At 66.8% G+C, this 54,083-nt stretch carries 63 protein-coding genes, 2 tRNA genes and 2 pseudogenes (2 of these 67 only partly in view); 31 read left to right on the plus strand and 36 right to left on the minus strand.

Features of this window, described 5'->3' with window-relative positions:
- Positions 1-237, plus strand: the 3' portion of a protein-coding gene (locus ACGFNP_RS10800; protein WP_393317126.1) for an AAA family ATPase. Its footprint begins 1,815 nt before the window's first position; only the last 237 of its 2,052 coding nucleotides appear in the window; its start codon lies beyond the left edge, outside the window; the stop codon is at positions 235-237.
- Between the two features lie 353 nt (positions 238-590).
- On the opposite strand, the gene ACGFNP_RS10805 is transcribed toward ACGFNP_RS10800, so the two are convergent.
- Both ACGFNP_RS10805 and ACGFNP_RS10810 read right to left on the minus strand, forming a co-directional pair.
- Complete coding sequence (locus ACGFNP_RS10805; RefSeq protein ID WP_393317129.1) at positions 591-734, minus strand: hypothetical protein; 144 nt, start codon at positions 732-734, stop codon at positions 591-593.
- Positions 735-850: 116 nt separating this feature from the next.
- Positions 851-940: transfer RNA gene (locus ACGFNP_RS10810), tRNA-Ser, on the minus strand.
- A gap of 24 nt (positions 941-964) precedes the next feature.
- Here ACGFNP_RS10810 and ACGFNP_RS10815 point away from each other — a divergent pair.
- The gene (locus ACGFNP_RS10815) at positions 965-1,318 is read left to right on the plus strand and encodes an STAS domain-containing protein (RefSeq protein ID WP_358341028.1); all 354 of its coding nucleotides are present in this window, start codon (positions 965-967) and stop codon (positions 1,316-1,318) included.
- An 8-nt stretch (positions 1,319-1,326) separates the two neighbouring features.
- On the opposite strand, the gene ACGFNP_RS10820 is transcribed toward ACGFNP_RS10815, so the two are convergent.
- Genes ACGFNP_RS10820 through ACGFNP_RS10845 form a run of 6 tightly spaced genes read right to left on the minus strand, consistent with a single transcriptional unit; the run spans position 1,327 to position 5,874 of the window.
- On the minus strand, positions 1,327-2,172 hold the full coding sequence (locus ACGFNP_RS10820; protein WP_358341030.1) for an NUDIX domain-containing protein: 846 nt from the start codon (positions 2,170-2,172) through the stop codon (positions 1,327-1,329).
- A gap of 26 nt (positions 2,173-2,198) precedes the next feature.
- Positions 2,199-2,927, minus strand: a complete 729-nt coding sequence (locus tag ACGFNP_RS10825; protein WP_358341032.1) for a M15 family metallopeptidase — start codon at positions 2,925-2,927, stop codon at positions 2,199-2,201.
- Positions 2,928-2,981: 54 nt separating this feature from the next.
- Positions 2,982-3,467 carry a universal stress protein gene (locus ACGFNP_RS10830; protein WP_358341034.1) on the minus strand — a complete coding sequence of 162 codons (486 nt, stop codon included), beginning with the start codon at positions 3,465-3,467 and terminating at the stop codon, positions 2,982-2,984.
- 15 nt (positions 3,468-3,482) lie between these two features.
- Entirely contained in the window at positions 3,483-3,722 is a 240-nt protein-coding gene (locus ACGFNP_RS10835) for a hypothetical protein (protein WP_393317134.1), read from the minus strand.
- Positions 3,719-4,141, minus strand: coding sequence for a hypothetical protein (locus ACGFNP_RS10840; RefSeq protein ID WP_358341038.1), 423 nt, complete (start codon positions 4,139-4,141; stop codon positions 3,719-3,721). Before ACGFNP_RS10840 ends, ACGFNP_RS10835 begins: the two co-directional genes overlap by 4 nt.
- Complete coding sequence (locus tag ACGFNP_RS10845) at positions 4,138-5,874, minus strand: MDR family MFS transporter (protein WP_393317137.1); 1,737 nt, start codon at positions 5,872-5,874, stop codon at positions 4,138-4,140. The genes ACGFNP_RS10840 and ACGFNP_RS10845 overlap by 4 nt, the downstream gene beginning before the upstream one ends.
- A 166-nt stretch (positions 5,875-6,040) precedes the next feature.
- Here ACGFNP_RS10845 and ACGFNP_RS10850 point away from each other — a divergent pair, with 166 nt between their 5' ends.
- A complete protein-coding gene (locus ACGFNP_RS10850; protein WP_358341041.1) occupies positions 6,041-6,613 on the plus strand; it encodes a TetR family transcriptional regulator in 573 nt (190 codons plus the stop codon).
- Here ACGFNP_RS10850 and ACGFNP_RS10855 read toward each other — a convergent pair.
- Positions 6,610-7,362 carry a metallophosphoesterase gene (locus ACGFNP_RS10855; RefSeq protein WP_358341043.1) on the minus strand — a complete coding sequence of 251 codons (753 nt, stop codon included), beginning with the start codon at positions 7,360-7,362 and terminating at the stop codon, positions 6,610-6,612. The genes ACGFNP_RS10850 and ACGFNP_RS10855 overlap by 4 nt on opposite strands.
- A 134-nt stretch (positions 7,363-7,496) precedes the next feature.
- Between ACGFNP_RS10855 and ACGFNP_RS10860 the strand changes: the two genes are divergently transcribed.
- The 3 genes from ACGFNP_RS10860 to ACGFNP_RS10870 all read left to right on the plus strand — a co-directional run bounded on the left by ACGFNP_RS10860 (position 7,497) and on the right by ACGFNP_RS10870 (position 10,385).
- A complete protein-coding gene (locus ACGFNP_RS10860; RefSeq protein ID WP_358341045.1) occupies positions 7,497-8,522 on the plus strand; it encodes a hypothetical protein in 1,026 nt (341 codons plus the stop codon).
- Positions 8,523-8,575: 53 nt separating this feature from the next.
- Positions 8,576-9,361 (plus strand): SDR family oxidoreductase, encoded by a 786-nt coding sequence (locus ACGFNP_RS10865; RefSeq protein WP_358341047.1) that lies wholly within the window; start codon positions 8,576-8,578, stop codon positions 9,359-9,361.
- 88 nt (positions 9,362-9,449) lie between these two features.
- On the plus strand, positions 9,450-10,385 hold the full coding sequence (locus ACGFNP_RS10870; RefSeq protein WP_393317142.1) for a DUF3800 domain-containing protein: 936 nt from the start codon (positions 9,450-9,452) through the stop codon (positions 10,383-10,385).
- 4 nt (positions 10,386-10,389) lie between these two features.
- On the opposite strand, the gene ACGFNP_RS10875 is transcribed toward ACGFNP_RS10870, so the two are convergent.
- Positions 10,390-10,851 carry a GNAT family N-acetyltransferase gene (locus tag ACGFNP_RS10875; protein ID WP_358341051.1) on the minus strand — a complete coding sequence of 154 codons (462 nt, stop codon included), beginning with the start codon at positions 10,849-10,851 and terminating at the stop codon, positions 10,390-10,392.
- A 117-nt stretch (positions 10,852-10,968) separates the two neighbouring features.
- Between ACGFNP_RS10875 and ACGFNP_RS10880 the strand changes: the two genes are divergently transcribed.
- From ACGFNP_RS10880 to ACGFNP_RS10945, 14 genes are all read left to right on the plus strand, one after another.
- On the plus strand, positions 10,969-11,397 hold the full coding sequence (locus ACGFNP_RS10880) for a hypothetical protein (RefSeq protein WP_358341052.1): 429 nt from the start codon (positions 10,969-10,971) through the stop codon (positions 11,395-11,397).
- Entirely contained in the window at positions 11,391-11,618 is a 228-nt protein-coding gene (locus ACGFNP_RS10885; protein WP_393317146.1) for a helix-turn-helix transcriptional regulator, read from the plus strand. The genes ACGFNP_RS10880 and ACGFNP_RS10885 overlap by 7 nt, the downstream gene beginning before the upstream one ends.
- A gap of 2 nt (positions 11,619-11,620) precedes the next feature.
- Positions 11,621-12,037 carry a helix-turn-helix transcriptional regulator gene (locus ACGFNP_RS10890; RefSeq protein WP_358341054.1) on the plus strand — a complete coding sequence of 139 codons (417 nt, stop codon included), beginning with the start codon at positions 11,621-11,623 and terminating at the stop codon, positions 12,035-12,037.
- Between the two features lie 39 nt (positions 12,038-12,076).
- A complete protein-coding gene (locus ACGFNP_RS10895; protein ID WP_393317150.1) occupies positions 12,077-12,505 on the plus strand; it encodes a VOC family protein in 429 nt (142 codons plus the stop codon).
- A gap of 556 nt (positions 12,506-13,061) precedes the next feature.
- Positions 13,062-13,736, plus strand: a complete 675-nt coding sequence (locus tag ACGFNP_RS10900) for a Crp/Fnr family transcriptional regulator (protein ID WP_358341057.1) — start codon at positions 13,062-13,064, stop codon at positions 13,734-13,736.
- A 223-nt stretch (positions 13,737-13,959) separates the two neighbouring features.
- On the plus strand, positions 13,960-14,298 hold the full coding sequence (locus tag ACGFNP_RS10905; protein WP_358341059.1) for a hypothetical protein: 339 nt from the start codon (positions 13,960-13,962) through the stop codon (positions 14,296-14,298).
- Between the two features lie 143 nt (positions 14,299-14,441).
- Entirely contained in the window at positions 14,442-15,158 is a 717-nt protein-coding gene (locus ACGFNP_RS10910) for a hypothetical protein (protein WP_358341061.1), read from the plus strand.
- A 359-nt stretch (positions 15,159-15,517) separates the two neighbouring features.
- Positions 15,518-17,134, plus strand: a complete 1,617-nt coding sequence (locus tag ACGFNP_RS10915) for a hypothetical protein (RefSeq protein WP_358341063.1) — start codon at positions 15,518-15,520, stop codon at positions 17,132-17,134.
- Positions 17,131-18,840, plus strand: coding sequence for a hypothetical protein (locus tag ACGFNP_RS10920; RefSeq protein WP_358341065.1), 1,710 nt, complete (start codon positions 17,131-17,133; stop codon positions 18,838-18,840). Before ACGFNP_RS10915 ends, ACGFNP_RS10920 begins: the two co-directional genes overlap by 4 nt.
- Positions 18,840-20,177, plus strand: coding sequence for a DUF4407 domain-containing protein (locus ACGFNP_RS10925; RefSeq protein ID WP_358341067.1), 1,338 nt, complete (start codon positions 18,840-18,842; stop codon positions 20,175-20,177). Before ACGFNP_RS10920 ends, ACGFNP_RS10925 begins: the two co-directional genes overlap by 1 nt.
- Before the next feature lie 54 nt (positions 20,178-20,231).
- The gene (locus ACGFNP_RS10930) at positions 20,232-20,675 is read left to right on the plus strand and encodes a MarR family transcriptional regulator (protein WP_358341069.1); all 444 of its coding nucleotides are present in this window, start codon (positions 20,232-20,234) and stop codon (positions 20,673-20,675) included.
- Between the two features lie 14 nt (positions 20,676-20,689).
- On the plus strand, positions 20,690-21,904 hold the full coding sequence (locus ACGFNP_RS10935; protein WP_358341071.1) for an epoxide hydrolase: 1,215 nt from the start codon (positions 20,690-20,692) through the stop codon (positions 21,902-21,904).
- Positions 21,905-22,031: 127 nt separating this feature from the next.
- Entirely contained in the window at positions 22,032-23,675 is a 1,644-nt protein-coding gene (locus ACGFNP_RS10940; RefSeq protein ID WP_393317158.1) for a hypothetical protein, read from the plus strand.
- Positions 23,672-24,697, plus strand: a complete 1,026-nt coding sequence (locus ACGFNP_RS10945) for a hypothetical protein (protein ID WP_393317161.1) — start codon at positions 23,672-23,674, stop codon at positions 24,695-24,697. Before ACGFNP_RS10940 ends, ACGFNP_RS10945 begins: the two co-directional genes overlap by 4 nt.
- Positions 24,698-24,706: 9 nt before the next feature.
- Here ACGFNP_RS10945 and ACGFNP_RS10950 read toward each other — a convergent pair whose 3' ends face one another.
- The 8 genes from ACGFNP_RS10950 to ACGFNP_RS10985 all read right to left on the minus strand — a co-directional run bounded on the left by ACGFNP_RS10950 (position 24,707) and on the right by ACGFNP_RS10985 (position 32,421).
- A complete protein-coding gene (locus tag ACGFNP_RS10950; protein ID WP_393317164.1) occupies positions 24,707-25,306 on the minus strand; it encodes an ATP/GTP-binding protein in 600 nt (199 codons plus the stop codon).
- Positions 25,287-25,685 carry a DUF742 domain-containing protein gene (locus ACGFNP_RS10955; RefSeq protein ID WP_358341079.1) on the minus strand — a complete coding sequence of 133 codons (399 nt, stop codon included), beginning with the start codon at positions 25,683-25,685 and terminating at the stop codon, positions 25,287-25,289. The genes ACGFNP_RS10950 and ACGFNP_RS10955 overlap by 20 nt, the downstream gene beginning before the upstream one ends.
- A complete protein-coding gene (locus ACGFNP_RS10960) occupies positions 25,682-26,113 on the minus strand; it encodes a roadblock/LC7 domain-containing protein (protein WP_358341081.1) in 432 nt (143 codons plus the stop codon). Before ACGFNP_RS10960 ends, ACGFNP_RS10955 begins: the two co-directional genes overlap by 4 nt.
- Positions 26,110-28,395, minus strand: a complete 2,286-nt coding sequence (locus ACGFNP_RS10965) for a nitrate- and nitrite sensing domain-containing protein (protein ID WP_393317168.1) — start codon at positions 28,393-28,395, stop codon at positions 26,110-26,112. Before ACGFNP_RS10965 ends, ACGFNP_RS10960 begins: the two co-directional genes overlap by 4 nt.
- Positions 28,396-28,645: 250 nt before the next feature.
- On the minus strand, positions 28,646-29,713 hold the full coding sequence (locus ACGFNP_RS10970) for a hypothetical protein (protein ID WP_358341084.1): 1,068 nt from the start codon (positions 29,711-29,713) through the stop codon (positions 28,646-28,648).
- A gap of 591 nt (positions 29,714-30,304) precedes the next feature.
- Positions 30,305-30,661 (minus strand): ester cyclase, encoded by a 357-nt coding sequence (locus ACGFNP_RS10975; RefSeq protein ID WP_393317171.1) that lies wholly within the window; start codon positions 30,659-30,661, stop codon positions 30,305-30,307.
- Positions 30,662-30,851: 190 nt separating this feature from the next.
- Positions 30,852-31,436 carry an orotate phosphoribosyltransferase gene (gene pyrE / locus ACGFNP_RS10980; RefSeq protein WP_393317174.1) on the minus strand — a complete coding sequence of 195 codons (585 nt, stop codon included), beginning with the start codon at positions 31,434-31,436 and terminating at the stop codon, positions 30,852-30,854.
- Between the two features lie 202 nt (positions 31,437-31,638).
- On the minus strand, positions 31,639-32,421 hold the full coding sequence (locus ACGFNP_RS10985; RefSeq protein ID WP_393317177.1) for a hypothetical protein: 783 nt from the start codon (positions 32,419-32,421) through the stop codon (positions 31,639-31,641).
- A 278-nt stretch (positions 32,422-32,699) separates the two neighbouring features.
- Here ACGFNP_RS10985 and ACGFNP_RS10990 point away from each other — a divergent pair, with 278 nt between their 5' ends.
- Positions 32,700-32,858, plus strand: coding sequence for a hypothetical protein (locus ACGFNP_RS10990; RefSeq protein WP_393317180.1), 159 nt, complete (start codon positions 32,700-32,702; stop codon positions 32,856-32,858).
- 443 nt (positions 32,859-33,301) lie between these two features.
- Here the strand turns inward: ACGFNP_RS10990 and ACGFNP_RS10995 are convergent, their stop codons facing one another.
- Both ACGFNP_RS10995 and ACGFNP_RS11000 read right to left on the minus strand, forming a co-directional pair.
- Entirely contained in the window at positions 33,302-34,543 is a 1,242-nt protein-coding gene (locus ACGFNP_RS10995) for an RICIN domain-containing protein (RefSeq protein ID WP_393317183.1), read from the minus strand.
- A gap of 348 nt (positions 34,544-34,891) precedes the next feature.
- Positions 34,892-35,518, minus strand: coding sequence for a hypothetical protein (locus ACGFNP_RS11000; RefSeq protein ID WP_393317186.1), 627 nt, complete (start codon positions 35,516-35,518; stop codon positions 34,892-34,894).
- Between the two features lie 208 nt (positions 35,519-35,726).
- Between ACGFNP_RS11000 and ACGFNP_RS11005 the strand changes: the two are divergent.
- Positions 35,727-35,981, plus strand: a pseudogene (locus ACGFNP_RS11005) (30S ribosomal protein S1); the annotation flags it as partial.
- A 63-nt stretch (positions 35,982-36,044) separates the two neighbouring features.
- Here the strand turns inward: ACGFNP_RS11005 and ACGFNP_RS11010 are convergent.
- From ACGFNP_RS11010 to ACGFNP_RS11020, 3 genes are all read right to left on the minus strand, one after another.
- On the minus strand, positions 36,045-36,608 hold the full coding sequence (locus ACGFNP_RS11010; protein WP_393319702.1) for a hypothetical protein: 564 nt from the start codon (positions 36,606-36,608) through the stop codon (positions 36,045-36,047).
- A gap of 671 nt (positions 36,609-37,279) precedes the next feature.
- A complete protein-coding gene (locus tag ACGFNP_RS11015) occupies positions 37,280-38,203 on the minus strand; it encodes a phosphotransferase family protein (RefSeq protein ID WP_393317189.1) in 924 nt (307 codons plus the stop codon).
- 204 nt (positions 38,204-38,407) lie between these two features.
- Positions 38,408-38,557 (minus strand): hypothetical protein, encoded by a 150-nt coding sequence (locus ACGFNP_RS11020; RefSeq protein ID WP_393317192.1) that lies wholly within the window; start codon positions 38,555-38,557, stop codon positions 38,408-38,410.
- Positions 38,558-38,694: 137 nt separating this feature from the next.
- Between ACGFNP_RS11020 and ACGFNP_RS11025 the strand changes: the two genes are divergently transcribed.
- Positions 38,695-39,138 carry a GNAT family N-acetyltransferase gene (locus ACGFNP_RS11025; RefSeq protein WP_393317195.1) on the plus strand — a complete coding sequence of 148 codons (444 nt, stop codon included), beginning with the start codon at positions 38,695-38,697 and terminating at the stop codon, positions 39,136-39,138.
- A 39-nt stretch (positions 39,139-39,177) separates the two neighbouring features.
- On the opposite strand, the gene ACGFNP_RS11030 is transcribed toward ACGFNP_RS11025, so the two are convergent.
- Positions 39,178-39,516, minus strand: a complete 339-nt coding sequence (locus tag ACGFNP_RS11030; RefSeq protein ID WP_393317198.1) for a cupin domain-containing protein — start codon at positions 39,514-39,516, stop codon at positions 39,178-39,180.
- A 161-nt stretch (positions 39,517-39,677) separates the two neighbouring features.
- Here ACGFNP_RS11030 and ACGFNP_RS11035 point away from each other — a divergent pair, with 161 nt between their 5' ends.
- Positions 39,678-40,103: a hypothetical protein gene (locus tag ACGFNP_RS11035; RefSeq protein ID WP_393317201.1), complete on the plus strand. Its 426-nt coding sequence runs from the start codon at positions 39,678-39,680 to the stop codon at positions 40,101-40,103.
- An 11-nt stretch (positions 40,104-40,114) separates the two neighbouring features.
- On the opposite strand, the gene ACGFNP_RS11040 is transcribed toward ACGFNP_RS11035, so the two are convergent.
- The gene (locus ACGFNP_RS11040; RefSeq protein ID WP_393317204.1) at positions 40,115-40,552 is read right to left on the minus strand and encodes a GNAT family N-acetyltransferase; all 438 of its coding nucleotides are present in this window, start codon (positions 40,550-40,552) and stop codon (positions 40,115-40,117) included.
- A 434-nt stretch (positions 40,553-40,986) separates the two neighbouring features.
- On the opposite strand from ACGFNP_RS11040, the pseudogene ACGFNP_RS11045 reads away from it, so the two are divergent.
- A pseudogene (locus tag ACGFNP_RS11045) lies at positions 40,987-41,268 on the plus strand (tyrosine-type recombinase/integrase).
- A 76-nt stretch (positions 41,269-41,344) separates the two neighbouring features.
- Here ACGFNP_RS11045 and ACGFNP_RS11050 read toward each other — a convergent pair.
- Both ACGFNP_RS11050 and ACGFNP_RS11055 read right to left on the minus strand, forming a co-directional pair.
- Positions 41,345-41,433, minus strand: a tRNA-Ser gene (locus ACGFNP_RS11050).
- A gap of 263 nt (positions 41,434-41,696) precedes the next feature.
- Positions 41,697-42,260, minus strand: coding sequence for a YceI family protein (locus ACGFNP_RS11055; protein ID WP_358342564.1), 564 nt, complete (start codon positions 42,258-42,260; stop codon positions 41,697-41,699).
- A 103-nt stretch (positions 42,261-42,363) separates the two neighbouring features.
- On the opposite strand from ACGFNP_RS11055, the gene ACGFNP_RS11060 reads away from it, so the two are divergent.
- A complete protein-coding gene (locus ACGFNP_RS11060) occupies positions 42,364-42,858 on the plus strand; it encodes a MarR family transcriptional regulator (protein WP_358342566.1) in 495 nt (164 codons plus the stop codon).
- Here the strand turns inward: ACGFNP_RS11060 and ACGFNP_RS11065 are convergent.
- Positions 42,815-43,321, minus strand: a complete 507-nt coding sequence (locus tag ACGFNP_RS11065) for a SigE family RNA polymerase sigma factor (protein ID WP_358342568.1) — start codon at positions 43,319-43,321, stop codon at positions 42,815-42,817. The genes ACGFNP_RS11060 and ACGFNP_RS11065 overlap by 44 nt on opposite strands.
- A 217-nt stretch (positions 43,322-43,538) precedes the next feature.
- Between ACGFNP_RS11065 and ACGFNP_RS11070 the strand changes: the two genes are divergently transcribed.
- Positions 43,539-44,480 carry a hypothetical protein gene (locus tag ACGFNP_RS11070; RefSeq protein WP_358342570.1) on the plus strand — a complete coding sequence of 314 codons (942 nt, stop codon included), beginning with the start codon at positions 43,539-43,541 and terminating at the stop codon, positions 44,478-44,480.
- Positions 44,481-44,485: 5 nt separating this feature from the next.
- Positions 44,486-45,277: a MauE/DoxX family redox-associated membrane protein gene (locus ACGFNP_RS11075; RefSeq protein ID WP_393317209.1), complete on the plus strand. Its 792-nt coding sequence runs from the start codon at positions 44,486-44,488 to the stop codon at positions 45,275-45,277.
- A gap of 98 nt (positions 45,278-45,375) precedes the next feature.
- Here the strand turns inward: ACGFNP_RS11075 and ACGFNP_RS11080 are convergent, their stop codons facing one another.
- The gene (locus ACGFNP_RS11080) at positions 45,376-46,557 is read right to left on the minus strand and encodes an ATP-binding protein (RefSeq protein WP_358342574.1); all 1,182 of its coding nucleotides are present in this window, start codon (positions 46,555-46,557) and stop codon (positions 45,376-45,378) included.
- Between the two features lie 218 nt (positions 46,558-46,775).
- On the opposite strand from ACGFNP_RS11080, the gene ACGFNP_RS11085 reads away from it, so the two are divergent.
- The 3 genes from ACGFNP_RS11085 to ACGFNP_RS11095 are packed head-to-tail and all read left to right on the plus strand — an operon-like array spanning position 46,776 to position 49,026.
- Positions 46,776-47,261 carry a SigE family RNA polymerase sigma factor gene (locus ACGFNP_RS11085; protein WP_393317212.1) on the plus strand — a complete coding sequence of 162 codons (486 nt, stop codon included), beginning with the start codon at positions 46,776-46,778 and terminating at the stop codon, positions 47,259-47,261.
- The gene (locus ACGFNP_RS11090; RefSeq protein ID WP_393317215.1) at positions 47,258-48,541 is read left to right on the plus strand and encodes a hypothetical protein; all 1,284 of its coding nucleotides are present in this window, start codon (positions 47,258-47,260) and stop codon (positions 48,539-48,541) included. Before ACGFNP_RS11085 ends, ACGFNP_RS11090 begins: the two co-directional genes overlap by 4 nt.
- A gap of 11 nt (positions 48,542-48,552) precedes the next feature.
- Complete coding sequence (locus ACGFNP_RS11095; RefSeq protein ID WP_219534610.1) at positions 48,553-49,026, plus strand: MaoC family dehydratase; 474 nt, start codon at positions 48,553-48,555, stop codon at positions 49,024-49,026.
- Here the strand turns inward: ACGFNP_RS11095 and ACGFNP_RS11100 are convergent.
- From ACGFNP_RS11100 to ACGFNP_RS11130, 7 genes are all read right to left on the minus strand, one after another.
- Positions 49,010-49,243: a hypothetical protein gene (locus tag ACGFNP_RS11100; RefSeq protein WP_358342580.1), complete on the minus strand. Its 234-nt coding sequence runs from the start codon at positions 49,241-49,243 to the stop codon at positions 49,010-49,012. The genes ACGFNP_RS11095 and ACGFNP_RS11100 overlap by 17 nt on opposite strands.
- Positions 49,240-50,781, minus strand: a complete 1,542-nt coding sequence (locus ACGFNP_RS11105; protein WP_393317219.1) for a radical SAM protein — start codon at positions 50,779-50,781, stop codon at positions 49,240-49,242. The genes ACGFNP_RS11100 and ACGFNP_RS11105 overlap by 4 nt, the downstream gene beginning before the upstream one ends.
- Positions 50,778-51,509, minus strand: coding sequence for a prolipoprotein diacylglyceryl transferase (locus ACGFNP_RS11110; RefSeq protein ID WP_393317222.1), 732 nt, complete (start codon positions 51,507-51,509; stop codon positions 50,778-50,780). The genes ACGFNP_RS11105 and ACGFNP_RS11110 overlap by 4 nt, the downstream gene beginning before the upstream one ends.
- A 1-nt stretch (position 51,510) precedes the next feature.
- A complete protein-coding gene (locus tag ACGFNP_RS11115) occupies positions 51,511-51,969 on the minus strand; it encodes a hypothetical protein (protein WP_393317225.1) in 459 nt (152 codons plus the stop codon).
- Between the two features lie 68 nt (positions 51,970-52,037).
- Positions 52,038-52,352 carry a hypothetical protein gene (locus ACGFNP_RS11120; protein WP_358342588.1) on the minus strand — a complete coding sequence of 105 codons (315 nt, stop codon included), beginning with the start codon at positions 52,350-52,352 and terminating at the stop codon, positions 52,038-52,040.
- A gap of 10 nt (positions 52,353-52,362) precedes the next feature.
- Complete coding sequence (locus ACGFNP_RS11125; protein WP_393317228.1) at positions 52,363-52,989, minus strand: response regulator; 627 nt, start codon at positions 52,987-52,989, stop codon at positions 52,363-52,365.
- 34 nt (positions 52,990-53,023) lie between these two features.
- Positions 53,024-54,083, minus strand: the 3' portion of a protein-coding gene (locus ACGFNP_RS11130) for a histidine kinase (RefSeq protein ID WP_358342591.1). Its footprint extends 80 nt past the window's final position; 1,060 of the gene's 1,140 nt are visible here — the last part of the coding sequence; its start codon lies off the right edge, out of view; its stop codon occupies positions 53,024-53,026.

The following is a 54,083-nucleotide window of genomic DNA, read 5'->3' on the forward strand; positions in this document are numbered from 1 at the left end:
AGGGACGCGACCGTGGTGCTCTGCAGCGTCCGTCCGCGGTCGAAGTCGGCGGTCGACATCTCGAAGCTGGAGGCCCACTTCGCCGCGAGGTGCCGTGCGGTGATCCGCGTGCCGTACGACCCGCATCTGGAGGAGGGCGCTGAGATCGACCTCGAGCGGCTCCAGGAACCGACCAGGGAGGCCTACCTGCAGTTGGCCGCCTGCGTCGGCGACGGATTCGCCGCACGGGGGGAGTGAGCGCGGGCAGCGCGAACGCGGGCGGCGGGTGAGGGCATCGAAGGGGTTCCTGTCTTTCATCTGTTGAGCCGGTGTGTTGCGGCTCACGGAATTTCTCGCATCTTCGAGAGAGCCGGACTTCTCCGGAAACGCAGGACAGCATTTCGGTGTTATAAACAGCGCATCGATGTACGGATTGTCGTTGCCGCACGACGTACCGTGAGGAGATTGGTTCGTGATATCCCACGTCCAGGTGGGATTCCGGGCGACCGAGCGCGGCTTCTTCGTCGGATTGCGCCGAGCCTGGGCGCGCCCAGCGCGCTGTCGTCCGGCGTGGCCTTTTCCCATGAGGCGCGCCATTCGCGTCGCCGCGGCTATTCCTGCGAGAAGGTCGCCGAGGGAGGCGCCGACCGCGTCCCAGCGCCCACGTCGTACTCCTCCAGAATGCGCGGCTTGTAGGCCGCGGTGACGTACCGCCGCTTGGGCCGATCGACGTCGTCGTTCTGGAGGTCATGCATGGTCACTGTAGGTAGTACCCGTTCGCGCCCGTCTAAGTAGAGCTTGGCGTGGGGGTGCGCGCGGAGCGGGCGGTAGACCGAGGCGACGCACGCGGCAATGACGGGACCCTGAAGGGTGGCGGAGGGTGTGGGATTCGAACCCACGAGGCCATCGCTGACCTGGCCGCTTTCAAGGCGGCTGCACTCGTCCACTATGCGAACCCTCCAGTGCGCACACCACGATAGCGGCTGTGGTGACGGCGGTGTACGTTCAGGAGGTGGCGGATCTCAACGTCGAGGTGGAACGGGCCGACGGCACGGCGAGTGTGCGCCTGCGCGGTGATCTCGACAAGCTCACCGCGCCCCAGCTCAAGCAGGTCATGGGTGAGCTCATCGCCGCAGGTCACGTCTCGATCGTCATCGACACGGCCGCCCTGGCGTTCTGCGATTCCAGCGGGTTGTGGGTGCTGGTCGAGCATCAGCGCAAGGCGGGTGAGCGCGGCGGGTCGCTCGAGCTCACGGGCGTGCAGGGTGTGTTGCGTCGGGTCCTCGACGTGACCGGGTTGAAGGCCGCCTTCGACAGCGTCCTGACCGCCCAGCCGTGACTGGCGGTCTAATCGTCCAGCTGTGACAGCAGCCACTTGGGGCCCACGGTCGTGGCTCCCAGCTTGCTGACGCGCTCCTTCAGCCCCCGGTCCGCCGTCACCACGAGCACGCGTTCCCACGGCCGCGCCTGCCGTACGACGTCCACGATCGCGTCGTCGCCGCTGCCCGTCGCGGCCACCACCTGGATACCGGGCACGGCCGGCGCGCTCTTCGCGGCGCCCTCCACGACCGCCACGATCCGCGGGTACCACTGCGCGAGCACGGAATGCGCCAGCCGCAGCCCCGCGACGTCGGTCAGCAGCCGCGTCGCCGCGCCGAGCCGGTCCCTCCACCAGCCGTGCTGGGCGCGGGCGCCGACGATGTTGGCGACGTCGAGCACCAGCGTCTCGGGGGTGAGCTCCGGCTGGATCTTGTCCCACGACTCGGCGAACCCGGGGTGCAGCTTCCTGGCCTTGACCTCGGGCAGCGGCACCCAGCGCAGCTCGGTGCTCTCGTTGTTGGCGGGCGCCGCGGCCAGCAGCTCGGCCGACTCGGCGATCACGGTCTCGAACGCCCACCCGCCGTGATCGTCCAGGTAGACACCCTGCACGCGCAGCTCGTCGCCGCGTACGGACGCCTCTTCGTGCGCCTCGCGCAGCGCGCCCGTCACGGCGTCCTCGTGGCTGTCGCGCGCGCCTCCCGGCAGCCCCCAGGTGCCGCCGTGGTGGCTCCACCAGACCCGCTTCTGCATGAGTACGTACGGCATGCCGCGCTCGTCATGGTGTACGGCCAGGAGCCCCGAGGCCCCGTGCAGCCCCCAGTGCCGGTGACCGCGCTCGCATTGGGTCCAACCGTCGCCGTCCTTCGCCGCCATGATCTGATTCTGTCAGCCCGGAGTCGCTACCGGCCGTTGCGGCTGAAGTGCTGGAAGTCCTTGGTGCCCGACCAGGCACCGCCCCAGCCCCAGCCCACCGAGGCGAAGGCCCTGACGACCCGGTCGCCCGGGTTGATCACGCCCTCGCCCTTCGCGGGGCGCTTGGCGAACTTTTTGGCGTTCTGATGGGCAGTGCTGCCGCTCGCGGTGACGTACGGGTTCTCGCGCGGGTTGATGTCGATCGCCTCGCCGTACGCGTGGTTGGACCAGTTGCTGGACCCAGTGGCGGCGCGGCAGTTGAAGGCCGAGGTGTTGTCGGCGTCGATCGAGTCGTAGTCGTCGCCCTTGTAGACGTCGACGAGCCGCATCTGCTTGATCGGGTAGCGCATGGCGTACAGCTTCCCGAAGACCTTGACGACGTCGTCGGTGACGGTCTTGCGCACGACCAGCTCACCACCGGTGTGCGCCTTGTCGTCGAAGCCCCAGTACGTCATCGTGATCAGGCGCAGGTCCTGGTAGGAGACCGGGCAGCCGGGCTTCCACGAGTAGGGCAGGCGGCTGCGCGAGATCTTGGTGACCTTGGCGGTGAACTTCGGTGGCCCGGTGGTCTTCGCCGTCGGGGTGGGCGTCGCGGGCACCGGCGGCTGGGTCAGCGCCTGGGGCTGGACCTCAGGCGGCGCCTGTGAGGCGACCGGCGCCTGCCCGCCGCACGAAACGGACGCGAACACCACGAACGCAGCGGCAGTACGTTTCATGCGGCCACCCTACGCGACGTCCTACGAGGTCAGGGCGGTATCGGCGAGGCGAGGTCAGGGCACGATCAGCACGGTACGGCGAGCACGCCTGGCCAGCCCCACGGCCACCGAGCCGCCGAACGTGTGCCACAGCGAGCGGGACCGGCCCACCACGATGGCGTCGGCCATGCAGGAGTCCGCGAGTGTTTCCAGCTCACGCGCCGTGTCACCCCGCACCATGACGAACCGCCACGGAACGCCGACCCCGCTCAGCTCGCTCCGCAGATCCTCGGTCAGGTCTCCGGCCGAGTCGGGGATGATCGGTGAGCCTGCGAAGAACCACAACGTGGCGCTGGTGAGCGTCTCCACGAACGCGATGAGCAGCGCGGCGTTGTCCCGCCGGGCGAGCCCGGCCGCGTACGCGAGCGCGTTGCGGCTCGGGCCAGATCCGTCGAAGCCGACCACCAGCAGCCCGGTGCCGTCTTTGCCGATCTCGAACTGCTCGCTGGGGAGCCTGCCTAGGAGGGGCTCCCACCGGTCGTCTGTGCTACCGCCGTACACGGCATGCCTCGCACGTCAGCCGTCGGCGACGTGCTTGCCGCGGCCGGCGAGCTCGCGCAGCGCGTCGGCGGCGTAGATCACGATGGCCACGAAGGAGACGCCGGCCAGCGCGCCGCCGACCCACAGATCGTTGACCGTCGCGTCGGCGTAGGCCGCGCCCCTGGGCTGGTAGCCCACCGCGAACGGCGCCGCGACCAGCCACAGGCCGGCCAGGAACAGCACGACAAGGGCGGAGACGCCCAGCTTGGCCGTCATCGGTTCTCCTCCACTCCCACCAAGGCGGGCTTGCCGTTCTGGCGGTGGTCGCCGCCGCGTCCGGCGTTGTTCAGGTCCTCACGCAGCGCCTCGACGAGCGGGGCGAGCAGGCTGGCCAGCTCCGCGGACGACCCCTGCGGCGCGGGCGCCACCGGCTCGGGCTCCGGCTCGGCCTGCTTCTGCCGTACGGCCACCAGACCGCGGACCACGAGCTCCTCGTGGATGGCCGCGACGAAGGCGGCCACGGCGATGAGCCCGACGACCGCGACGCCCAGGCCGGTGAAGAACTCGGAGGTGGTCGGGTCGGTCCAGTCGGCGTTCTCCGGCTGGGTGCCGAGGGCGAACGGGGCGATCATCAGCCACAGCCCGGCCATGAAGGCCAGGGCGGCCGCGACGGCGCCCACGAACTTGCGAATCATGATGAGACTCCTCCTGTTACGAGGTCTTTCCGCGGCGGCGCGGCCTGCGCGATCAGAGCGCGTGAGGTGGGACGCAGCACGCTCTGCGCGACCGATCTGGCGCGCTCCCGTTCGGTACGGTCATCGGGCGGCGCCATCCTGGCGACCGCGGACACCAGTGCGGACGGCTGGCCGTTGGCCCGCTCGATCCGCTGGGCGATGAGCTCCAGCAGCAGCCCGGCCAGGACCAGGTCGTCCTTGCTGAGCGGCTTGGGCTCCGGCGCGGGCGTCGCGGGGCCTCTGAGCGGCAGCTCCTTGAGGAAGAGCGTCGCCACGAAGCCGAGCAGCGCGATCGGCACGCCGACCATGAAGACGGTCTCCAGGCCGCGGGTGAAGGCTTCCAGCATGATGTGCTTGATCGGCCCGGGCAGCGACTGGATGGCACTGGGGCTGCCCAGCTTGGGCGAGGAGCCGCCGGGCAGCTTGATGTGCGCGGCCCGCAGCATGTCGGTCATCTCGCTGTTGAGGCGGTTGGTGAGGATCGCGCCGAACGCGGCCACACCCACGGCGCCGCCGAGCGACCGGAAGAACGAGACACCCGCCGTGGTGGACGCCATGTCACGCAGCTCGGAGCCGTTCTGCGCGGCGAGGATGAGCATCTGCATCGACAGGCCGAGCCCGGTGCCCAGTACGGCCACGTCGAACCCGATGAGCCACTGGCTCGACTCCACGTGCAGCCGCGACAGCAGGAACAACCCCACGGCCACGATCAGCAGGCCCGCCACCGGGAAGATCTTCCACTTGCCGGTCTGGGTGACGATCTTCCCGGAGATCACACCGCCCAGGAACAGCGCCACCACCATGGGCAGCGTCATCAGCCCCGACTCGGTGGGGCTCAGCCCCTTGACGATCTGCAGGTACTGCGGCAGGTAGATCATCGCACCGAACATCGCCACGCCGACGAACAGCGAGGCGGCCGCGGTGAGCACGAACGTCCGGTTCCTGAACAGCCTGGGCGGCAGGATCGGGTTCCGGGCCGTGCGCTCGGAGAGCACCGCCAGGGCCAGCATGAGCAGGCTGATGGCCCCCAGGGCGTACGTCCAGAAGGAGTTCCACTCGAACTCCGTGCCGCCCAGCGTCAGCAGCAGCATCAACGCGCTCGCGCTGGCCGTGATGGTGGTCGCGCCCCAGATGTCGACGGAGGTGTTGCGCCGGATCCTCGGCAGCTTCAGCACCTTCTGGATCACGATGAACGCGATCAACGCGAACGGCACGACCACGTAGAAGCACCACCGCCAGCCGAGCCAGTCGGTGTCCACGATGAACCCGCCGAGCAGCGGCCCCGCGACCGTGGAGATGCCGAAGACGGCCCCCATGTACCCCGAGTAGCGGCCGCGCTCCCGCGGCGACACGATGTCGCCGAGGATCACCTGAGCGAGGGCCGACAGACCACCCACACCCAGCCCTTGCACGGCACGCGCCGCGATGAGCTGCCCGATGTTCTGCGACAGACCGGCCACGAGCGACGCCGCGACGAACAACCCCAGGGCGCTCTGGAACAGCAGCTTCCTGCCCCACAGGTCGGACAGCTTGCCCCACAACGGCGTGGAGACCGTCATCGTCAACATGGTCGCCGACGCCACCCAGGAGTACTGGTCCTGGCCGCCGAGTTCCCCCACGATCGTCGGCAACGCCGTGCCGACCACCGAGGTCGAGATCATCGAGGTGAGCATGGCGAGCATGAGCCCGGACATGACCTCGAGAATTTCGCGGTGAGTGTAATGCCGCCTCGCGGGGGCCGCGGCCTGTGTCTGGGCTACCAAGACACCACATCCCCTTCTTACCGTTTTCTCCTCGGCGAGTATACGACCGTTTACTAGCCGAGCGGCAAGTGGGGTGTTCTTGAGTAGAGTTCGGGCCATGGAAGCGCAGTTGACGGACGCCCGGCCGCGCGATCGCGCGGCCACCCGCCAGCGGCTGCTGGAGGCAGCGCGCATGCTGTTCGGCGAGTACGGCTACGAGCAGGTGACGGTCCGCATGATCGCCTCGGCGGCGGACGCCAACATCGCCCTGGTGGGCCGCTACTTCGGCTCCAAGGCGGGCCTGTTCGGCGAGGTCCTGGCGGGCGAGCCGACGGTCCGCGCCGTGGTCGAGGGCGACCGGGCGGGCCTGCCCAGACGGCTGGCGGAGTACGCCGCCGAACGCATGTCCCACGACCCGGAGAGCCCCATCCTGCGCTCACTCGAACGTTCGGCGGGCGACCCGGAGATCCAGGCGCTCGTCCGCGATCGCCTGCTGGCGGTCATGATCGAGCCCATCGCGGCCCTCCTCGGCGGCCCGGACGCGCATGCCAGGGCCCGGATGGCGACGGCGGTCTTCCTGGGCCTCGGCTCGGTCCGCCGCCTCGTGGGCCCCGAGACCCCGTCCCCCGCCGACGTCGACCGGCTCACAGCGGTCTTCGAACTCTGCCTGGGCCTGGAGCCCCTGCCCTAGCGGATCGGCAGCTCCCTCAGCGTGCCGTCCGAGGCGAGCTCCAGCACGCTCACCGCGTCGGGCCCGTAGGCGACCTGCGAAAGGCAGACGACCTCCGTGGCACCCACCCGCTCCCTGAACGGGGTGTGCATATGGCCGCAAGCGTGCACCTGAGGCGCGAGCCGGTCGGTCAGCGCCCGGATGGCGTCCCGCCCCACAGGCTCCTTCCCCTGGTGCAGGTACGAGAGCCCGGCGGGCCATTCGTGCGTGAGCAGGAGGTCGATCCTCTTGCCACGAGCCTGATCGAGCAGCAGGTTGACCTGCGGCCTGGTGAAATAGCCGTACTCCTTGAGCCGCTCCGGCGTGACGGCGGGAGGCGTGTCGGGCTCGCTGAAGTGGCGCGAGTAGATGCCGGACAGAAAAGCGACTCGAAGGCCGGCCACCTCCCGCACGCCTGAGCGCCCCAGAAAGTGAAAGCCGGGCGCCCATTCGCCGGGCCCCTGGGCGTCGAGCGACGGCCACGGCTCATGGTTTCCGCCGATGAAGTAGACCGGCGCGCTCATGCTGCGCCACCCCGCGACGAACTCCGGGAAATCGCCGACCTTGCGATATTTGGCCGGGCCGCCTACACCGAGGCTGTCCGCCTCGGTCCTGTTGGGCTCGGCGTCGCCGACGCTGAAGATGGCGTCGACGGGACCGCAGTGCCGCCGGACTATCGCGTCGGCCTTGGCGAAGTTGGCATGGATGTCGCCGATGACCGCGAATCTCATGGGTCGATCATGCTGAGCGGCGGGCTGGGTGGACAACCGGATTTCGGGCGGGACGGGGACCTTGCCTTCCGGTAAGTCGATCTCGTGGGGGCATCCGTGTTGGCTGAGATCCATAGAAAGGACGTGATCGCCCCATGGACCCGGACCGGAACCCGAAATTAAAAGCGAGGGCTGCCGCCGACTCACTCGTCGAATGGCTCAGCAAGACGTTCAAAAAGGCCAGCAATTACACTGTGGCGGTGACGACCGGAGGCGATCTAGTCGTGTCCAAGGTGGGCGGCTTGTCCGTGGGACCGAGGAGTAAGACGAACGGACCCGGGCAAAAGATTCGCAATTATGTCAAGGGCAACTCTGCCTACAAGGATTATAACGTCTATGTGGCCGGACCATTCACCGATGATGTGGCCAGTAATCACGCTGAAATGTGCATACTCGCCGCGTGTGGGAAAGGCGGAGTGGACTACATCAAATGCACTTCGCCCAACTGTGCCTACTGCAAGAAGACGATCGCGGCGTACAAAATCGATAACGGCAATCCCAAGAACGAAGTGGGTAAAAGTCAGATCGGATGGTGCCACCCGTACTTGCCGGTCAACTACGGAACAGCGGTCGGGAATGATGTCAAGGCCCAGCTCAAGGAACTCGCAGAGGTCAGCGCCTTGGATGCTTCCAACGAGTCGGTGGATGCCGGCCTGTACAAGGAGGGCGGCCTTGCGCCGAGTCCATCGAAGGGCGAATTAGCATCGATCAGTGCTGAATCCGAAGCCAGCGAAAAGGACGCCGACGAGGGTGAAGAGAAGAAGCCGAGTCCCCGTAAGCCGCTCAAAGTGCGGAGTCCTGGTAGTGGTAAAGTTTTGTTCGACAGCAAGCGGATGAAGGAGCGGATAATAAACTCGCCTCCGCAGAAGAGCGGCGGCACAAGCAAGGTCAGAGGCGGTGTCGAAAGTAAGGCCGAGGTCGGCAGCGACAGCGAAGATGACAGCACCGAAATCAGCGGCACGAGCCCGGAGAAGGCCGAGGTCGACCCGGCCAAGGAGAAGACCGAGGTCACCACGAGCAAGAAGAAGTCCGTGGGCAAGCAGTCGCCGCGCCGGAGCGCCCGGCTGCTCCGCAAAAGAACTGTCGCCAAAGCCAAGGCTTCAACCAAGCACCGGGGATAGCCGTATTGCAACAGGTTTCAGTTTGGCCTTAGGCTGCGGTCGGAGGTCATGACATGATCCTGGACCGCTTCCACGTCACCGGCCACGCCGCCATCGTCACCGGTGCCGGCCGGGGCATCGGCGCGGCGACCGCGATCGCCCTCGCGCAGGCGGGCGCGGACGTGGCGATCTCCGCCCGTACGGAGGAGCAGCTACGCGCCGTCGCAGCTCAGGTGGAGAAGGCGGGCAGGCGGGCGCTGATCGTCCCCGCCGACCTGAGTGTGCCGGGCGCCATGGAGGCGCTCGCGAAGCAGGCCGTGGACGCCTTCGGCCGGGTGGACGCGGTCGTCAACAATGTGGGCGGAGCGCTGCCCCGCGCCTTTCTCGACACCACGCGGAAGCACCTTGAGAACGCGTTCCAGTTCAATGTCGGGATCGCGCATGAGCTGACGCGGGCGGCCGTACCGTACCTGCTCGAGACCGGCGGCTCGGTGGTGAACATCACCTCCGCCGTGGGCCGGACCGCGGGCCGTGGTTATCTCGCGTACGGCAGCGCCAAGGCGGCGCTCACGCACTACACGCGGCTGGCCGCCCGCGACCTGGCGCCCAGGGTGCGCGTCAACGCGATCGCCGTCGGCGCGGTCGCCACCTCCGCCCTCGACATCGTCATGACCGACGAGAACCTGCGCACCCAGATGGAGCAGGCCACCCCCTTGAAGCGGATCGGCGAGCCGGAGGACGTGGCGGCCGCGGTGCTCTACCTGGTCTCGCCTGCGGGGCGCTACCTGACCGGCAAGGTGCTGGAGGTCGACGGCGGCATCGACCAGCCCAACCTCGACCTCGCGCTGCCCGATCTCTGAGCCACAGGGACGAAATCCACTTGAAGCCTCAAGCGGCGACTTGCGAGACTCGGAGCCGAGCAGCGCCCATCCGTGGAAGAGCCAGGCCGTGACACAACCCTTCGAAATCGCCTGCGACGAGTCCGGCTCAGAAGGGGAGAAGCTCATTGGCGGAAACACGGCGGTGTTCGCCCACGCCAGCATACGGCTGGACATCGAATCAGCGGCTGACTGCATCCGAGAAGTACGGAACCGAGCCCCCTCCCCGACCACGGAATACAAGTCGGGCGTCATCCGCAGGAAGAAACACCTGAACGCCCTCAAGTGGCTGCTCGGTCCTTCGTCCCCACTCCACGGGAACGCGCACGTCTATCTGATCGACAAGACCTTCTTCGCGATAAGCAGATTCATCGACCTGCTCGCCGAGCAGGACCAGGACCCCCGGGCCATGGCCGGCACGCTCTACCGAGAGGGCGGGCACACGTTCGGCCCCGAGCAGTGGAACGCCTTCCTGGACTCCTTCAACGACCTGATGCGTACCAAGAACGGCCGAGGTCCGGGCGCTTCCGTCGACTCGGTCTTCAAGAGGATCGACACCCTTCGCCGCGCCGCCCCACAGAGCCGGGTGGGCGAAATAATGAACCTGCTCTGGGAGTCCAGGCCCAACATGGACTCTTTCCGCGCGCGGCCGCCCACGCTGAACCCGCTGTTCCCGGCCATCATCCAGGCCGCCATTTACTGGGGCGAAACCGGGAAGCCCGTTTCCGTCGTTCACGACCGGCAGACCCTCCTCACGGAAGAACGCATTGACGAGTTGAAGGAGACGGGCCGACTGGCCGACCTGCGACTTGTCGACTCACGCCTGGACGCACGGATCCAGGTGGCCGACCTCCTCGCGGGAGCGGCGCGGAAAATAGCGGAAGACGAACTCACCCACCAGGGCGACGCCGAACTCACCGCATTGCTGCGACCGTATGTGGATGCGTTCTCCGTCTGGGGAGACGACCGAAGCTGGTCCCTGCTCGCACCGAGCGGCCCGCCCTGAAGTCCTATCCGCGGGTGTGCGGGTCCAGCGGTTGGCTGAGCAGCCGGCGGCCCTCGTCCCGGAAGCCGCGCTTGCGGTAGAAGTCGAACAGGTGGCTCACGTCCTGCCCGTTGGGGGCGATCACGATCTCGAGCTGGCCGCAACCCCGGCCGGCGGACCAGCGCAGGCTGTCCTCGATGAGGCGCTGCGCCTCGCCGCGCCGGCGCGCCTCCGGGGCGACGTAGAGGTCTTCGAGCTCGGCGATCAGGCCGGATTCGAGCCCGAACGTGGTCGTGGTGATGGCGAACGCGACCACGCGACCGTCCGCCTCGCTCACCGCGACGCGAGCCGTGGGAGAGGCGATCAGCGTGGCCAGGTTGGTCCTCAGCTCGGCTTCCGAGGTGGCGAAGCCGTCCTCCTTGTAGAAGTCCACGGCGAGGGCGAGCAGAGCCGGCAGATCTTCCGGGGCAGCGGTCTTGATGGACATGCACAACATGATGGCCGAGGTTGGACAGGCGCCGCGATGTAAAATATTCTAGACATGGAGTCAAATTTTGACTACATTGATGATGTCGGAGATCCTATGCATCGAAAGGGGTGGGCCATGACGCACGAGGAGAAACGCGCGTGGATCAGGCTGGTCGTCGCCGTGCTCGGGTACGCCGCCTATGTGGTCATCATCATGAGTCGCGCGAACGGACGCCCACTGCCTGAGGTGCCGTACGTCACCACCCTGCTCTGGACCATCGGCGCCGCCATCGTCGCGTCGATGGTGGCCGAGATCGGCATCGCGATCGTGAACCCGAGGGCGTCCCGCGCCACGGACGAGCGGGACAGGGAGATCGGCCGGCTCGGCGAATACACCGGCCAGTCGTTCGTCGTCATCGGCGCGGTCGCGGCGATGGTCATGGCGATGGCCGAGTGGGACTGGTTCTGGATCGCCAACGTGGTCTACCTCTGCTTCGTGCTGTCGGCGGTTCTCGGCGGGATCACGAAGGTCATCGTGTATCGCAGGAGCCTGCCGCAGTGGTGAAGTCGACGCTCGTCACGAACCGCATCCGCTCGCTGCGCTTCGCGCACGGCGAGATGACCCAGGCCGAGCTCGCCGAGCGCATCGGCGTGACCCGGCAGACCGTCATCGCCATCGAGCAGAGCCGCTATTCGCCGTCCCTGGAGATGGCCTTCCGGATCGCCCAGGTGTTCGGCGTCCCGCTCGACGACGTGTTCCAGTATCCCGGATCCCCGGGAGAGTGACCGTGCGACTACTTCCGCACCTTCGCCGGGCGCACGACCACATCGACCGCCACTACCAGGCGGCGCTGGATCTCGACCGGCTCGCCGCCGTCGCCGGGGTGTCCAAGTTCCACTTCGCCCGCAGCTTCGAGGCGGCGTACGGCGAGACGCCGATCCGCTACCTCACCCGCCGTCGCATCGAGCGCGCCCAGGACCTGCTGCGCGTCGCGAACCTCACGGTGACCGAGGTCTGCATGGCGGTGGGGTTCGCCAGCCTCGGATCGTTCTCGTCCCGCTTCACGCAACTCGTGGGAGAAAGCCCCACCGCCTACCGTGATCGGTGGGCCGCTCGCGGTGGCCCGCACGTCCCCGGGTGCTACCTGTTCATGCGCGGGGTGCTCGACCCGAGTGGTACGGCTGGGCCCAAGGCCGCAATCTGAAAGAAGCGGGCGCCGCTGGTCGCCGCATACCGTACTCACATGATTACCAACATCTCACTGGTCACCGTCTACTGCCTCGACCAGGACAAGGCCCGCGACTTCTATGTCGAGCACCTGGGCTTCGAGTCCCGCACCGACATCACCATGGGAGAGGGCTTCCGCTGGGTCACCATCAGCCACCCCGATCAGCCCGAGCTCGAGGTCACCCTGATGATCCCCGGACCGCCGCTCGACGCCGACGCCGCCGACTTCATCCGGCGGCAACTCGAAAAGGGCCAGATGGGCGGCCTCGGCCTGCAGGTCGATGACTGCCGCAAGACCTATCAGGAACTGAGCGCCAAGGGCGTGACCTTCCTCCAGGAGCCATCCGACCGCCCGTACGGCGTCGAGGCCGTGATGCGCGACAACACGGGCAACTGGCTGGTCCTCGTCGAGCCCAAGGAATTCACCCCCGAGGACTTCGCCTGATCGGTGGCCATATGCGCCGTACATTTTCTCGTCGTCGGACTCTGTATCCGCGGTTCACGCCTCCTGGCCTGTCCGAGCGCGCCAGGGGAGCCCATTGAGGTCGGCACGTCGTGGCCGCCGAGCCGACCGTAGCCGTAGGCGGTGGTCGCTCGTTCCAGGATGCGGGGAAGCGGGCACCGCCTCCCCGCGCATGGCTTCGGTCTGATCATGGATGTGTAGTCCCATCTGTCGAACGATGACCGGCCTGTCTCTCTTGTTCGGACGTTCTCCTGTGAGCAGCCGCTCGATCCTGTCGCGCGGCATGTCACCGCGAGATGCCGATTATAGATAAAAAATACCTTTTGAGATATATGGTGATCTCTGTCGGGTTTTATTGATCATTAGCCATGTGAATCTGGCGTACTGGAAACCGATTCGGCTTTTGTTTCTCGACGAGAAGTCGATATGGAACTTTCTGGTATGTACGGGCGTCATACACTCCGCAAACCGTGACCGAACGCTGGGCAGGAGTGCGATGCCATTCTCTGACGTATATGAGTGGCCCTCGGGAACGTTCATGGCTGGCCTCGCCCCCGCCATCGGCCGTCAGCTCATGGCGCTGAGGCCGGCGACGCTCCGCCAGGCGGGGCAGATCTTGATTCGGCAGGGCGACTCGACGGACAAGCGCATCTTCCTGCTTCGTTCGTTGAATGCCACGCACATCGCCCTGGTAAAGGTGACGGCCGACCTGGAGAACGGGGAACAGGCGTTGCTCGGCATCCGGGTCAGCGGTGACGTGGTCGGGGAGATGGCGCCGCTCCGTGAGCTGCCGCGCGCGGCGACGGTCACCCTCTGTTCCGACTGCCGAGTGCACGCCATTCCCGACGTCGAGTTCGCCGCCTTCCTGGAACGGCATCCAGCGGTCTGGCGTGCGGTTGCCTGTCTGATGGCGGACCGGCTCGACTGGGCGAACCGGCGCAGGGCCGACATGGCGGGATACGACGTGCTGATCCGGCTGGCTCATGTTCTCGCGGAGTTGGCCGATCGGCACGGTCACTCCTGCGAGAGAGGCATCGATCTCGGCGTACCCCTCACCCAGGTGGAGCTGGGCCGGCTCATCGGGGCGAGGGAGGACGCCGTCAACAAGGCCATGCGGAGGCTGCGTGACCAGCGCATCGCGCTGACCGAGTACCGGCGGGTAATCGTCCTGGATCTGCCCAGGTTGCGTGGTCTCTGCAATCAAAGCCGGTAAATCCGTACTAATCCGCCTTCCTTGGAGCTCGGCCGTGAGAGGCTGCCCTCTCCAATCGGTATTGATCTATTGGAAAGTTCATCAAATGCCGACAAGTCATGACATGGACACTCCATCGGCGGCACGCCGCAAGAGATGACAAAAGCGACAAAGTACCGCATGGGGCTGTTTGGTAAGAATTATTCGCAATATCTGGCCAATCCCACAATTCATGGAGGTCCCTATGAGTAGTCTGTCCGAGATCGCCGACGCGATGTGGACGGCCGTTTCGGACGGCAGCCTCGAGCGGGCCGGTGCTTTTGGCGCCGAGGCCGCGGTCAGAGGCATCGGCCGACTACGGACCAAACTGCGCGACCACCGCATACGCAAAGGGCAGAGCGAAAGGCCGGAGAGTCGGGAGGAGCTTTACCTGAGCCTTCTCGAACTACTCACGGCGGACGCTGAGGCCCGATCCCTGGTCGCCTTGATCACGGCCAATCAGTCCGTTGTCAACACCTTCCACGGATCCGTCAGGGTCGACAGAGGGACGATCGGCATCCACAACGGGACCGCAGGACGATGACGGCCCCTGCCGGCCCTGAAGCTCACCGCGCCCCCGGCCTCCTCGCCGGCGCCAGTACCGGTCACGACGATTCCGGCGCCAGACGACGCCGACTTCGCGTGGCGACCACTCAACCATTCTGTTCGAAGTCAGCGGAGCCCTCCATGCACGAAGCACATCGACGCCAGCTCCTTCTCTGCGCCGACATCGTCGGCTATAGCAAGGGCGTTCCCGCACGCCAGGCCGCCGACCAGGCTGTGTTCCGTGAGGTTCTGACCCAGGCTGCAGAGGCCGCGCAACTGAACCACACAGCATGGGAGGTCCAGCCATCGGGCGACGGGGTGCTGGCGGTTCTGCCCACCGCTCCCAGCGTCGATGAGGAGCCTCGCCTGGTCGATGACTTCATCCGGCACCTGAACCTGCTGCTGCGGCTGTCCAACGCAGGCAGGAATGCCGCCGACCGGATGCGCCTCCGCGTCGCCATCCACTTCGGCACGCTCAGCGACGGGGCGAACGGGTACGTCGGCAAGTCCCCTGTCGTGGTAGGACGCCTCGTCGACGCGGCACCGGTCAGGGCGGCGATCGTTGCGGCGCCCGGCGCTCTGCTCGCTCTGATCGTCTCCGACGACGTCTACCAGCACGTGGTGGCGACCGACCATACGACCTGGAAGCCCCAGGAGTTCCGTGAGGTCGACGTCACGGTCAAGACCTACCGGGGGACCGCCTGGCTACTCGTCCCTGGCACTGACGTCCATGCTCTCGACCTGCGCGAACCGGCCCCCGATGACGACCGTACGGCCACGAGGCAGAGCACGACAACGGTGATCAACGGCTCCGTCCGTATGGGTGACCACGGGGTGATCGGAATCGCCAACCGATGAGCGCGGCATCCGAACAGCCGGCACCGGAGACATCGGGTCCCACACCGGCGGACGCCGTCCGGGAGATGAGGTCCAGCCAGCACACGAGCACGACTATCAACGGCCCGGTCCAGATGGGCGCCGGCTCGGTGATCGGAATAGCCAGCGCGATATCCGGGCAGGTCGCGCACCGCCTGGAGGGACGCGTTCCGCCGCGGGTTATCACAGAGACCTGCCAGAGGTACGCGCGGCCGGCGGAGTACGCCGCGGCGCTGGAGGCGCTGCGCACCGACGCGGTCATCGTTCTGCACGGCCCCAGTGGCTACGGTCGGCGGGCCGGCGCGCTCAACCTGCTGTGTGACCTCCACGCCGACCGCCGCATGTTCATGCTGCTGCCCGACCTGAAGGATCTGGCCGGGCGCGACGACTACCTGAAGGGCACGGCCTACCTGGTTTTCGACTGGCCCGGCGAGGACGCGGAGCCGGACAACAGCGACGTCGGCCTTGGCGCTCTGGTCGAGAAGATTCAGGCGACAGAGGGCACCCACCTGGTCATCATCAGCGAGCAACCTGTGTCGTCGCTCGTACCGCAGTTCCGCTGGGAACGGCCCTCCGCTGAGAGCATCCTGGCCGCTTACAACGTGCGGGAGGCGGGGGTCGACCCGGCGATCCTGCATGAGCACAGCCTGGCCGACGTCGTCCAGTTCGCCCGCAACCTGGCGAGCGGGATGGACGCCAACAAGTCACTCGACGGCCTCGATCTTGCTCTGCGGCAGAAGGTCGAGCGGTGGTTCGAGGATGACCCGGGGCCACGAGACCTGCTCGAAGCTGCCGCCCTGGTGTTCCTGGACGGATTACCCGAGGGCGTATTCGAGCCGCTGCGAGATCGGCTGGCCGCCGCCGTCATTCCCCCGCTTCCGCCGGACACGGAGGAGCACGTTCGGCCGGAAGCGCTCGAACCGAACAGGAAACGACACGAACGGTCCCTCATTGCCACCCATAGGCGAGCCGCCGAAAGCGGCGATGCGATCCCCGGCCAGACGCAGCGCTGCGTCGAGTTCAAATCCCAGGGTTACCGCACGCACGTCGTTGCCGGGCTTTGCGATCGCTACCCCCGGCAGTTCTGGCAGCATCTGTTCGACTGGCTCAACGAGATCATCGACGAGCCCGACCCAGAAGTGCGCCTCCGAGTCACATACGGACTGGCGCTGCTGGCCGAGTACGACTTCGACAGCGTACGCACCCATGTCCTCCAGCCGTGGTCGGGCGGACTACGCGGCTGGCGCGCATGGACGGCCGCCAGGGACGTGTTGTCTTTCATGTGCCTGATCGACACGACCGCGCCGCTGGCCAGGCGCACTGCGATCAGGTGGTCGAGGAGCAGAGACGAACTGCGCAGGTGCGCCTCCGCCTTCGCTTTCTCCGGAAGCGTCGGCGTGCTCTACCCGAGCGACGCTCTACGTCATCTGTGGCTTCTGTCGGAGCAGCCGGAGACCGCTGGCAGCGCGGCCACCGCCATCATGCTCCTGTACGTCACGCTCAACGACGCCGGCACTGGCGACGAGCAGGTTGTGCTGAAGGATCTCATCGCTCAGCTGCACCGGTTCCTCAGGGTGAAGATGGAAGCTTTTGAGAGCACCGTCGACGTCGCCTTGGATGTGCTCCAGGTCCGGTCGGGCGAGCGGTACGTCGCGGCCGAGCACCTTGCCGCGCGCCGGGAGGATGTCCCGCTGTTCGCGGAACTGCTGGCGCTGCTGTTGGTGTACAGGCCCAGGCGCACCATCGCCTTCTCGCTGGTATTCGACCTCCTCAACGCGCTGGAGCAGGAGCCCGAGGCAGTGCTCCACGGCGTTGTCACCGCGCTCAAGACGGCGCTTTCCCCCCGTGAGCGGCACCTGTTCGGGAGCCAATTCATCCTGTACACCACCAGACGCGGGGCCGGGCGCGCCCCATTCGTGCCTCTCATCACCTCGATCTTTCAGCTGGAGTGCCTGTGAGCACGTCATATCCGGTCATCAAGCAAGACTCCCTCCCACCGCTCGACAAGCGCGGACTCTTCGGGCTGGGCGGGCGCACCCGGCCGGCGACCGACATCCCTGCGGCGCGTACCCACGAGGCCCTCGTCGTGACCGACGGGGTGACCTACACCAGCGGCAAGCATCGGCGCCTCAGCGGCAGCGACGAATATATGGTCAACGCCAGCAGCTACTGCCTGGTGGACATGACCCGCGACAAGCCGATCACCGTACAGCTGTCGTTGCAGTCGAGCGGTGTGGACCAGTTCACCTTGCGGGCCACATTCGCCTGCACGGTTACGGACGAGATCATCGTGGCCCAAGTCGGCCACCGGGACCTGAACGAGGCCGTGCTCGCCTACCTGAAGGGTTATCACCGCCTCTATCAGCTCGGCTTGGAGCACCCCATCGATGCCGTGCTCAAAGTGCAGGACGACGCGCAGATCGAGGTGGGCGTCTACGCTCAGGCGTCGCCGCCGAAGTTCCTCGGCATGCAGGTGCGGCTGTCCAGCATCGAGGTGCTCACGCCTGCCGCTGTCCTGGAGGAGCAGCGCAAGCTGGAGGAACGGCTCAAGGAGCACGAACGCCAGGAACGCGAGCTGGAGCTGGAACGCGCACTCAAGACCAAGCAACGCTCCTACGAACAGCACGACCAACTCGACTCCCACCGCTTCACCCGCGAAATAGCCCGCGAGCAGGGGGAAACCGAACGAGAGCGGCTGGACCGGCTGGCCTCTGAGCGCCGCATGGCACGCGACTACGAGCGTGAGGAGGGGGACTTCGCCAACGAGCAGCGTCAGCGCGATCTCGCCGCCGAGCTGCGCCGAGGGCGGATGTTCGGGGAGGAGGTCGCCCGCGATCCGTACGCCGCCATCTCGTTGGCACTGGCCCGCGGCGAGCTGAGTCCGTCCGAACTGATGCGCCGTGTCGACGAGGAAACCCGCAAGCTTCGGGAGGACGAACAGGCCGAGCATCTCGCCCAGCGAGAGCGTCTGCACCTCCAGCTCGATCGCGAATGGGAGGAGGAGCGGGAGGCGCGCCGCCAAAAGCGGCAACTCGAGACCGCCAGGCAGGAGCACGACGCCAAGCTGGAGGAACGCAACTCCGACCTCGCTCAGGAACGGATCCGCCTGGACATGGAGCGCGAGTCCCGCGCACAGCAGTGGGAGTTGACGCGAGAGGAGCGCGAAGGGGCGCACGACATGGAGAAGCTCCGCCTTGAGCACGCCGCACTGACTGCCCAGCAGCAGCTGGCGGCCGGCCGCGAGGAATTCGAGCGGGAGTGGGAACGCGAGCGGGTGAGACTCGATCACACCAGGGATATTCGCCGGCAGGACTTTGAGGACCACCGCGAAGAGCGCAAGTGGAAGGACGAGAAGGAGCAGCAGGCGTGGGAGCGTGAGCAGAGGGCGCGTGATCGTGAACTCAAGCTGCAGATCGCACAGAGCCTGATCAACCGCGGACAGGGCGACCACACAGACCTTACCGAAGTGATCTTCAGCGTCCTGCAGGACGTCACCAGCACTCCACACACGGCCGAGATCCTCGTCGAGGACGTTCAGGCCCTCGGAGCCGTGGACAACACCGCGACCGGCCGACCGGACGAAGCTGCCGAAGACACGCCTCAGGTGAAACAGGGCTCCTCCGCCCCTACGTCAGCTGAAATGAGCGAGGAGAACATCGGCTGATGACCAGTTACAAAACGCCCGAGATCAGCGCGCTGGAGGGCGGCGAGTGGCGGCCGCCCCGGCTGAGCCGCGGCTACGGCCCTGGCCGCGCGCTGCGTGCGCTGATCGGCGTCCAAGAGGACGTTGTGGCCTGGGTGCCGGAGGACCGGCCGAAGCTCACCCGTACCGGAGCGGTTGTGTTGTGCGCCCCGCTGATGGCGGCGGTATCCCTATGGATCGCGTTGAGCCAGTTCTTCCAGGTCTCCACAGCACCGGCCATCATGGGGGCGATGCTGTGGGGAGGACTGATCTGCGTCCTGGACAGCTGGCTTATCGCCACCTCGCACGGGGTTGTTGGACGCGGCCGCCTCCTCGTGCTGCTCCCCCGCCTGCTGGTCTCGTTGTTGATCGGCGTGCTGATCTCGGAGCCGATGACCATGAAGATCTTCGAGACGGCGATCGCCGAGCAGATCAAGACCACCCACCAAGCGGCCGAGGACCAGCTGCGTGCTGCCTATGGCAATTGCTATCCCACGCCCGTCGTGGGCGTGGACTGCAAGCCTTACAAGCTCACCATCTCCCCTCCTGACGACCGTCCGCTCACCCTCGTTACCGCGGAGCGCGACGAGCTGGAACGCTCGCTCAGTCCGCTGATCAACGAAGAGACAAGGCTGCGCAGCAAGTGGGCCGAAGAGTGTGCCGGCGGCAAGGTGCCGGGAACCAGTGGCATTGAGGGGAAAGGGGTGCGCTGCGGTATCCGCAGTGAGTCGCTCGCGAAGTTCCGCCGCGACAACGCCATGGACGACAAGCAGGGCAAGCTCGCCGACCTGCGGGACAAGGTCACCGCGCAGACCACGAGCTACAACAAGGCGCGCGACGAGTATGCCAAGCGGGTACCGCAGCTGATTCAAGACAGGATCGCGGCGGAGCGGAACAAACACGCCGCCGTACCCGGCCTGCTCGAACGGTTCCAGGCGCTCAATGCGCTGTCGTCCAAGAGCTGGACCGTCTGGTGGGCTCACCTGCTGGTCGCGGGTCTGCTTATCCTCATCGACTGCTTCCCCGTGCTCACCAAGCTGATCAGCAGGTCCAGCGCGTACGACCGTCGGCTCGCCGCCCAGTTGGAGAGCAAGGAGCGGCTGCATGACAACGACGTACGGCTGAACGAAAGGCTGCGCATGAGCCACTACGAGATGCTGCTGCACCAGGAGGAGGCGCGGATCGTGCAGACGAGGGAAGAGAGCGACGCCGGCGCCCGCCTGCGCACCGCCGAGCGGGAAGCAGAGTTGCAGGAACGCATGGACGAAGTGATCGCCCAGGTCAAGCGCACTCGCGCCCGCCGCGGCCCGGGGCGGTGAGCTCCGGCCGGTCGACGACAGCACATTTACATCAAACATCGATATAGTACGAGCGTGGACCACCCGCTGAACGTCGACGAGCTGACCACCGCGATCGAGGACTTCAACACGATCTTCATCCGGCTCCCGTCGGTCCGGAGGTTCAACTTCTCGACCCTGTCCGTGCTCCACACCCTGTCGCGGAAGGGGCCGCTGCGCCTGACCGATCTGACGGCCACGGAGCAGCTGAAGCAGCCGGCGCTCACGAGCCTGGTCGCGAAGCTTGAGCGAGACGGGCTGGTGTCACGCCGCCCGGACCCAAGCGACGGCCGTGCCGTGCTGCTCTCCCTTACCGAGGAGGGCAGGCGAATTGTCCGGTCTCGTCACGCGGACCGGGTGGCGAACCTGGCACGTCTCGTGGACCGGCTGAACGACCAAGAGCGCGAGGTGCTCGCCGGTTCGGCGCGCGTCCTGGCGCGTCTGACCGAGATCGCTGCGTCCGATGTCGCGGGCGAGTAGGTAAGGAGACAACCATGCCCCTTGAGCCGACGCCGCTCCACGTGTCCGACGAGGTGCTCGATGACCTGCGTCGCAGACTGACCATGACCAAATGGCCGCTGGACGCCGGCAACGACGACGGCTACTACGGGGTGCGCCGCTCGTACCTGCAGGAGCTCGTGGCGTACTGGGCGGACGGTTTCGACTGGCGCGCCGCCGAGCGCGCGATCAACGCCTACGAGCACTACCGCGTCGACGTCGGTGGAGTGCCGGTCCACTTCATGCGCAAGCCCGGCGTCGGGCCGAATCCGGTGCCGCTGATCCTCAGCCACGGCTGGCCGTGGACGTTCTGGCACTGGTCCAAGGTCATCGACCCGCTCGCCGACCCGGCCGCGTTCGGCGCCGATCCGGCGGACGCGTTCGACGTGATCGTGCCGTCGCTGCCCGGCTTCGGGTTCTCGACACCGCTGACGCATCACCCGGACATGAACTTCTGGAAGATCGCCGATGTCTGGCACGAGCTGATGACCGGTGTCCTCGGGTACGAGAAGTACGCGGCCGGCGGCTGCGACGTCGGCGCGCTGGTCACCGGGCAACTCGGGCACAAGTACGCCGACGAGCTCTACGCGATCCACATCGGGTCCGCCCTGAAACTCACGTTCTTCAACGGCGACCGCGCCTGGGACATCAGCGGCGGCAGACCCATCCCGGAGAACCTGCCGCCGGCCGACCACGAGCGGCTCATGGCCTTCGAAAAGCGCTTCGCCGTCCACCTGGCAGCGCACATGCTCGACTCGGCCACGCTCGGTTACGGACTGGCCGACTCCCCGGCCGGCATGCTCGCCTGGATGCTGGAACGTTGGACGAACTGGTCCGACAACCACGGGGACGTGGAAACCGTGTTCACCAGGGACGATCTCCTCACCCACGCGACGATCTACTGGGCGGGCGACGCCATCGACACCTCGATCCGCACGTACGCCAACAACAACCGCTACCCGTGGACGCCGTCGCATGACCGCCGGCCGGTGATCGAGGCGCCCACGGGCATCACCTTCGTCGGCTACGAGAATCCGCCCGGCGTGACGACCGGCGAAGAGCGGGTGAAGAGCTTCCTCGACAGCGACCGCGCCGCTTGGTACAACCACGTCAACATCACCACTCACGACCACGGCGGGCATTTCATCCCGTGGGAGATCCCGGACGAGTGGGTCGAAGACCTACGGCGCACGTTCCGCGGACGACGTTAGACCGGCTCCCTCGAAGAGCGCGGAACCATTTCGCGGCAAGGATCACGCGAGGTTGCGGCAAAGGCCGCGACGCCTCGTTCTCAGGTCTGCCAGGGTCGACGCGGCCTTGCTGATCTGGGGAGACATCATGAACCTTGTCGGGGATGACGAGCAGTTCGACCGCCTGCTCATCGCTGCCCGCTCATATTGGGAACATCGCCCTCTTCGGGATGACAGCGGGCCGGTGGTCGTGGCAGAGGCGTTGCACGAGGACATCAGGGTCATCGTGCGCAACCTGCTGGTGGCGAACGCGATCTGTGACCTGAGGTCGGCCCGGCTGGTCGTGCTCACCGGCACGGACCGGGACTGGAACGAGGTGCTTTGGGAGGAGTTCGACATCGAGCGGGTTCGGCGGCTGGCCGAGGCGTTCGGTGCCGACAAGGTATTCGACGTGCATGACCTGGTGAATCGCCACCTCGCCGACCGAGATGACAGCCCGACAGAGGCGAGTGACTCCGAGACGATCGACGCCGTGGAGAAGGCGACGCTGATCCGGCTGGGCCGGGTACCGCGGCTGCCGGACACCGAGGAGCCTTGGCATCGATCGCGGCGTAGCCGTACCCGGGCCTTTGCCGCCGTCTACGACCGGTTGTTCGCCGAGCTGTCGCCGGACGCGCTGGTCACCAGCCATGTCGACTACGACCAGTGGGGGCTGGCGGTCGATACGGCCATCCGCCGGGAGATCCCGGTCGTGCACGTACAGAGCACCGGGACCCTGAAGGCGTACGCGCTCTTCCCGGAGCGGCGCAGAGGGCTCGGCACTTTCCGGGAGGAGCTGACCGGCCAGATCGCCGAGTATTTCGAGGAGTTCGTCTGGCCGCACCGGGACCTCATCAAGCCGAGCGCGGAGCTCCTGGCGTGGCGGGCGAAGGTCAACCTCGGCAGGCCGAGCTGGTGGCGAGCCGGAAACGTGAGCGATTTCGAAGTGCGTACCGAAACGGAGCGGCGCCAGATCCGCCAGCACGCGTGCGAACGTTTCGGGATCAACCCGGACCTGCCCGTGTTCACCGTCTTCCACCATGCCGTCTCCGACGCTCTCGGCACCAACCGGGAGCTGTTCGATGATCTGGCGCAATGGTTCGAGGAGACCGCGGACTTCGCCGCCGCCAACGACAGTGTGAACTGGCTCTTCCTGGATCATCCGAGCCAGTTCCGGTATGACACGACCGGCCATTTCGCCGTGGTCGCGGAACGCCATTCAGCGCGCGCGCACATGGCCTTCATGCCCAGCCTGGCACTGTCGAAGAACGTGCTGTGGAGCATGACCGAGGTCGGGGTGACGGTCCGCGGGAGCGTCTCCAGCGAGCTGCCCGCTTTCGGTATCCCGGTCATCCAGGCCGGTTGGTCCGAGTGGAGCGGATGCGGGCTGTCACACGTCGCCCAGACGCGGGACGACTATTGGCGGCTGCTCGGCGAGGCCGTCGCCAAGCACGCGAAGGGCGAGTCCATCCTGGGGCCCGAGCAGCGGGAGCGGGCCCGACTGTGGCTCTGGCTCTACCGCAGCGGGGCCGACGTGCCCTCGCCGCTGGTGCCGCACTGGGAGGTAGGGGCGGGCAACGAGTACCTGAGTACGCTCGTCGCCGGCCTGCGGCACGTGGAGCGCGACGGCGACCCGCTCTACTGCACGCTACGCAGGATGTGGGAGCGGCGCGACCCGCTGCTGAGCCGGTTCGACTTCCAGGATCCCAGTGGGTTCGCCGCGGCCCTGGCCGCTTCGAGGAGCGCGTCATGAGTACATCGCTGATCGCCGGCACCGCCACCGACTTCGACAGGCTCGTCGTGCCCTGCGAGGTGCCGATCGAGATCGCCGGCGGCCAGACGGCGGCGCTGCAGGTGGCCGACCAGGTGCATCGTGGCGTCCAGATCGTGGGCCGGTTCGAGCGCTCGGGACTGGCCGGCTTCAAGGTGGCCGCCGCGGGCCGCCGGCTGCGGGTCACGGTCACGCTGGCCGTGGACGCCGGTTCGGTGCGCGGCTGGCACGAGGGAGAGCCGGACCCGGCGGAGGCAGGTAAGGGCCTGCCACGGCTCATCCAGGTTCGCTCCCAGGGGCGGTTGCGCCAATGCGTGCTGCTGAAGGCGGGCAGCCGCATCAAGAGGAGTGTGGTCGTCTTCGACCTGCTGCCCGAGGAGATGCCGGACGATGGTCTGATCTGCATCGAGGCGCTGGACATCATGGGGGGCCGCGGCGTTTCCGGCGCGCTCCGCGATGCCGTGACGGGATCCGTCATGGAAGACGGCGTAGCCGGGCTGCGCATCGACAGCGTGGCCTTCGCCGTGAGTCCGGCGGAGAACCAGGCCACGGCCGCCGCCCGCCAGACGTGGAACGGCGCGGGCAGCGAGGACTCCTCCCTGATCAGCTGCGGTGGCCTGACCGGCCGCCGTGACCGTGAGAGCCGCTCTCTCCGCTCCGGCCTGCTCATCGTCAACCCCACTCCTCCGGGCGTCTTCGGCTCGGGGGGCGCTCTGACCATTCGCCTCGGCAGCAGGGCGGAGGCCACATCGGGCAGGCGAGTTCGCGCGCTGATCCGGAAGGCCCGGCCCGGGGCCAACGGCTGGACCTTCAGAGCGGGCGCGCCGGCCGTACAGCAGGTCCTGAGCGTTCAGGACGGCGACCTGGCGCCGCCGATCCAGTCGACGAGCGGCAACATCACCGAGCTCGAGCTCCCGGCGCCCATGGACGCGCCGGTCCTCGTCGTCGTAACGGCCAAGCAAGGCGTCGTGCCCACCCTGCTGTCCACGACCTGGACTCCTTGACGGGCTTGGTCAGGCCACGGGGTGGGGCGCGACGGGGGACTGAGCGGCCATCAGGTGGTCGATGAGCGCGAGCAGTACGTCGCGGCCCGCCGTTCGGTCGCGGGCGTCACAGAGCACCAGCGGCACCTGCGGATCGAGGTCGAGTGCCTTGCGGATCTCCTCCTGCGTCCGGTCCTTGACGCCGTGGAAGCAGTTCACGCCGACGACGAAGGGGATCCGGCGGCTCTCGAAGAAGTCGATCGACGCGAAGCTCACGTCCAGCCGGCGGGTGTCGACCAGGACGATGGCTCCCATCGCTCCGTTGACCAGGTCGTTCCACATGAACCAGAAGCGTTCCTGCCCGGGGGTGCCGAACAGGTAGAGCACGAGCTGGCTGTTGAGGGTGATGCGCCCGAAGTCCAGAGCGACGGTCGTGGTGGACTTGCCGCTCAGCCCTTCCAGATCGTCCACGCCGACGCTGGCATGGGTCAGGTACTCCTCGGTACGCAGAGGAGCGACTTCGCTCACCGCGCCGACCAGGGTCGTCTTCCCGACGCCGAAGCCGCCGGCGATGAGGATCTTCACCGCCAGGGGAGCACCGTCCCCGTGGTCAGAGGTTGCGTAGCCCATCCCTCACCGCCTCAAGGATCGCCATACCGGGAAGGCCGCCCGCCTTGGCGAAGGCCAGGGGTGGCCGGGCCCGCAGTTGACCGGCCTCGATCAGATCGCCGATGAGGATCTTGGTCACCGACACCGGGAGGTTCAGCGCGGAGGCGACCTCGGCCACCGCCAGCGGCCGCGTGCACAGAGCGAGGATGGCGCGGTGCTCCGGCTGCGGTCTCCGGCGGCTGTGTCCGGTCTCCGAAGAGGACTCGGGGATCGCCGTCAGCAGGGTGATCAGCGTGAGGTCGTCCCGTTCGGAGATGGTTCGCCCGCCGGTGATCGTATAGGGGCGGACAAGGGACTCGTCGGCGCCGGCGTCGTCGAATCCCTCCGTCCAGTGTTTCATCCGTGTCTCCCCGCGTCGTCGGTCCGCGGGTTACGCGCGTCAGTCCCCAGCCTCTGGCCCACCTGCTGGACCAGGGTGTGCATCGCGACGGCCATCAGTTCGGCGTCGACCTCCTGGGACGCGACCACGGCCAGATGGGTGCCGCGGCCCGCGGACGTGATGAACAGCCACAGATCGGCCATCTCGATGATGACCTGGTGAACCGGTCCGCCGTTGAAGAGTTGCCCGACGCCGCGAGCCAGGCTCTGCTGGCCCGTGGCGATCGCGGCGAGGCGTTCGGCGTCCGCGCGTTCGATGGTCTTGGACCGGCTGATCACCAGGCCGTCGTCGGACAGCACGATGGCGTGCCGGGTGCCCGCGACCTGATCGACCAGGCCGTCCAGGAGCCAGTCCAGGTCTGTGTCGGTGGCGGTGGTTCGCTGCGTCATCCTCGATCTTCCGTCCTAGGGGAACCGGGTTCGGGCGATTCGTCCTGCCGGGGCTGGAAGGCGTCGTCACCGGTCCGGCTCCTGCGGGACTGCCTCTGGAACGCACCGATTGTGGCACTGGATCGCGTGGGCTGGTCACGTACGGCCCAGCTCTCCTGGTCGGTCTGTTCGTCCCTGTCCGCCGGGACCTTGAGCTCGGTGACCAGGCTCGCCTGGCGTACCCGCTGAGGCAGCGGGTCGAGGGGCGCGTCGCCCCGATCCGGTGATCCGGCGGCGGGTGCTGTCACATGTGCCATCGCGCGTCCCCTGGAGCGAGTCGGCAACTGTGCCTCTTCCTCGGGTGGGGTGCTTTCCGGCCTGGTGGGGGCCTCCTCGGGGACCGCGGCCGGCTTGGGTACCACCCGGGGGCGGCCCACCACCAGCGACGTCGGCAGCAGCACGATGACACGGGTGCCGCCGAAGGCCGACGTCCGCAGCGTCACCTGGAGTCCTAGGCTCGCGGCGAGCCGGGCGACCACGTACAGGCCGAGCCGCACATCGTCGGCGTGGGTCATCACATCGAGCTGCGGCGGCGACTGCATCAGGGCGTTGGCGGCCACGTACTGCTCGGGTTCCATGCCCAGGCCGCGGTCCTCGATCTCCACGGCGATGCCCCGGCTGACCGGTGCGGCCCGCACCTCGACGGGGGTCGGCGGCTTGGAGAAGGCGGTGGCGTTCTCCATCAGCTCCGCCAGGACGTGGACCAGCGGTCCCACCGCGCGCTCGGCTATCCAGGGCTCGCCCCCGACCTCGATCAGGATCCGTCGGTAGTCCTGGACCTCGCCTTGCGCGGCGCGCAGTACGTCGAGCAGGCGTACCGGCTTGCGCCAGCGGCGCTGTGGCTGGCCGCCGCCGAGGATCACCAGGTTCTCCTCGTAGCGGCGCAGCCGGGCGGTGAGGTGGTCCAGGTCGAACAGGCCCTCCAGCACCTCGGGGTCCTCGTGCTTGCGCTCCATCTCGTCGAGCTTCTTCAGTTGAAGACCGATGAGGATCTGGGTACGGCGGGCGATGCGCTGGAGCATGCGCTGGAAGCCACGGTGCTGTTCGGCCTGCCGTACGGCAGTGAGCACCGCGCTGCGGCTGGCCAGATTGAGGGCCTGCCCGAGCTCGCCGAGCTCGTCGGGAGTGGGCTCGACCATGTGTACTTCCGCGTCCACGTCGACGTCCTCGCCGCGCTCCAACCGGGCGACCACGTCGGGCAGCCGCTCCTGGAGTTCCTGGGCCTCCTCGCGCAGGTGGAGGATGCGCCGGCGAAGGATGGCGGTCAGGCGCCAACTGGTGACGATGACCAGGATCAGGGCGAGCAGGCCCACGCTGCTGACGCTCATGAAGACCGCGAAGAGCGTCCTGGCGTGGGCGTAGCCGATCTGGCTGACGTTCTCGAGCCGGAGGCTGAGGACCTGCAGCAGTTGCGGGGAGATCGTGTCCACCGAGGAGCGCCACGCGCCGCTGACCTCGCGCAGTGACACCTGGCCGTTCTCGCCGCCGGTCCCGGAGGTGACCAGCCGCTCCTCCAGAGCGGTCATGGCCTGCCACGCCTTGCTGGCCGTCAGCGTTCCGTACTGGCTCTCGTTCGCCAGGAGGCTGGGGGCCACCCGGGACCGCAGGAGGTGCTCCTTGGTGCCGATGGCGTCGGCGACCAGGTCCCACTCGTCCTTCGTCAGATGCCCGGTGTCCCAGCCGCGGGCCAGAACGGCGTCTTCGCGGCCGAGCATGTCGATGACCCAGAAGAGGTCGACCAGCGTCTGCGCCTTGGTGCCCACCTCGCCGTGCTCGGTGTGGCTGAGGGCGGTCAATACGCTGAGGTCGGACTCGATGACGCCGGTGTAATAGTCGTACGCCTTCTGCTCACTGGACGAACCGCCGTCCACCCCTCGGCGCTGCTGGTCGAGGAGGCCGAGGCCGCGCACGGTCCGGATGACGGCCTCGGAGAGCCCCTCCTGCCCGTTGGGGGCGGCCAGAGTCGCCAGCGGACGGAAGACGCTCACGGCCTTGTCGGTCACCGCGCGCTGCTTGGCGAGCTCGTCCCGGGCGGTGCCACGGGGGTCGGCCTGTGCCTCCGCGGTGAGTCGCCGCTCCTGGTCAAGGGTGAAGAACAGGTTGGCCGCGGGTCTGCCGACGGTGGTGGTGGCCAGATCCATCTGGGCCTTCTCCGACTGCCACTGACTGAACAGTTGGTACATGCCCGAAGCCAACAGCGGGGCGAACGTCACGCTCGGGATGAACACCACAATGATCAGCACTGTACGCAGGGTCAGCCGGCGGCCACCGGCCGGTCGACGCGGCCGGCCGCTGGTCGACTCCGATAACCCGTTCTCGTCGCCCACGGTCCGTGTTCTTCGCCGCCCGGCCCTGCCCAATCCAGCCACGTGCCGGACACTCCTCACCGGTCGCTGCGCCCATGCCTAAAATCGCCAAAGTAGGCGATTAGTGCCCGATGGTAGCGATACGGCAGTTGGGGCCGAAAGCCCCGCCTCACTGACGTGTTGGAGTTCAGTGCGCGTTGCCTGACTGGATGTCGAGCGCTGAGGTGCTGCCCGGCCAGACACCGCTGAGGTCGATCTGACGTACGCCGCCGGCCCATTGGCCCAGCGGGGTGTTCCATTCGAAGCGGTGGTGCTCGTCGGAGAACACGCCCTTGAAGGCGAGATCGAGAACCAGGTTGGTGGCATCGAGGGGAACTGCCCCGATGGTCGCACTGAGCCCGGCGGGAATCAGGGCGGTCCTGGTCACGGACTGGTCCGTGTCGTAGGTGAGCGTCGCGTTCACGACATAGGTACAGCCAGGGACGCTGTTCAGCAGCAGCTCAAAGGAGCCGAGGACGCCCGTCCACTTCTCGATCACTGTCTTGCCGTCGAACGAGGCGAAGGTATAGGCGATGGGCGCGGGACCTGGGGCCAGGGATTCGGGCGTCTCCGGCCAGAGGTGCCGGGAGACGCTCTTGTCGGCCGAGGCGGTCCTGAATGATCCCTGGCCTGACCCCTGCCCGAGCATGTCGTGGACCGCGCCCGCAGATCCGCTCAGGGAGAACGTCGTGTTCTCCGTCTGCGCCGCGATGTTCACGCCGCTCTTCGCCCAGATCACGCTCGTGACAACGCCGAAGCCCTGACTGATTCGGTGGTCGGTGCTCATGTTGTGCGTTTCGGCGGTCGCTGCCAACCATTCCAGCCGGCTGCTGAGCAAACTCAGGTCCAGGAACTCCTCCGAGGTCACCGCGAACTCCGAGAACATCGATCCGGACCGCTCCAGACTCCAGGAAACCGTGACCTCCGCATTCACCTTGGTCCCCGTGTCGGGGTCGATGACCGTCCCGTCGGCGCCGAGGTCGACCTCCTTACGAGACACGTGCTCAGACATGACCGACCACCGTTGTGAGATCGGCCGCGATGTGGTCGTCAGACCGGGGATGGCCACTCCGACCGGCGTGAACGCCCCGGTGCCCGGGTCCAGAACACCGACGGCGCCGGGGGCGATCGCCGGGTTCAGCGACCAGTTGCCCCAGTAGCCCTGCCGTTCTCTGCGGATGAGCTGAGCGAAGACGACATCCCATGTGACAGTCAATCTCCTGGCCTCCTCTTCCGGGCGGATTTCGTTCCGCTCCATCTTCTGAATTCCCGGTAAGGGAAGCGAGGAGAATCGTGAGAAAGGGTTAAACTGTGGCTAGCGGGATGTATCGATAACTCCGTCAACGCAGATATGCCTGACTTGTAGTCGTTGGCGGGAGATGGATGCAAGTAATTATCCGGATTTATGGGTAAATATCCCCACCCAGGCATACCTGAAGATCGAAGCGCATTAGCAGCTCTGACCCGGGCTTGAACGAAGCCGGCTCGCAACTTGCGGGGGCCGCATCACAGGCCGGGCGGCCGTTCCATCGCCGCCGACATGACCGTCCTGCAACCCGGCCAGCCCGTGGAGGCGCGGCTCCAACGAGGAAATTACCGCGTCAGTACTTCCCCAAGGGCGCCGATCCGTCGGTCCACACGCGTGAGCAACTCGACGCGGTCGCCGCTGAACTGAACTCCAGTCCACTTGAGCGGGATGCCCCAGCCGAGCATTTGGCCATGCTGCCGAGGTGTCCACCAGCGATGCTGACCTGTGGGATCGGGGCGAATTCAAAGATCACTTCTCAGATTCGCAAGGGTCTGATCGTCAAGTGGTGCTGCGGTACGTCCACATTTCGGCCATCTGCCCATCCGCCATCCGAACCAGCCAGATCATGCCGGTCCCTGGCGTGCTGAGGTCCTGTCCTTGGCGAACGCTGCCAATGGCTGCGACCCGATCAGCGTCAGCAAGGATGCGTTCGATGTGGAAGTGGAGATCTGGTTGCGCCGCTTTGATCTGCTTGATCGCGCGTTCCACGTCTGCTGGGCCGGCCACCTCGGGGTGGGCGTGGTCGACCCAGTCTTGGCTGAGGATGGCTGAGGCGGCGGAGACATCGCCGGTGTTCCACATGTCGAAATAGCGTTCCACCAGCTGCTTGGATGCGGTGGCGACAGTCTCGTTCATCCCCGTTGTGCTCCCATCCGGCCGCTGCTGTGATGTCGAGCCCACCTTACGGCGGACATGTCCGTGGTGATCGTCTGGTGGCCGACTGAGCTGTCCGCCAGAGTGCAGGGCGCTGCTCGTGGTGCCCTGGGCTGGGTGGCCCTGACCTCGTCGGCAGGAGGAGGCAGCGCCTACTGGTCAGTCCGGTCGATTAGATGGTCATGCGCAGGTCGGTGGCGGTCAACAGCGACGAAAGGCCGATGCCTTCAGCGGCCAGCGCTGCCGCACCTCCCTGTTCTCGGTCGATGACGCACAATGCCTCGCTGATCTGGGCCCCTGAACTCCGCAGCTCGGTGGTGGACAGGACGATCTGGCCGCCGCTGGTGACGACGTCCTCGACTACCAGAACCCGCCGTCCCGCCACATCGGCGCCTTCGGCCAGGCGGCAGGTCCCGTACGTCTTGGCCTGCTTACGGACGAACGCACATGGCAGGCCGGTATGCCGACCCAGGGCGGTGACCACCGGAATCCCACCCATCTCAAGCCCTGCCAACACCTCGATCTCCCCCGGGATCAGGGGAGTCATCGCCCGAGCGATGTCATCTAGCAGAACGGGGTCGCCCTCGAACTTGTACTTGTCGAAGTACTCGGTGGCGGTGCGTCCTGAGCGGAGCACGAAATGGCCAGTGAGGTGGGCGGCGGAATGAATCCTGCGAACTAGGTCAGAGCGCGTCACAGGCACCCAGTCTCCCAGACAGCCGCGATCTCCCCGCAGAACAGACAGCCGACCAGTCATGAGAACTTACCCATGGCCCCGAGCACGGCGGATGGAAACGTGCTCGGGGCCACCCACTCCATCACCGCGCGGTGTGACCGCCGGGGAACTCTGGTCTTCACGGGATGAGGGCCTTTTACCTGCGGAGGATCGGGGATTTGAACCCCGGATGGTGTTGCCACCAAACCGCATTACAGGCGCTCGGGACGCCTCGGCGGTGGGATCATTCAGCCTCGACCACGAGCTTCTTGGGAGGGGCGGTGATGTGCACAGGCGTTCCCCAGCCCTTGTAGAGGACGTTCATCCTCACGGTGTCAGCTCTCTGCTCCGCGCCATAGGGCTCGTACACGATCTCGGCTTGGAAACGCCTGGGCAGGTTATCCGGGCCCAGCCAGAGCTTCCACGTGATGCGGCCTCCGTCCCAATCTCTTTTTCGCTCGCTGTAGTAGATGCCGGCCTGGCGCGAGCCAATGGAACCGACCTCCACCGTGCCGTCGTAGCGGGAGGTGCGGACGCCGTCGTAACGGTCCTTGGTGGGTACCTTCTTGGCGCTAGCGGAGATCAGTTGCAGGAACGTCGGGTTCAGAGCGTCCACCAGGTTTTGTGACCAGAGAAAACTATCCCTGTCTCGCCAGTGGCTCCATTTCTTACCCTTGGGCAGGTCGTCCCAGCCGCTTTGGACGTAGCTATCGCGACCGATGCTGACCACGCGGCTGCGCAGCGGGTCTGAGTCGCCCACGGTGAAAGCCTGCGTGACATCGCTGGCGTAGACACCCGTCTTTGCGGCGAAGCGGTGCTTGCCATGAGCAACCGTCGGGCTGGCGTCCGAGGTCAAGCCTCGGCGGGTGTTCTGAGAGAACAGCACACTGCTCTTCTTTGCGAACTCGCCCTTGAGCGCGGATATCGCCTGAGCTGGTGAACCGCTGGTCTGTGCGTGTGCCACGCCTGCCAGAGGTGACGTGAGCAGCAGGGCCAGGACGCCTAGCAGCGCGCATAAGCTTCTCATGGGATCATCTTCGTCGACTGCTGATCTCGACCTTGTCACCGGGGGATTGCAGGCGCGACACCTGTCTAGGTCTCTCGCCAAATAGCCGCCTCCGCCGTTTGGGCAAGCCCGACCTCTTCGATCAGGACAACGCAATGCTTATAGCGATCATGTTCGTGGGCGGAGATCTGAGGGGTGCGCAGGCTCATCGCCTCAGGGTCGAAGCGGGGGCGTAGCGGATGAGACTGTTCAGGACTCGTAAGTCTTCGTGCCGGTGCCGGCCGCAGTGACCTGCTCTCGTGACGGAGATGAACGGTTATGCCATGCCGTGCTTAGCGGACGAGCACGGTACCCCGTTTATCTCCTTCAGCGACCTGTCAGCCTGGTGCGGCGAGTGTGGCGCGATCTACCCGGGCAACTTCATCATCGAACCAGATACGCCACCACCGTTCGAGTGATGGTCATGCTGGACGGACAGTGGTACCTCGGCTACCCAGGTTCGGATGGACCTCGATGACAGATCACACCTTGTAGAGCCAGGGGAGATGTACGGCCCTCACGTCGCGCTTGCTCGATGGGCGCGCGGTTTGAGGAATAAGGCCCTGGACCGTCCATCGCCTCAGACTTTTGGGCGGTTTCCGAGAGAGCGCGTTCTTGCTATCCGAGACGTTCCACCAAAACAAGGGTGAGCGATATTCACCGTCGTCGCGCTCGCAATGCTGCTCGTTCCGGGACCCGCTGTCGTCCACTCCGCCGCCCTGGACGGCGGCCGGTGCTGCTCGCACCGCGCCGGCCGCCGTCTCGACATTGCTCCAGACCTGAGCCAGGGCCTCCGTGTGGTGGCCGCCTTTGTGGAGACGGCGACTCTCGACAGGAAGGTGATGTTGGCAGGAGGCGCGTGTCAGGCGCGTGTCCACCGCTGGTTGGTGCCGCCGGAGCAGTCCCAGATCTGCAGTCGGGTGCCGTTGGCCGAGCTGGCACCGGTCGCGTCGAGGCACTTGTTGGCCTGGGGATTGACTATCTGGCCGGTGCCGGAGTTGTAGGTCCATCCTTGGGCGCCGCTGCCATTGCAGTCGTAGAGCTGCACCTGTGCGCCGTTGGCCGTGGAGCCGCCACTGACGTCCATGCACTTGCCGAGCGCGCGCACCGAGCCGTCGCTGTTCCACGTCCAGCTCTGGGCGGCGGTGGAGTTGCAGTCGTAGAGCTGGATTGCGGTGCCGTTGGCGGTGCCGGCACTCGCCACGTCGACGCACTTGCCGCCGAGGCCGGTGATCTGGCCACCGGAGCCGCCGGTGGGCGGGGCATAAACGCGGACGTAGTCGACGGTCAGGGTCTGCGGGAAGGTAGTGGAGCCGTCAGGGTAGCCGGGCCAGTACCCGCCGACCGCCACGTTCATGATCATGAAGAACGGATGGTCGAAGACCCAGCGGTTGCCGCTGAGACTGGCCGGCGTCCGGCGCTGGTATTCGACGCCGTCGACGTACCAGATGATCAGGTTCGGGGACCAGTCGACGGCGAAGGTGTGGAACGCGTCGGCGAACGTGCCGGCGATCGAGTACGGGGCGCCGATGCCTGCGGAGCCGGAATAGCCGGGGCCGTGGATGGTGCCGTGAACGGTGCTGGGTTCGCGGCCGATGTTCTCCATGATGTCGACCTCGCCACTGTTGGGCCAGCCGACCGACCCGATGTCGTTGCCGAGCATCCAGAAGGCGGGCCAGATGCCCTGGCCACGGGGCAGTTTCATGCGCGCCTCGAACCGCCCGTAGGCCCGGGTGAAGGTGGCGGAGGTGAGCAGGCGGGCGGAGGTGTACTGGCAGGTGCCGTAGTGGCACTGGTAGTTGGACGGGTTCTCCCGGCGGGCGGTGATCGCCAGGTTGCCGGCGCCGTCCATGGCGGCGTTACGGGTGCTGTTGGTGTAGTACTGCTGCTCGTTGTTGCCCCAGCCGCTGCCGCCGATGTCGAAGCGCCACTTCGACTGGTCGACGGCGCTGCCGGCGGATCCGTTGAACTCATCGGACCAGACCAGCGGACCGGGGGCGGGAGCGGCGTTGGCGGTGCCGGTCATCGGGACGAGCATTCCGATGACGGTGGCGAGAGCGGCACCAATGGCGAGCAACGTTCTGGAACGGGGGGTGCGGTCCATACGAGTTACCTCACCGGATTCACGGATGTGACTTTACCGAAACCTTCCTGCAATATCAGGTATGGTGTCAAGAGAGCGCTCTCTAGAATTGAGTGTGACGATATAGGGCAGCGATTACTGCGGCGCAGGGCGTCGGGTCTCGGTCGCTTGAGGGGCCTTCGTGTTCGGCCACACCAGCGGCATAGGGTCGTCTCCACCGGCAGGGAGATCACCACTCCGGTGCACCGGGCGCACCGGGCGCACGTGCGGAGCTGGCCCTGGAGGGCGAGGTCCTGGAGAGTGAACGGTGGCGGGAGGTGCTCCAACCATACGCAAGGGCACTCTCCTGAAACCGGCTCTCACACGTGATCACTGCAGCTCCAGCCCGTCTCGGAGCAGCCGCATTGGTCGTCTCAAGGGGTCCCAATCCATGGTGACGAGTCCGCCATAACGCTTTGCCAGCCTGCGGCGTAGGCCTTGGCTGAACGCGTTCGTTTCGACGACGATCCGGTTGAGTTCGGGTTCGATGTACATCCCCAAGACCTCGGGTTCGTCGATCGGCCTGCCGTGTTCCCTGTCCTCCGTCAACGTGGTCAGCGCCGCTTGGCTGTTCCGCACCAGTCGAGCCTGGGGCACGATCCGGTACGGAATGGGTTTCCCGTATGACCGGTCCACTCCTGAAATCGGCGGCGAAGCCAGCTCTTGTCCTCGGGGCGTGACGTAAGGGGCGATGAGCCGGTATGGCGCGTACAGGAGGTAGGGCGGGGCGAGATCGTGCGGGTAGGTCTCGGCCCGCCGCTGAGCGGCTTGTACAGCCTGATAGAAAGGCCCGATGCTCACGGCGGACCGGGGCGCTGGCGACCTTAGTTTGTAGTACACCTCCACCGCGTCATCTGCCGCTGGTTGAACGATCACTCGCCATCCGCCCGGCAGGCACACAGGCACCGCCGTTACAGCGTAGACAGCGAACAGCGCCAAGATCGCCTTCAGCCGCATGCGGGAAGAGTCTAAGGCAGGATCCCGTCAGTGATCAGTTGCGACGCCTTCTGTGAGGGGGAGCCGACTCCCCGCTGTTCCTCCTCGCCTCCCGTCCCATCGGGCACGCAACGGGCACAGGGTTCTGTGGCGGTTGTCATGTACCAACGGAGTCCCTACAGGAGGCGGCCGCTTCTGGGACGGGACCGGTTATGCCAAGGTGAGCAGTGTGGATAGGCCGAGGGACGATCAAGACATAGTTGAGATCTTGGGGGCGGTTCAGGCCGGCGACATAGTTTCGGGGACGATCACGAAAGTGGGCCGTCCACACGGGGCTGCGGTGAGGCTCGACGGGCGCCTGGGTCTGGCATCGGCGGGCATCGGGCCTCTCGACGTCTCCTGGTGCCGACGGTTGGATGAGGTCATACAGGTCGGTCAGCGCGTCACCGCCGAAGTGATCGCTCTCGATCGGGAGCAGGAATGGATTGGCCTGTCCCTGGCCGCGACCGAGAATCCCGAACTCTATCTGGGCGGCCAGCCCTGCTGGTCAGCCGACAGGGGGGATGCCCACCTTGGCCGCGAACTCGGCGGTGAAGACGACCATGACATCGTCGGTACCCAGGTAGTAGACGTCGGTTGGCGGCCATTCCGCCGGTCTCCCGGCGGCCAACCACACGGCCTTCTCCCGCGAGCACAACCTGATCGCGTTCGGCGTCCGGAGGTAGCTCTCAGGGTCTTGGGACCAGGCGATGTCGACGCGGGTGAGCTTTCTGCTGACCAGGCTCGACCAGCGAGGGTGATCGGTCACGTCCACCGCCGCCGACCCTCCTGGCTCCCCGATCATCCGAAGGTGAGCGGTCATCGGCTCAGGGAAGACTTCAAGCCCGTAGTGGTCGAAGCTGCTGCCCCACACAGCCGAGAAACGAGCGCCATCGTCGGTGAACAGTTTCACCCCCATGGTGGGCTGGTGCCACGTCCCGACGTCCCACTCCTCGACGTCGCAACCGTCGTCCCCGCCCATCAAGGGGTAGTGGACGACCTTCCGGATACGCCTGCCTCGCAACATGGCAGCCGTACGTTCGTACTCCACCGCGGTCAGCAGCGACGACACCGGTACAGCATCACCCAATAGAGACAACCGGGGCTATCGCATTTCCGTAGTCCATGACTTCAGCCGACCGGCCACAGCACGTGCCGTTGCAACTACGACACCCACAAAGATCAAAAGGCCCTCTCCCCAGGGAACGGGGTGAGGGCCTCTCAACTGCGGAGGATCGGGGATTTGAACCCCGGATGGTGTTGCCACCAAACCGCATTAGCAGCTAGGGGCCCGGCCGTACCGTACCGTCTCATGTGGACCAACACAGTTGAGCGGTCGTGCTGGAACGGTTTGGATTGCGAGTGAACTGCAACCCAAACTGCAACCCAAACTGCAACCTGATTCGGCGTCGGTCCGGCTGTCGCTGACTACGCCCGACTAATTAGACACGAAGCGACGGACAGGTGTCGTCGGGGTCGTCCCGTTCGCCGACGCTTCGGAGGGACGCGGCCTGCAAGCCGCAGGAGGAACAGCATCCGGCGCACAGTGAATAGCAGACTTGCCACGGTCGGCACCCGCTAGGAGCGCGCCATGTCAGGCGACGCCCGCGATCCCGATCGCGCCTCCGGCGCCTGACCAGGTCCGAGGCAGGTGTCCGTGTCGATGGGGGTCATCGACTGTCGCCTCGAGCGAGATCGGGACGCGCGTTCGCGCCGCGCACCCGGCGCAGTAGCGGGTCACTGTCACCTGAGCAGCGCCTCGAGCTCGGGAAGTCGGCCGAACAGCTCGGGGAGGCCGCGCACTCCGTTGCGCACGGACTCGTGCGACAGCGCGAGGTCAGGGCCGGTGCTGGCCTCGACACCGGCGAGGCAGCGGAGGATGTTCCACCGCGTGTGCCCCAGCCAGCCGCTGATCATGAACACGAACCAGCTTGGACCCGACGGCGGCAGCGCTCCGCCTCCTGCGACGTAGCCGTCGAGGACCGAGCGGAAGATGGCGGGCTTGATGTCGTCGAAGCCGGGCCCCTTCGCGAGGCTCAGCGCTGTCGAGCCGAGCTCACTGGATAGGTTGAGCATCCCCGAGAGCTCCCAGTCGAGCACCACCGGCCGACCCTCTCGAGCGAGTAGATTCCACGGTTGGATGTCCTTGTGGGTCAGCACGACGGGGCCTGGTCGCTCGCAGGTGTCGACGAAGCGGGCAATTGCGAGGAGCGTCTCGACCTGGGAGGTGAGTTCGCCGGCCCACGGCTGCCCGGTCGCCGTCGCCCGCTCGGCGAGTTCGGGCCAGTCCCGTGATGTCGGGTCCTCGATCGAGACGTGGGTCCACGCGACGTCGAGCGCGTGGATGCGCGCCAGAATCTCACCGATCTCGAACGCGTACGCCGGCGACACGGGTGCTTCGGGCATCTTCTCGCCCTCGACCCACCGGTGGACGAGCGTGTGGTGGCTGGCCGAGATCGGCTCTGGCATTGGGATGCCGGCGGCGAAGGCCGCCCGCTCGAACCTGAACACGTCCTCGGCGCGGTAGGTCCAGCGGCGATCGAGGAGGTTCAACTCCTTCACCGCGAAGGACCCCTGGTCGGTGTCGAGTCGGTACATCCGGTTGGCGAACCCGCCGTGGACACGGGTCATCGGATCGATCGGCGCGCCGAGATGTGAAAGGTTCACCCCACGCAATCTAGGGCTGACAGTTCGTCGATGCACCCGCTTTACCCGGGATGCGTGCCGTGCATGACCCTGCCGGGGTCGTGCTGCTGGCCATGAGCCTGGCGCTGCCCGGAAGCCTGCACGAGCTTGAGGATGTCTACAAGGTCAGCTAGAGCCGTTTCCCGCACGTGACTGATCTTCAGCGGAGATCTCGAGGGTCCACGTTCAGTAGATCGAGGAGACAGAGATAGAGATGGCGCCCTGGTCGAAATGCCAGGTCAGAGTGGGTTTTTCAGCGATGGGGCCGATTGCGACCTGGGTGTGCAGGTAGGCGTGCACGCGCCGGTCGCGGGCGATGATCGCGACCCTGGCCACGACCTTGTCGGCGGTGGGGTAGTGACGGCCGCCCAGGCCTCGTTCCAGCCGGCGCCACTGGTCGATTGGTAGCTACTCAAGGGCCGAATAGGCTCGGACGCGTCACTCTACGCCGAGTACATCAGGGAGCCCCATAAGTGGTGATCATCGCTCAGGAGACGTCGTTCGACGAGGTCGAGATGTTTGAGCTCTACGACTCGGTCGGCTGGCACCCGTGGTCGCGCGACGTCGCCCGGGTATGCCGGAGCCTGGCCAACTCGCACCTGGTCATCACCGCCAGGGACGAGTCGGGCAAGCTGCTCGGCCTGGCGCGGACGGTGTCCGATGACGAGATCGTCTGCTACGTGCAGGAGTTGCTGGTCAACACCCAACACCACGGCAAGGGCATCGGTCGCCGACTGCTGGAGCACCTCAAAGACCGGTACGCGCATTGCCGCTACTTCGTCCTCACCACCGACCACGAATCCACCGCGGAAGGCCCCGCAAACCACGCCTTCTACCGCCGCCTCGACCTGATCGAGCACCACGAGCAGGGCCTGTCGGCCTTCGGCCTGCGGGTGCGCGACCTGCAGAGCCTCTAGACCCGCCGACTTTTGAGCCGGTCTGGCCTCAGTAGCGGCTCACCGGCCCGGCGTGCGCGAGCCGTATGCCGGGCCGAACACCACGAGCAGTGCCAGGTCCTCGGTCACCTCGTCGAACCGGTGCTCCTCGCCCGCAGGCACGAAGATTACCGAACCGGGGCCCACCTCGGTCGTACCGTCCGGCGTCACGATCTTGGCCCGCCCCGCCGTGACCACGTAGATCTCGTCCTCGGTGTGCGGACTCTGATTGTCGAGCCCGCCGGCCGGGATGCAGTACGTTCCCACCGACAGGGCCGGCACTCTCAGGTGCTCTACCCAGTCGTTGGCCGCGCCGTCGGCGAGCGGCGTCCACGCCCCCGCCCCTTCGATGATCTGCATGGCGGAAGCATAGCTACGGATAGCCAACTCTTACCGTTCCACTCCGGCTCAACCCCTTGTGCGGACGAGTGACCGTCGCGGCGCTCGTAGATGCTCCTTCGGCGGCTACCCCAACCGAGATCGAACCGCTGACCCGAGACGAGGCCCGGCATATCCTCGACGTGGCCAAGGTGAGAAGGAACGGCGCGTGTTGGTCGGTCGCTCTGTCGCTCGGCATCCGCCAGGGCGAGGCTCTCGGGCTGCGCTGGTCGTACATCAACCTGACCACGGGCGAGATCAGGGCATGGTTCCAGGTCCAGCGGTCCGAATGGCTGCACGGCTGCGCCGATCCACACGCCTGTGGAGAACGGTGGCACAAGAAGGCGTGCAAGAAGAACTGCAATGACCACAAGCACACCCGAGACTGCAAGGCGGACGGCAAGAAGCGCGCCCACACCTGCTACAGGCGTCCATGCGCCAAGGACTGCACCGGCCACGCGGACAGGTGCCCGAAGCGGGCCGGCGGCGGCCTGGTGTTCCGGAAGCGCACGGGCAAGAGCAAGCTCACCCCCCAATTCGTGACCGCTCAGGGGCTCGCGGAGGCCTGATGGCTCTGCGGCTACGTCAGTCTCAGATCGATGAAAGGGATGGTGTGGCCGGGTAGCACGTAACGCTCGATCTCGACGAAGCCGTGGGAAAGTGCGAACCGCAGTCCGTCCTGGTTGGATTCCAGGACTACGGTCTCGATGACCTTGCTACCCATCGCCCGGGCATGTTCCAACTCACGCTGGAAGAACTCCCCACCGATCCCCTGCCGACGGTGCTCGGGAAGCACCCGCACGATCACTGTGGCCGTTCCCGCATCGTCCATCGGAGGGCGTACGGTGGAGCAGCCGGCAAGCACGTCGCCGGCATACCCCAACTCCAAGTGAAACCGCTGCCGACGCTCCCGTACGTCCTCCAGCGACAGCGGATCGGTCGGGATGATCGCGTTGTGGACATGCCGCCACTCCTCAAGCGTTGCGTCATCTACCGCTTCAAAATGTAATCTGGACACGCCAGTCACCCAACGCCACCAGCCCAGAGACGTCAAACTGGCCTGTGTAGACGCGGCCACTTCCGAGCGAAGCGGACCGGCAGCCGCGCGTGGTCCTGCGCGGATGGGTAGGTGGAGCGCCCCACGTCTGAACGACCTTGACCCCTGTCTCTGGCCTGCTCGGCTTGTCCTGAGATGACGGTGACGGGTTCGTCCCAGAACCTGAGCGCCCTCGCCGGAGGCTCCTGTTCCGGTCGACACGAGACAAGGGCGATCAACCCACGTTCCTCGGTGAGCCGGGGTGAGGAACGAATTCTGGCTCACCGATCGCCCCTGACCACGGCGGGACATCGGCCACCCCGTGGCGATCGTAGGGCTGCATTGGGGCGGCGGCGCGGCCAGAGGCCGGCGGCTGGTGTGAGGGGAGGGCAGGGGGCAGGTGGACTGATCACGACCTGGTCTTCACGACCCGGACCGGCGGCCCGATCGAGCGCACAGAGGACTGGAAACAGTGGAAGTCCATCCTCAAGCAGGCAGGTGTACGAGACGCCAGAGTCCACGACGCCCGGCACACCGCAGCGACCCTGCTGATCGAGTAAGGCGTACACATCCGGGTGGTTCAGGAGATCCTCGGCCACACCCGCGTGACCACCACAGAGCGCTACACCCACGTAGCAACGATGCAGATGAGAGACGCCAGCCACCGCATGGACGAAGCGCTCTGGGGCCCTGGCTGAGAGCCAACTGCAACCCTGAGTCCCATAGAGATCGAAAAAGGCCCTTCCACAGAATCTGGGAAGGGCCCTCGACGTGCGGAGGATCGGGGATTTGAACCCCGGATGGTGTTGCCACCAAACCGCATTAGCAGTGCGGCGCCATAGACCTGACTAGGCGAATCCTCCTGGTAGCCACGCGGCTCAGGACAGCGTACCGGCCTTCTGCCAAGGCAGCAAAGTCGTTCCCCATCCCAGCCTGTCCAAAGGTTATCCACCGCCTGTGAATAACTCCCTGTGGACAACACGGCAGACAGCAAGCCCGCCCCAAGGCGTGCCGGGACGGGCTCAGCGCGGAGGTCCGGCGCGGGGACCCGACGAGCGGGTCCGGCGCGCGAATCTCGAGGTCGAAGGGGTCGAAGGGGTCGAAGGGGTCAGCGGGGTCGGCGGGGTTACGCGGCCGGGTTGGCCTCGCCCTCGATCTCGACCTTGATCTTCTTGCCGACCAGAACGCCGCCCGTCTCCAGAGCCTGGTTCCAGGTCAGTCCGAAGTCCTCGCGGTCGAACTCGCTGGTGATGGAGAAGCCCCACACCGCCTGGCCCCACGGGTTCGTGCCGGCGCCGCCGTACTCGACCGTGAGCTCGATCTCCTTGGTGACGTCGCGGATCGTCAGGTCACCGACGACGGTGAACTCGTCGCCCGAGTGGCTCACCACGCGGGTGCTCGTGAAGGTGATCGCCGGGTACTTCTCGGTCGACAGGAAGTCGTCGCTGCGCAGGTGGCCGTCACGGTCGGCGACGCCGGTGGTGAGGCTCTCGGTCTTGATCGTGAGCTCGGCGGACGACTCGAGCGGGTTCTCGGCGATCGTCACGGAGCCGGTGAAGTCGCCGAAGCTGCCGCGCACCTTGCTGACCATCATGTGCTTGACGACGAAACCGATGCGGCTGTGCGCGACGTCCAGGTTGTAGGTGCCGGCGGCGGGGACGGTCAGGCCTTCCCAGGTGCGGGTGGTCATGGGGTTCTCCTCAGAAGGGGTTAGGTGCTTGCTGTGCGGATGTCTGCGGCAACAAATGTCTACACGAGGAATATTCCTCGCGTCAACTATCGTCCGCTACAGTATGAACGTGGTCAACATTGACGACCCCCGGTTGACGGCCATGGGCCTGCTGGCGGAGGTTCACGCAGGTCTTACAGCCCGGCTGCAGCCGGTGTTCAACGCTGCCGGGCTGTCCGATATCGATTTTGAGACGCTGCTGCGGCTCGGGCGCTCTCCCCGGCAGAGCCTGCGGATGAGCGATCTGGCCGCTCAGACCGGCCTGTCCACGAGCGGCGTGACTAGGGTGGTCGACCGGCTCGAACGCGACAGCCTGGTCGCCAGGGTAGCTTGCGCCACCGACCGGCGGGCGTCCTACGCCACGCTCACCGACGCCGGGCGGGAGAAGCTCGAAACGGTGCTGCCCCGCCACCTCGAGGACATCGACACGTGCCTGACCGGCCTGCTCAGCGCGGAGGAGCTGGAAGTCTTCCTGGCCACCCTCCGCAGGATCCGGGAGGTCGTACGGCCCTGCGCTACGGTGGGGGCTGTCGAGGAAGAATGCCCAGCTCAGCCCTGAGCTTGGCCATGGCGCGCGACATCGTGCTCTTGACCGTGCCCAGGGTGATGCCCAGCGTTCTGGCGATCTCCGGCTCGGTCATGTCCTCGTAGAAGCGCAGCACGATCGCGGCCCGCATCCGGGTGGGCAGCCGAAACAATGCCTGCTCCAGGAGTTCGTGTACGTCACCGCAGGCTTCGGGCTCCGGGGCGACCTCCGGCAGGTCCTCTGACGGGTACTCCTCCAGTCGGCGCCGCCGCCACTGCGAGATGTTGATGTTGACCATCGCCCGCCGTACATATCCGTCGAGCGCGGCCCTGTCTTGGATGCGGTCCCATGCGAGGTACGTCTTGGTAAGTGCGTTCTGCAGCAGATCCTCCGCGTCCAGCGGATGTCCGGTGAGCTGGTGGGCGGTGCGCAGCAGGGCGGGCCCGCGCGTAATGACGTACTCGCGGAACTCCTCTTCCCACCTGAAGGTCTGCATCCTGGCCAGAATCGCAGCCAAAGGCCGAGATCGGGCGTAACCGGAATTCAGGATTCGGCCCGCCGACGATAAAGGTAGGTCAAGGTCGGTGGCGGTTTGTATGTCGCCGAGGGTCAACTTCTGTCCCGAGGGGTGCGTATTTTGCTCTCTATGCATGGGTACGGCGAAGCAGCCCTCGGAGTCGTGTGACGCTATAAGCGCGACCAGGGAGGGACTGATGGGGTATCCGAGCGTGGAACGCCGCCGGGTGCTCGCGGCTGCGGCACTGGGCCGGGAAGCCGGCGCCCCAGGTCCCGAGCAAGGGGATCCGCTGCGCGCGGTCATGGGGGACATCCGCGACATCAGCCCGCACCTGGTCATCATCGAGACCCCCGAAGGCGACGAAGAGCGGCTCGTCATCGCGCCGTGGGCCACCGCCTGGCATGGCGGCGACCTGGTGCCGGGCGATCTGCCGGTGGGCTCGACGGTCATCATGCGCACGCTGCGCGACGGCCGGGTGGTCGAGCGATTCTGGGCCGGCATCACCCGGATGACCGGCACCATCCTGTCCGTCGAGGGACGTAAGGACGTGACGGTCAAGCTCGACTGCGGGCCGCACCGGGGCCGCCGGACGATCGTCGTGCCCTACCGGGCGACCGGCCGCATCCTGGTACGCCATGCGCGGTTCGAGCCGGGGTTCCTGTTCGACGCGATCGGCATCAGAAAGGACGGGGTGAGTCTGGCTCTGCTGCCGGCGACCTCGCAGCCCGCCTATCCGGCGCGGGCGGTCCCCGCTCCGCCGCCCGCCTACGCCGGCCTGCAGTCACGCATCTCCGGGACCGCGACCTGGTCCGACGCCTTCGACGAGGAGGATCGGGGGGCCGCCTACCCCATGGTGGAGCGCTCCGATGTGGGCTGCCCGGACGCCGAGGTGTCGTGTGTCGGCCTGCCGTACCTGGCCATCGGGTCGATGCTGCAGGTTCGGAACGCCTGTGCCGATCGATCCGCTAACGTGCCGATCGTGGCGTGTGGTTGCGTGGCCGGGCGCTTCTGCGACCGATGCGTCGAGTGCGACACCTCTCCTCGCGGGCGGATCGTCGAGCTGTCGCCCTTCTCGTACGTGGAGCTGGGCGGCGACCTGGTCAAAGGGTGCTTCAACGCGCAGATCGGATTGGGGTGACGCTCGTGCTGGCATCGCAGCTGCCTGCTCTGATCGTGCTGCTCGTCTTGGGGGCGGTGGCGAAGGTGCTCACCGTGCGTTCGGGCGGGGAGATGGGCTCGCTGGCCCGGCTGGGGCCGGCGGCGCTGATGCCCGCTCGCATCGAGGTGCCGATGCTGGTCGTCTGCGCCATCGGTGAGCTGGTGATCGCGACGGGGCTGCTGGTGAGTACATCCCCGGTCTTCAGGTGGGCGGCGGTCGCGTTCTTCGCCATGTGTACGTACGTGCTGCTGGAGGTACGCAGGCGGCGGCCCGACGCGGGATGCGGATGCTTCGGCGAGGTGAGCGGGGCACCCGTCGGGCTGCGCTCGGTCGCCAGGACCATGGTGCTCACCGGGATGGCCGTGCTGTCGCTATGGGCTGAGGAGCCCGGTTGGCTCGCCTTCGCGCAGCCCTCGTGGTTCGTGGCCGCCGGGGTGGTCGTGCTCCTCGTACTGTCGCCCGAGCTTGAGGAGATGGCGGATCGGCTGCGTTATCGGGCGCCGTGCGAGCAGCGCCGGGGCCCGGCCGTGGAGGTCACGCTGGCCAGGCTCCGGTCGAGCGGCCCCTGGCGCCAGCACCGGGACCAACTCACCGCGGCGGAGCCGTACGACAGCTGGCGCGAGCTGTGCTGGCGTTTCTTCGCCTTCGAGCGGCGGGATGGGGCCGACGTCGTGTTCGCGGTCTATCTCAGCGGGCGGCGCCCGGCCGTACGGGTGGCCGTGGTCAACGCGGAGGACAGCGGCGCTATGCCGGTCTATACGCCTGTATCGGCCTGACGCTAGACAGCGCTATAGAACCCTCGACAGAGGATATGACTCTATTGGGCTATCTAGCTTCCCCACTAGACAGCCCAATAGAGGACTAGGGGTGTCGCCTAGATCGGTTGGGCACGCAGGAACCTCCCGAAATGCGGCACGGTGAACGCGATCAGACCGCGCTCAGCGCTGTAGATGAGCCCCTTCTTGATGAGGCTGTCGCGGGCGGGTGACAGGCTGGACGGCTTGCGCCCCAGCGCGTCGGCCACCTCGGCGGTGGCGACCGGCTCGTCGCCGATCTGCGCCATGGCGTGCATGTAGTCGCGCTCCGCCGGGGTGGCCCGCTCGTAGCGGCTGCCGAAGAAGCCCACCGCGAGCTCCTCCTCGGCCTCGGGCGCGGACACCTTGACGTCGTCGAGGGTGATCGGGCTGCGCGGCGCCAGATCCCAGGCGACCTTCCCGTACGCCTGGACGAAGTAGGGATAACCGTCGGCCGCCTCGTAAAGGGCGTCGAGGGCGTCCTGCGTGAACTCGACCTCTTCCTCCCGCGCCGGCAGCATCAGCGCGAGGTCGGCCGCCTCGCGGTCGAGCTTGTCGATGCGGGCGTAGCGGAAGAGCCGCTCGGAGTAGCTCTTGCTGGCCGACAGCACGCTCGGCAGGTGGGGCAGGCCCGCGCCGACCACGATCAGCGGCCCGCCCGACTGCGACAGCTCGTGGCAGGCGGCGCAGAGCGCCGAGACGTCGGCGGGCTGCACGTCCTGCATCTCGTCGATGAACAGCGCGATGCCGACGCCCAGATCGGTGGCCACGCTCGCGGCGTCGACGAACAGCTCGGTGAGGTCGATCTCAAGGTCGCCGGAGTCGGCGCGGCCACGGCTGGCCGGCACCTCGATCCCGGGCGACCAGTGCGAGGTGCCCTTGGCGGCGGCCGGGTCGCGCATCGCGAACGCCTTGAGCACGCCCAGGAACTGCTCGATGCGCTCCGGCGCGCGATGCCGGGGAGCCAGCTCGCGGATCGCCATGTGCAGCGCGGCCGAGACGGGACGGCGGATCGACTGGTCGGGCCGGGCCTCGATCTTGCCCGTGCCCCACAGCCGCTGCATCGCCATGGACTTGAACGTGTTGAGGAGCACGGTCTTGCCGACGCCGCGCAGGCCGGTGACGACCATGCTGCGCTCGGGACGGCCGCGGGCCACCCGCTCCAGCACGACCTCGAACTGCTGCAGCTCGCGGTCGCGCCCGGCGAGCTCCGGCGGACGCTGTCCGGCTCCGGGGGCGTAAGGATTGCGCACGGGGTCCACGCTCTCGGACTTTATTGCGGGATATAGCGGCCGTCTTAGATTTGGGAAGAAAGCGCTACGGCGTGTCCGAGCAGGGGCCGTCGCCAGTATCGTCATCGGACACACCCCCTCCCACCAGGCCGAACCCTTGTTCGAGTCGGTACCGAGAACTGTAGCGCGCACTCGAACACGTGCGCGATGGTTTCGAGTAAAGATCTTTGCAACAGAGCGGGCGGCTCATGCGTCCCGGTGATGTGGAGTTCGAGGAATTCGTCCGGGCCAGGGGTTCGGCTCTGATCAGGTACGGCTACGTGCTCACCGGCAACGCCGAGGACGCCGCTGATCTGGTCCAGGAGGCGCTGCTCAAGCTGAGCGACACCTGGAACCGGGTCCGCAACAAGGACAGCCCCGAGGCGTACGTACGCACGACCATGGCCCGTCAGCACATCAGCTGGTGGCGCCGGCGGCGCAGGGAGCACCTGACCGACGACGTCCCCGAAGGCATCTATCACGACAGACATTCCTTCGGCGAGCTCTGGAAGGAGCTCGCGACGCTGCCCAGGAAGCAGCGGACCGTGCTGGTCCTGCGCTACTACGAGGACCTGCCGGATGAGGAGATCGCCGCGATCCTCGGCATCTCACGGGGAACTGTGCGCAGCCAGGCATACCGGGCGCTCGCCACGCTCCGGATCCGGCCCGCTGTGCTGGAAAGGGGACGGGCATGAGGACAGAGGACGAACTGGGCGGGACGCTGCGCGATGCGGCGGATCGGGCGCCCGAGCTCGACCTGATCGCCGGAGTCAACAAACGCAGGCGCCGGCGGACCAGACGACGTGCGCAACTGCTCGCGGCGGCCGCGGTGGTCGCGGTGGTGGGCACGAGTACGGTCGTCGCCCGAGGGGCCTTCTCCAGCGGGGGCGGAGAAGAGGCGGCTGCCCGGCCGGCCACGACGGTGACGACCGAGGCTCGGCCGCGTCCCAGTAAGAAAGTGACTCCGACTCCCGGTCCGGAGGTCACGGTGACAACGACCATGACTGCTAAGCCGCAGGCGCAGGGGATACCGGTCGCGAAGCTCTGGCCGCAGGCGCTCATCCAGATGCCCGCGAAGAACGCCGACGGCTGGCGTTACCGGCCGATCACCGGCATCGGCGCCACCGAGGTGCTGCTCAAGGCGGAGCCCTCGGTCGGTAAGGCCGGCAGGATCGAGGTGTACGACACCAAGACCGGTAAGTTCCGGGTGGTGACAGAGGTCCCGAGGACCCCGGGACTGAAGGGATACTTCCAGGCAGCCGCCTCGACCGATGGCAGGAACGTCGTCTGGTCCACCACCGCGAAGAAGAACGGGACCTGGATCGCCGAGCTCTGGTGGGCCCCGCTGTCCGGCGGCAAGGCCAAGCTGGCCGTCACGTTGACCGGCGCCGCCGCGGACGTCGAGACCGTCGGGACGGACGGCGAGAGCATCGTCTGGTCGACGCGGAAGGGCGGCGTATACCGGAAGCCGTTCGCCGACGGTGCCCCCAATCGCGTGCCTAAAACTGATGGGTTGCACCTGATCAGCTGGCCGTGGGCGGGCGATGCTGGCAACGTGTTCATTGAGCCTGACCGCAACCAGTCCAAGATCGTCAACCTGGCCGATGGGACCGTGACCAAGGTTGTGATCAAGGACAAGATGAAGGGCGTGCGATGCGGGCCGGTCTGGTGTAGCGGCCGCCAGGGCGGCGCTGCCTTCTTCCAGCGCCTCGACGGGACCAGAATCGGGAAGGTGCCTGGATTCGGATTCATCGGGGGGCCCAGGCCGTATCCCGTCCTCGACCGCTTCCTGCGAGCAGGCGATTCCGTGTACGACCTGAACACCGGCAACGTGGCACGCATCGAGAAGCCCGGTAGCTGGATCGGCAGCAACTCGTTGGAGCCCAGTACGGTCCTCTATTGGGGCACCACGAAGGGGAACAACCCCGACAAGTACTGGGTGCTCAACTTGGCAGCCGTCCCGCCCGCGCAATAGCGTTCGGAGCCATGCGGACCTTCGCGAACGTACAAGAACTCAAGGCGGCCGTCGGCGAGAAGTTCGGCCCGACCGAGTGGCGCACGATCACTCAGGAGCAGGTCAACCTCTTCGCCGACGCCACCGACGACCACCAGTGGATCCACGTCGACGTGGAGCGGGCCAAGGAAGGGCCGTTCGGCGGCCCGATCGCGCACGGCTATCTGAGCCTGTCGCTGCTGCCGTCGTTCATGTTCGAGCTGGTGCGGGTCGAGGGCATCCAGATGGGCGTCAACTACGGCCTGAACAAGGTGCGTTTCCCCAGACCGGTGCCGGTCGGCGCGCGGGTCAGGGCGCTGGGCGAGCTGAGCGACGTCAAGGGCACGCCCGCCGGCTACCTGTCCAACCTGAAGATGACGATCGAGATCGAGGGCGAGAGGCGCCCCGCCTGCATCGCCGAGACGCTCAGCCTGTACATCCCCGATGGGTTCACCGCAGGGAATTGATGATCGCCGCCGCCGCGACGAGCGCCAGCAGCCCGAGATAGGCCAGTACGAGCCGGGTGTCCTTGAGCACGCACTTGCTCTGGGTCAGCCCGGCCCGGCGCGCCTTCCAGTACCCGGCGAACCCGAGGACCGCGAACCCCAGCACTGCCCACGGCCCCAGCAGCCAGGCCAGCAGCGCGACGGTCGCGTACACGCACAACCGGAGCGGATCCTTCACGTGACCACCTTGAGCTGAGGCCTGGAGGCCACCGCCGACAGCCGTTGCTCCGACAACTGCGGCCAGGCCTGCACGGCGCAGAACGGCGCGCACTGGTCCTGCTCGGCCCGGGTGCCGACGTGCACGCAACACTGCGTGAGCCGCTCCTCGATCATGGTTGAGATGTCCATGAACGGCTTGACCGTCACCCGCACCACCCGCTCGCCGAGCAGTTTGCGGAGCTTCTTCCGCCTGCCCGGCAGCGCCGAAGAGGCCAGCGTGAGCAGCGTGGACACGCCGAGGTCGCAGTTCTCGCAGATGTCTCGCCACAGGTCGCCGATCTGCGGGTGCGACAGTGACGACTGCTCCGACAGCAGTCCGAGCAGCGATTCCTGTACGGCCAGCCGCAGCTCGTGGGGGATCTCGGTGTCGGCGATGCGGTTGGAGACCAGGCCCAGGTTCGCCTTGAGCCGGTCGGGGCCGATCAGCGCGACCAGCGAACGCCACTGCTGCGCGTCGTCGCGGATCAGGTAGCCGACCGAGCAGCAGTGCGGATGCGAGCAGGGCAGCGCGGTGAGGTCGCGCCAGGTCACCAGGTCGTCGGTCTGCGGGCCGAGCCGCTTGAGCACGCCGGTGTGAGTGAGGCGGTCCATCGGGTCGATCGGTCCCGACCTGCCCGAGCCGAACTGCGGCTGCAGCGACACACCGCCGACGAACGGCGTGTCGAGCGCCAGCCGTACGACGTCGCCGATCTCCCCGTCGTTGACGCCGAGCGCGGCGGTCATCACCAGCGTGGTGAAGATCTCCCGCTCCGACAGCCGTTGTACGGCCTGCGCCTTGAGGTGCCGCAGGTCGCCGCCCCGATGGTGTCTGGACGCCTCGGCCGAGCTGCCGTCGTACTGGAGGTAGACCTCCACCCGCTCGCGGTGCTCGGTGAGGAGGTCGAGCAGGGCGTCGTCCCTGGCGATGAGGACGCCGTTGGTGTTGATCAGGATGCGGGTGACGGGGCGCTGGTGGAGCTCGGCGAGCAGTTGGGCGAGCTCGGGGTGGAGGGTGGGCTCGCCGCCGCTGAGCATGAGAACGTCGAGCCGGCCGTTCTCGCGGGCCAGGCGCTGGTCGACGTTCGCCAGGATGTCGGTGATGGGGACGATGCCGGTCAGGTCGGGGGAGCTGTCGGCGAAGCAGGTGGGGCAGCGCAGGTTGCAGGCTTCGGCGATGTCTTCGAGCAGGATGCAGGTGTGCTGGGTCTGCATCTCGGGCAGCCCTTGGAGGTAGGCGGCGGGGACCGGCTTAAAGTTGCCGGTCAAATCCGGCATGTGGTGCTTTGTGGGTGCGGTCCATTCCTCGAGATATGCCAGGATTTCTGGGTCTTCGTCGTAGAGAGTCCTGACCAGGCCGTGTTCGCGGCAGCCGCGCTCCAGCCACACCCGCTCGTCGCGGACGGTCAGGTAGCCGCTCAGCCGTTCGACCCGCTCCAGGTCCTGGCCGTGGCAGTGGGGACAGAAGGCGTTGACGTACCTGAGGATGCGGTCACCCCGCAGGCCCATTCCGGTGCTCATGTCATGACTTTCCGCTTGAAGAGGGGATCGTAGTGGCCGCGCCGCCAGCCGTACCGCAGCCTCAGGGCGAGCAGCAGCAGGCCGGGGATCAGGAACCACTGCGGCCTGGTGAGATCGAGCCAGACGGTCTCGTTGGCGCGGGTGAACTCGACGAGGAAGCGGAAGCCGGCGTACGCGGCCAGGTACAGCGTGAACAGCTCACCCGGCTCAGTGAGCCGCCTCCGCGCCCAGAGCAAGGCGGCGAACACGGCGAGCTGAAAGATGATCTCGTAGATGAACGACGGGTGCATGGCCTGGCCGGTCAGGCAGCCGGGGCACTCGGGCGTCGTCGGGGGAGCGTGTACGCCCCAGGGCAGCTCGGTCGGACGGCCCGGCGCCTCGGTCAGATGGCAGCCGATCCGGCCCACCGCCATGCCCAGCGCCACCGCCGGGGCGAACAGGTCGCCGGTGCGCTGCTTGTAGCCGATGATCCTTTTGGCGATCAGTACGCCTATGTAGGCGCCGGTCAAGCCGCCGAGGATGCTCCGCGAACCGTACAGCCAGAGGTCGGACAGGTTCAGCGTCTCCAGCCAGCCCGCCAGCCGCATCCCGATCGCGCCGCCGACCAGGGCACCGGTCACGGCCACCAGCGACTGCTCGTTCAGCGCGCCGCGTCGGCGGGCTTCGTGCACGAAGACCACGGACGCGACCAGCACCCCCAGGCCGACGAAGATCTCGTGGAGGGGCATGTCAGGTGTACAGGTCCGGGCTGACGCCGGTGACGATCCCGGCGGACAGGATCGTCCACAGCACCCAGCCGATCAGGAACCCCAGGCCCAGGCCGGTGGCCCATGGTTTGTGCAGGAACTGCAGTCCCGCTCCGGCGCCCAGGCCGAGGAGGGCGAGGAAGATCGTGCAGGAGATGATGATGGGGTGGTTCGGACCGTTCTGGTCCAGGGTGCTGATGAAGATCAGGATGCCTAGGATGGCGTTGACGATGCTGTAGGCGACCAGGCCGGCGAACGCCAGCCCGATGATCAGAGCGATGGACTTGCCGGTGGGTGGCCGCTTCGGTTTCTCCCCGGGCGGCGGTCCGTCGGCTTGCTGGGGCGCAGGTCCGCTGGTTTGTCCGGGTGGCGGGTCGTCGGCTTGCCGAGGCTGAGGCCCGCCGGTTTGCTCGGGCGGCCCTCCGTCGCTTTTGTCCTCCAAGGTCGGGGCGCTTCCTCCGAGTGGTGGCGCCCCATCGTCGTGGCCGTCCGGTGCCGGTGCCGGTGCGGTCATGCGTACATGCCCGGATTCAGCCCCGTGCAGTAGCCGGCCGTGACGATCGAGGCGAGCGCCCATCCGATCATCAACCCCAGCCCCACCCCCAGCGTCCACGGCTTACGCAGCACCACGAGCACGATCCCCGCACCGAGCCCGACCACAGCCAGGAACCCCGCGCCCACCCCGATCGCGACCGCCGACCCCGCGCTCAAGGCGATAATGCCGACGACCACATTGAGGACCCAGTACCCAAAAGCTCCGGCGAACGCCAAGCCGACGATCAAGCCCGTCGGCCGCGGCGGCTGAGGAGGCGGTGGCATGGTCACGACCTTCAGACTAGCGGGGGCCTTCCGAGTAATAAATCGCCGCTTGCACCCGGCTTTTGAGTCCTAGCTTGTTCAACACCCGGCTCACATGCGTCTTGGTGGTCGCCTCGGCCATGTCGAGCTCCCTGGCGATCTCGGCATTGGACAGCCCGCGCCCGACGCAGGCCAGCACCTCCTGCTCGCGCGGCGTCAACCCCTCCACCTGCTGATCCTTGCGTACCGGCTGCTCGGCGAAGGCCGCGATCAACCGTCGCGTGACCGTGGGCGAGATCAGCCCATCACCCCTGGCCACCAGCCGCACTGCCGCGATCAGCGAATCCGCGTCGGTGTTCTTCACCAGGAACCCCGCCGCCCCCGCCCGCAACGCCCCGAACACATACTCATCCACATCGAACGTCGTCAAAATCAACACATCGGCCACCCCGGCGAGCTCCCTGGTCGCCGAGATGCCGTCGAGCTTCGGCATCCGCACATCCATCAACACCACGTCGGGCCGGGTCTCGCGAGCCAACTCCACCGCCTGCTCACCATCGGCCGCCTCCCCGACGACTTCGATGTCCGGCGCCCCACCGAGAATCAGCACCAGCCCCGCCCTGACGGCCGCATGATCGTCCGCGACCAGCACCTTGATCGTCATCCCACCACTCGTTCCCTACTCACCGCGCACGCGTTCATGGACCCTTTCCCGGTGTGGGCAGCGTGGCCCTGACCCGCCACGAACCCCCGTCCGCCCCAACCTCGAACGACCCCCCGACCAACGCGGCCCGCTCTCTCATCCCGACGATCCCCGCTCCAGCGCCGGGCAGCCGAGCGGTACGTCCATCCACAGGGTTATCCACAGCCACCGTCACCTGCTCCGGCTCATAGACGACCTCGACGGCAACCGGCCGCCCGCCGTGCTTGAGCGCATTGGTCAGCGCCTCCTGCAAGATCCGATAGCCGGCCAGATCGACCGCCGGAGACAGCTCCCGCGCCTCTCCCTCAACACGTAGATCAGCCGTCATCCCCGCCCGCCGCGACCGCTCGACCAGACTCTCGGCGTCGGCCAGCCGCGGCCGGGTGGCGTCAGGCTCGTCCCCTTCCTGCCGCAACAGCCCGATCATGGTCCGCATCTCGGCCAGCCCTTTCAGGCTGTTCTCCCGAACGGACTCCATGATCTTCCGTACGGCCGCCGCATCCAGATCCCTACGCGACAGCGCGCCCGTCGACTGGATGGCGATCGCGCTGAAGTGGTTGGCGATCATGTCATGCAGCTCCCGGGCCATCCGCGTACGCTCCGTCGCGATCGCCGCCTGCCGGTCGAGCTCGGCAAGCCGCGCCACCTGCTCAGCCCTGGCGCGTTCGGCCGCGGCCTGGTCACGATGCTGGCGTAACACCATGGCCGTGGTCACCGGCGTGATCAGCACGAGCCCCGCCTGAATCCCGATCACCGCCAGCGCCCGCCAGTCACGTGCCACGACCCCCGCCGCGGCCCCGGCCAACACCGCCAGCACAGAGGCGATCCCCAGCAACCACCGCGAGAACCGCGCCGGCCCATACAACGCCGCCGCATACACGTTGTCCGTAAATATCAGGACAGTCGGCAACGACGGCCCTAAAAACAGATCAACCCCGATCCCCACAGTCCCCAAGCCCAGCCCCACCAGCGGAGCCCGCTGCCGGACCACAACCGCCGAACACACGAATGCCAGCGGCACCACCAGCCACCCCGCGGGCACCCCGCGATGACTG

This window comes from Nonomuraea sp. NPDC049269 (assembly GCF_043197155.1).
GTDB lineage: Bacteria > Actinomycetota > Actinomycetes > Streptosporangiales > Streptosporangiaceae > Nonomuraea.

Excerpts from the sequence above, each read along its gene's own strand:
- ACGFNP_RS10805 (WP_393317129.1), bottom strand. The coding sequence starts at position 734 with ATGCATGACCTCCAGAACGACGACGTCGATCGGCCCAAGCGGCGGTAC.
- ACGFNP_RS10820 (WP_358341030.1), bottom strand. The coding sequence starts at position 2,172 with ATGGCGGCGAAGGACGGCGACGGTTGGACCCAATGCGAGCGCGGTCAC.
- ACGFNP_RS10825 (WP_358341032.1), bottom strand. The coding sequence starts at position 2,927 with ATGAAACGTACTGCCGCTGCGTTCGTGGTGTTCGCGTCCGTTTCGTGC.
- ACGFNP_RS10835 (WP_393317134.1), bottom strand. The coding sequence starts at position 3,722 with ATGACGGCCAAGCTGGGCGTCTCCGCCCTTGTCGTGCTGTTCCTGGCC.
- ACGFNP_RS10840 (WP_358341038.1), bottom strand. The coding sequence starts at position 4,141 with ATGATTCGCAAGTTCGTGGGCGCCGTCGCGGCCGCCCTGGCCTTCATG.
- ACGFNP_RS10845 (WP_393317137.1), bottom strand. The coding sequence starts at position 5,874 with ATGTCCGGGCTCATGCTCGCCATGCTCACCTCGATGATCTCGACCTCG.
- ACGFNP_RS10850 (WP_358341041.1), top strand. The coding sequence starts at position 6,041 with ATGGAAGCGCAGTTGACGGACGCCCGGCCGCGCGATCGCGCGGCCACC.
- ACGFNP_RS10855 (WP_358341043.1), bottom strand. The coding sequence starts at position 7,362 with ATGAGATTCGCGGTCATCGGCGACATCCATGCCAACTTCGCCAAGGCC.
- ACGFNP_RS10860 (WP_358341045.1), top strand. The coding sequence starts at position 7,497 with ATGGACCCGGACCGGAACCCGAAATTAAAAGCGAGGGCTGCCGCCGAC.
- ACGFNP_RS10865 (WP_358341047.1), top strand. The coding sequence starts at position 8,576 with ATGATCCTGGACCGCTTCCACGTCACCGGCCACGCCGCCATCGTCACC.
- ACGFNP_RS10875 (WP_358341051.1), bottom strand. The coding sequence starts at position 10,851 with ATGTCCATCAAGACCGCTGCCCCGGAAGATCTGCCGGCTCTGCTCGCC.
- ACGFNP_RS10880 (WP_358341052.1), top strand. The coding sequence starts at position 10,969 with ATGACGCACGAGGAGAAACGCGCGTGGATCAGGCTGGTCGTCGCCGTG.
- ACGFNP_RS10895 (WP_393317150.1), top strand. The coding sequence starts at position 12,077 with ATGATTACCAACATCTCACTGGTCACCGTCTACTGCCTCGACCAGGAC.
- ACGFNP_RS10900 (WP_358341057.1), top strand. The coding sequence starts at position 13,062 with ATGGCTGGCCTCGCCCCCGCCATCGGCCGTCAGCTCATGGCGCTGAGG.
- ACGFNP_RS10905 (WP_358341059.1), top strand. The coding sequence starts at position 13,960 with ATGAGTAGTCTGTCCGAGATCGCCGACGCGATGTGGACGGCCGTTTCG.
- ACGFNP_RS10910 (WP_358341061.1), top strand. The coding sequence starts at position 14,442 with ATGCACGAAGCACATCGACGCCAGCTCCTTCTCTGCGCCGACATCGTC.
- ACGFNP_RS10915 (WP_358341063.1), top strand. The coding sequence starts at position 15,518 with ATGTTCATGCTGCTGCCCGACCTGAAGGATCTGGCCGGGCGCGACGAC.
- ACGFNP_RS10925 (WP_358341067.1), top strand. The coding sequence starts at position 18,840 with ATGACCAGTTACAAAACGCCCGAGATCAGCGCGCTGGAGGGCGGCGAG.
- ACGFNP_RS10935 (WP_358341071.1), top strand. The coding sequence starts at position 20,690 with ATGCCCCTTGAGCCGACGCCGCTCCACGTGTCCGACGAGGTGCTCGAT.
- ACGFNP_RS10940 (WP_393317158.1), top strand. The coding sequence starts at position 22,032 with ATGAACCTTGTCGGGGATGACGAGCAGTTCGACCGCCTGCTCATCGCT.
- ACGFNP_RS10945 (WP_393317161.1), top strand. The coding sequence starts at position 23,672 with ATGAGTACATCGCTGATCGCCGGCACCGCCACCGACTTCGACAGGCTC.
- ACGFNP_RS10950 (WP_393317164.1), bottom strand. The coding sequence starts at position 25,306 with ATGGGCTACGCAACCTCTGACCACGGGGACGGTGCTCCCCTGGCGGTG.
- ACGFNP_RS10955 (WP_358341079.1), bottom strand. The coding sequence starts at position 25,685 with ATGAAACACTGGACGGAGGGATTCGACGACGCCGGCGCCGACGAGTCC.
- ACGFNP_RS10960 (WP_358341081.1), bottom strand. The coding sequence starts at position 26,113 with ATGACGCAGCGAACCACCGCCACCGACACAGACCTGGACTGGCTCCTG.
- ACGFNP_RS10975 (WP_393317171.1), bottom strand. The coding sequence starts at position 30,661 with ATGAACGAGACTGTCGCCACCGCATCCAAGCAGCTGGTGGAACGCTAT.
- pyrE (WP_393317174.1), bottom strand. The coding sequence starts at position 31,436 with ATGACTGGTCGGCTGTCTGTTCTGCGGGGAGATCGCGGCTGTCTGGGA.
- ACGFNP_RS10985 (WP_393317177.1), bottom strand. The coding sequence starts at position 32,421 with ATGAGAAGCTTATGCGCGCTGCTAGGCGTCCTGGCCCTGCTGCTCACG.
- ACGFNP_RS10995 (WP_393317183.1), bottom strand. The coding sequence starts at position 34,543 with ATGGACCGCACCCCCCGTTCCAGAACGTTGCTCGCCATTGGTGCCGCT.
- ACGFNP_RS11000 (WP_393317186.1), bottom strand. The coding sequence starts at position 35,518 with ATGCGGCTGAAGGCGATCTTGGCGCTGTTCGCTGTCTACGCTGTAACG.
- ACGFNP_RS11030 (WP_393317198.1), bottom strand. The coding sequence starts at position 39,516 with ATGCAGATCATCGAAGGGGCGGGGGCGTGGACGCCGCTCGCCGACGGC.
- ACGFNP_RS11055 (WP_358342564.1), bottom strand. The coding sequence starts at position 42,260 with ATGACCACCCGCACCTGGGAAGGCCTGACCGTCCCCGCCGCCGGCACC.
- ACGFNP_RS11060 (WP_358342566.1), top strand. The coding sequence starts at position 42,364 with ATGAACGTGGTCAACATTGACGACCCCCGGTTGACGGCCATGGGCCTG.
- ACGFNP_RS11065 (WP_358342568.1), bottom strand. The coding sequence starts at position 43,321 with ATGCAGACCTTCAGGTGGGAAGAGGAGTTCCGCGAGTACGTCATTACG.
- ACGFNP_RS11070 (WP_358342570.1), top strand. The coding sequence starts at position 43,539 with ATGGGGTATCCGAGCGTGGAACGCCGCCGGGTGCTCGCGGCTGCGGCA.
- ACGFNP_RS11085 (WP_393317212.1), top strand. The coding sequence starts at position 46,776 with ATGCGTCCCGGTGATGTGGAGTTCGAGGAATTCGTCCGGGCCAGGGGT.
- ACGFNP_RS11090 (WP_393317215.1), top strand. The coding sequence starts at position 47,258 with ATGAGGACAGAGGACGAACTGGGCGGGACGCTGCGCGATGCGGCGGAT.
- ACGFNP_RS11095 (WP_219534610.1), top strand. The coding sequence starts at position 48,553 with ATGCGGACCTTCGCGAACGTACAAGAACTCAAGGCGGCCGTCGGCGAG.
- ACGFNP_RS11105 (WP_393317219.1), bottom strand. The coding sequence starts at position 50,781 with ATGAGCACCGGAATGGGCCTGCGGGGTGACCGCATCCTCAGGTACGTC.
- ACGFNP_RS11110 (WP_393317222.1), bottom strand. The coding sequence starts at position 51,509 with ATGCCCCTCCACGAGATCTTCGTCGGCCTGGGGGTGCTGGTCGCGTCC.
- ACGFNP_RS11125 (WP_393317228.1), bottom strand. The coding sequence starts at position 52,989 with ATGACGATCAAGGTGCTGGTCGCGGACGATCATGCGGCCGTCAGGGCG.